The sequence below is a fragment of the Lutibacter litoralis genome, from assembly GCF_014646675.1.
Lineage (GTDB): Bacteria > Bacteroidota > Bacteroidia > Flavobacteriales > Flavobacteriaceae > Lutibacter > Lutibacter litoralis.
In genome coordinates this window covers 230,261-287,931 of sequence record NZ_BMNS01000006.1, presented here as the reverse complement: position 1 = coordinate 287,931, position 57,671 = coordinate 230,261, and the positions used below count along the sequence as shown (strand labels likewise).

The following is a 57,671-nucleotide window of genomic DNA, read 5'->3' as shown; positions in this document are numbered from 1 at the left end:
CATCGCATCCCTTTTATTGCAAAATGGCCTTCTCAAATAAAAAAAGGAATTACTTCAAACCAAACCATTTGTTTAACAGATTTAATGGCAACAACTGCAGCAATCACAAAAACTGAACTACAAGCTAATGAAGCTGAGGATAGTTACAATATTTTACCTGTTTTGTTAGATGAAAAACTAAAAAATCCAATTAGAGAAGCTACCATACATCATTCTATTGATGGTGTTTTTGCTATTCGTCAGGGAAAATGGAAGTTAATTTTCGGTGCTGGTTCTGGAGGTTGGTCGTATCCGACTAAAAAAGAAACACAAAATTTAAAATTACCTTTACTTCAATTGTATAATTTAGAAACTGATGCTTCAGAAACCACAAATATTGCAGAAAACAATCCGAAAATTGTTGAAAAACTAACTATTTTAATGAAAAAATATGTTGATAATGGCAGAAGTACACCTGGTGAACCTCAAAAAAACGATACAGAAACAATAATTTTACCTAAAAAGTAACACCATGATTTTAAATAAAAAAAACTTCATAAAATCTATTTCAATTATTTTTTGTGTACTAATTAGTTCTTCAAATTGCATTGCACAATCACAAAAGAAACCAAATGTAATTATTATTTATACAGACGATCAAGGTGCTGTAGATTTAGGAAGTTATGGTTCAAAAGACATTTATTCTCCTAATATTGATAAATTAGCCAAAAGCGGTACACGTTTTACTCAATCGTATGTAGCTGCACCAGTTTGCGCACCATCAAGAGCCGCACTTTTAACAGGTAAATATCCACAAAATGCGGGTGTTGCAGGAAATACTTCTGCTACACCAGGTTCAAAAGGCTTAGCGGCTTCCCAATATACGATGGCTGAACTATTTAAAGACAATGGTTATACAACTGGGCATATTGGAAAATGGCATTTAGGAATGGATTACGAAAGCAGTCCTAATGCCCAAGGTTTTGATTATTCTTTTGGTCATTTAAGAGGTTGTATCGACAATTATTCGCACTATTTTTATTGGGAAGGTCCAAACGTTCATGATTTGTATGAAAACGGAAAAGAAGTATTTTATGATGGTGTATATTTTCCCGATTTAGCCTCAGAAAAAGCAATCAATTTTGTTAAAAATCAGAAAGAACAACCATTTTTTATGTTCTACGCTATAAATATGCCGCATTATCCTTATCAACCTACTCAAAAATGGCGTGATTATTATAAAAACACTCCAAAACCAAGAGGTGATTATGCTGCATTTATTTCTACAATTGATGAACGTATTGGATTTTTAATCGACACGCTTGAACAATTAGGAATGCGAGAAAATACAATCATTATTTATCAATCAGACAATGGTTATTCAACAGAAACACGGGCTTTTAATGGTGGTGGCAATTCTGGTCCATATAGAGGTGCAAAAAGCAGTTTGTTTGAAGGTGGAATTCGACTCCCTACAATTATAAACTGGAAAAACAACCTCCCAGAAAATACCGTAAACAATCAATTTTTGATGAATATAGATTGGATGCCAACGTTGGCACAATTATGTAATTTAACCACTTCTATAGACTCAATTGATGGCTTAGATACTTCTGAAATGATCCAAAATTCTGCCGCTATTTCCCCAAGAACCTCAGCTTTTTGGAAATATGGAAATCAATGGGTGGTTAGAAAAGGAAATTGGAAACTTATTGGAAACCCGAAAGATACATCAAACAAAGGAAAACTTGATTTTGATAAAGATGCGTTATTTTTAAGTAATTTAAGTGTTGATGTTTCGGAAATGAAAAACCTTGCTGATACATATCCTGAAATTGTAGAAGAACTTATTGCAACATATATTTCTTGGGAACATGGAAGTAAAGACGACATTCCAAAAAAAATTCAAACAGTATCCCATATTGGAACAACAGGAGAGATTTTAGCAAAAAGTGAACTACATTCCAATTATAAAAATATTGAAGTTTTATTAGACGGAAAACTAGGCTATGCAGATTATAGTACAGGACAATGGATTGGACAAGAAGGCAAAGATTTGGAATTTATTATTGATTTAAAAACAACCAAACAACTTTCAGAAATTAGTTTGAGTTACCTGTCTTCTTTTGGTAATTGGGTTTTTCCTCCAAAAAAATTTGAAGTCAGTTTTTCTGAAAATGGAAAAGCGTTTAGCAACGCTAATATTAAAGAAATTGAACTTTCAAAAAAAGAAAATAACACAAATACTGCTTCCCTAAACCTAAATATAAAAAGTAGATACGTAAAAATATATATTAAAGGAATTGGAGCTTGTCCAGATTGGCACACAGGTGCTGGAAACCCTGCATGGTTTTTTATTGATGAAATTATAATAAAATAAATTAGAATTTAATGAAATTACCAAGAATAGCTTCAATTGATGTTTTAAGAGCAATCACAATGTTCTTAATGTTATGGGTAAACGATTTTCCTACCTTAACAAATGTTCCTAAATGGTTAAGACACGCAAATAATAATGAAGATTATTTAGGTTTTTCAGATATCATTTTTCCGCTGTTTTTATTTATTGTTGGCTTAAGTATTCCTTTAGCTATTGAATACAGAATAAAAATTGGAAAAAGTGTAATTTCAAACTTAAAACATATTACTATTAGAGCTGCATCCTTAATAATAATTGGCATTTATATGGTTAATTATGAAACAGGACATAGTAAAAGTATGTTAATTAGTATATCCTATTGGTGTATTTTAATGGCATTAGCTGTATTCTTAATTTGGATAAACTGGAGTAAAAGTCCCATTCCGTTAAAATGGCATAACTATTTAAAAGGATTTGGGTTTTTATTACTACTTTTTTTAGCAATTATTTATAAAGGCGGAACAGATGGAACCGAATGGATGACAACTCAATGGTGGGGAATTCTTGGATTGATTGGTTGGGCATATTTTATAAATGCTTTGGTGTATCTTTTTGCAAATAGAAGCTTAAAATTAATGGTTATTTTATTCATAATTTTTAGCTCACTTCAATTACTGCATGCATTTGAAATACTTCCTAAATCAAATTCAATTTTATCAATATTTAACACCATTTATGGAGGTACAATTCCTGCTTTTACAACTGCTGGTATTATTGCTACCTTACTTTATAAAAAGATTGCAAACAAAAATGAGTTTATAATTTTTGGAATCTTTTCACTAATAAGTATCTTTTTTATTACTTATGGTTTTGCAACAAGACCGTATTGGGGTATTTCTAAGTTACAGGGCACACCAGCTTGGTCGGGAATTACTATTGGTATTGGGTTCTTCTTATTTTATTTGTTCCATTATATTGTAGACGTAAAAGGCAAGGTTAATTGGGCAAAAATAATTGAACCAGCAGGAACTGCAACTCTAACTTGCTATTTAATACCTTACTTCTATTATCCAATACGAGTAATTACAGGTTTTCGATTACCCGATTTTTATAATTCAGGTAGTATGGGGTTATTTATTTCTTTAATTTATGCATTATTAGTAGTCTTATTTACTGGATTTTTAGCACGAAAAGGTTTTAAACTTAAATTATAATGAATGCACTAAAAGTTATTCCTAAAAGAATTGAAATACTGACAATCTTATTTTTATTAATAAGTTACACTTCTTATTCTCAACAAAAACCTAATATAGTTTATATAAATATTGATGATTTAGGATATACAGATTTAAGTTGTTATGGAAGTACTTTTTATGAAACTCCTAATATTGATAAATTAGCAACAAAGGGAATAAAGTTTACCAACGCTTACGCTTCTGCCTCAAATTGTGCACCGAGCAGAGCAAGTTTATTTTCAGGAATGTACAGTCCAAGACATGGTATTTATACAGTTAATAGTTCTGAAAGAGGAAAAGCCACACACCGTAAACTAATTCCTACTCCAAACAAAACAATTCTTCATGATAGTATTATTACTATTGCCGAAACACTTAAAAAAAATGGCTACACAACAGCATCAATTGGAAAATGGCATTTAGGAGAAGATCCAAAAACTCAAGGGTTTGACATTAATATTGGAGGAACGCATGCTGGGCATCCTAAAACATACTTTAGTCCTTATAAAAACCCTAACATTAAAGATGGTCCTAAAGATGAATATTTGACTGATAGGTTAACCAATGAAGCCATTTCATTTATCAATAAAAACAAAAACACTCCTTTTTTCTTGTATATGACTTACTATACAGTTCATACACCAATACAGGGTAAAAAAGAATTGATTGAAAAATACCAACATAAAAAAGTAACAGAAAACCACAACAATCCAACGTATGCCGCTATGGTTGAAGCAATGGATTTTAATGTTGGCAAAATATTAATTACCCTTGAAAAGTTAAATTTAATAGAAAATACACTTATTATTTTTACATCAGATAATGGAGGACTTTATACGGTTTCAAAACAAGCTCCTTTAAAACATGGAAAAGGATCTTATTATGAAGGTGGAACACGTATACCGTTAATTGTTAGTTGGAAAAACAAAATAAAACCAAAACTTACAACTGAAACCCCGGTAAGTAACATCGATTTTTACCCTACATTTTTAGATATCACAAATACACCTCCTCATAAAAAACAAGTATTGGATGGTATTAGCCTCGGTCCTATTTTATTTGAAACAGGAAAAATTAAAAAACGTCCTTTATTTTGGCATTTTCCTATTTATTTACAAGCCGAAAAAGGTTTTAATAAATATACCGGTAGAGATCCTTATTTTAGAACAAGACCTGGAACTACAATGCGCTTTGGTAAATGGAAATTGCATCACTATCTTGAAAATAATGAAATTGAATTGTATAATTTAGAAAAGGATATTTCAGAAGAAAACAATTTAGCAAAGAGCAAACCAACGCTAACCGCAAAGCTTCTTAAAAAAATGAATACTTGGCGAAAAAAAACCAATGCACCAGTTCCATCTCAGCTAAATCCTAGCTATAAAAAACAAGATTAATATGAACTATTCAATTAAAACAACTTTCATTAAATCATTAATATGTATTTTTTACCTACTAGCATTTTCTAGTTGTAAATTTACCGAAACTGATAAACCCCCTGAAAAACCCAATATACTTTTTATAATGTCCGACGATCATACTTCACAGGCTTGGGGAATTTATGGTGGCGTACTAAAAGACTATGTGCACACTCCAAATATTTCGAAATTAGCAGATGAAGGAATTGTTTTAAATAACGCCTTTTGTACTAATTCTATTTGCACACCAAGTAGGGCAACTATTTTAACAGGACAATACAGCCATAAAAATGGTGTTTACACATTAAACGACCCGCTAGAACCAGATAGCTTAAATATCGCTAAAGTTTTAAATAAAAATGGTTACGAAACAGCAATTATTGGGAAATGGCATTTAAAAAAAGAGCCAAGTGGATTTGATTATTACAATATTTTACACGATCAAGGTAGGTATTGGGATCCTATTTTAAGAACCGCAGAAAATTTTAATAAACCCGCTGAAGAATGGGATATACATAAAGGTTTTTCAACCGATGTAATTACAGATTTATCCATTAAATGGTTAGAAAAAAGAAATTCCAATAAACCATTTATGCTAATGACGCATTTTAAAGCTACCCACGAACCTTTTGATTTTCCTGATAGATTTAAAGATTTATACAATGAAATTGAAATTCCTGAACCTCAAAATTTATTCGATTTTTCTCCTGAAACAACAGGCAGAAGTTTTGTGGGGCAAAAATTAGAAAGTTTAGGTTCAAGATGGGAAACCGCTTCTGCTGATCCAGAAAGTTGGTGGTGTAAATATCCTGAATTACCATTTTCAACTAAAGGGTTAGATAGCATTACAGCTCGAAAAAATATATATCAAAAATTAGTAAAAGATTTTATACGTTCTGGCGCAGCAATTGACGATAATATTGGAAAACTCCTAGATTATTTAGAAAAATCGGGGCTTGCCGAAAATACTGTCGTAATTTATACTGCTGATCAAGGTTATTTTTTGGGAGAACACGGTTTTTTTGACAAAAGAATGATTTATGAAGAATCCTTAAGAATGCCGTTTGTAATTCGTTATCCAAAAGAAATTAAAGGTGGGCAAAGAATTGATGATATTATTCTAAATATAGATTTCCCTTTATTGTTGGCAGACTATGCTGGAGTGAAGCCCCCAACTTCTATGCAAGGTAAAAGCTTTAGAGAAAATTTAAAAGGAAACACCCCTAAAGACTGGAGAAAAGCAGCTTACTACAGGTATTGGCAACATTATCCAATAAGACCAGCACATTTTGGAATTAGAACTGAAAGATACAAATTGGCTTTCTTTTATGGTCTTGCACTTGACATGACTGGATCTTCAAATGAAGGTACAGAACCTAACTGGGAATTTTACGATTTAAAAAATGATCCTAAAGAAAATACAAACCAATATAATAATCCTGTTTATAGTAATATTATTAAAGATTTAAAAGAAGAGCTAAAAATACAAAGAAACCTTTTAAAAGATAGCGATGAAAAATACCCCGAAATGCAACAATTATTTATAAACAATTAAAATTCATTTAGTAATAACAAATAATATTGTCTGTTTTGCTATAATTTTAATAATAAATGTAATTATTACGCTTTTACTTTGAAATCTATTTTATAATATATAGATTTGTGTTCGAGCACATATATAAACTGAGGAAAAATAAAAGAGCATTATGAAACTTACATATGTACTACTTAAAAAAACTAAAAGTATTATAATTCTTAGTCTTTATCTAAGCACAGCGTTCATAAATGCCCAAAAAAAAATAAATACTGCTGATAGACCTAATATTATATTAATCATGGCCGACGATTTAGGTTGGGGAGATGTAGGTTTTAATGGAAATGAAATTATTAAAACTCCTAATTTAGATCAACTTGCAAATAGCGGTATTACTTTCAAAAGATTTTATGCTGCTGCACCTGTTTGCTCCCCTACAAGAGCAAGTTGCCTAACTGGAAGAAATCCATACAGACAAGGTATTTATACAGCTAATACAGGGAAATTAAAACTAGATGAAATAACACTTGCTGAAATTTTAAAAAAAGAGGGATATAATACTGGTATTTTTGGAAAATGGCATTTAGGAACCCTAACTACCAAAGAAAAGGATGCAAACAGAGGGAGACCTGAAAATTATAAACATTACACTACTCCAGATATGCACGGTTTTGATGAGTATTTTGTAACTGAATCTAAAATACCAACGTTTGATCCTTTAGTGTACCCTGAAGTTTTTGATGAAAAGAATGGAGAAAGTTGGAGGTATGGCTGGTCAGCAATAAAAAATAAAAAAACAAAAGGTTACGGAACCTCCTATTGGACTGGTAAAGAAAAAAAAGCATTAGAAATAGATATAAAAGGGGAAAACACTAAAATAATTATGGATAAAGCCATTCCATTTATGGATAAAGCCATAAAAAACAAAACTCCTTTTTTTACCATAATTTGGATCCATACCCCACATTTACCAGTGGTAACCGATAAAAAAAACAGAGATCAATATTCCAAATACACGCATCAAGAACAGTTGTATTATGGAAGTATCACCGCAATGGATACCCAAATTGGAAGATTACAAGATTTTTTAAAAAAGCAAGAAATCTCAAACAATACAATGATATGGTTTGCTTCTGATAATGGTCCTGAAGTAAATACTCCTGCAACTGCCGGAATGTATAGAGGGAAAAAAAGAGATTTATATGAAGGTGGTTTGCTAGTTCCTTCATTTTGTGTTTGGCCTCAAAAAATTTCATCAGGTAAGATAACTAATATAGCTTCGGTAACTAGTGATTATTTCCCAACAATTTTAGCAATGCTAAACATTAAAAATAAGAATACTTACCCTATTGATGGAATTGACTTAACCAATGCAATTTTAGGAAATCAAAGAGTAAGAAAAGCCGCTATTGGGTTTCAATACCCAGATAGGATGTCTTGGGTTAATGATACTTACAAACTCATAAAAAATGGAAAGGATATGGATTTTGAAATGTATCATCTTATAAAAGATCCTAAAGAAAAAAATAATATTATTAATAAGTATCCAAAAATTGCCAATCAGTTAAAAAAAGAGCTATTTGAGTGGGTCGAATCCTGCAAAAAAAGTGAAAAAGGCTTTGATTATCATAACGCAAAAATTTAAAAAACTACCTTATGAATTATAAATACTACAACCTTCTAATCTGTGTTTTCTGTATTTTTTTAATTTCTTGCTCCGAGAAAAAAAAGGAAACAATCTTAAAAGATAAATCTCCCAATATTATTTTAATAGTTGTTGATGATTTAGGGTTTGCAGATATGAGTTTTACAGGCTTAACTAATGATGTAAAAACACCTAGTATAGATGCCATTGCAACTAATGGTGTTTATTTTTCAAATGCATATGCAACTTCATCAATTTGTAGTCCATCTAGAGGTGGTTTAATTACTGGAAGTTACCAACAACGTTGGGGAACTTTCTGGTACGGCGGTAAAGGAATTCACAATCCTGAATTTAAAACCATTCCTGAATTATTAAAAGAAAAAAATTATTCAACTGGTTATGTTGGTAAGGTACATTATGGTTCGTATGAATCTGATGTTACTAACAGAAGTTTTCCATTAAATCACGGTTTTGACTATTATTACGGACATACTTCTCCAAGAAAACACTATTTAAACCATAGTGATGTTCTTGAAAATGCCTTTAATAAAGTAAAAACTACACATGAAAAAAAGGGACAAAGTTTAAGACAACAAGCTTTGTGGAACAATAAAGAAAAGGTAGATACTATTGGTTTTTCAACAGAAATATTTGGTTTAAAAGCTAGAGACTTTATTAAAAAAAATAAAAACAATCCTTTCTTTTTACAACTATCTTTTAACGCTGTTCATAATTTTACGCATCAATTACCTAAAGAATATTTAGAGAAAAATGGTTTAAAGGGCTATCACGACTGGGATCCTTCAAAAGAAGATTATTACGATTGGTATCAAAAAGGACGTTATCCAAACAACGCTGAAGGTCGCGCACATTATTTAGGTCAATTGCACTTTTTAGATAAAGAAATTGGAAAAGTAACAGATTATTTAGCTGCAAATAACTTAGACAAAAACACTGTAATTATTTTTATAAGTGACAATGGAGGCTCTACTCCTATTTACGCAAATAACAGTCCGTACAAAGGTTCGAAATACACTTTATATGAAGGTGGTATTAGAGTTCCATTTATAATTTCTTATCCTGAAAAATATGAAAAAGGCACTACTTCAAATAACCTAATTAGTGCAATGGATGTATTGCCAACGTTATGCGATTTAACAGGGATTGAAATTCCTAAAAATATTAACGGAAACAATATTACTGAAGTATTAACTGGTGCAAATAAAACTATAGAACACGATTTTTTAGTGTGGGATAACAATACACAAACTGCAGTAAGAAAAGGAAAATGGAAATACAGATCGGCAAGTGATGCAGCAAAACGCAACGCTGATTATGAAATGGTTGAACTAGAATATGGCGAATATTTATACAATCTAGAAAATGATCCCGGCGAAACCACAAACTTAAAAAATGAACATCCAGAAGTATTTAATGAGTTAAAAAATATTCATAAAAATTGGAGAACGTCTATAAATTCACAAAATAACTAAAACCCTATAAATGAAAAAATCAATCCTACTTTCAATATTGACAATGCTATTTTTAAATACTATAATAGCACAAAATACTGCAATTACAATTATACCAAAACCAAATAATATAACTGTTTTAGATGGTGAATTCACTATTGATAAGAAAACCAAAATTGTTGGTGATGCAGTTACTAAAGATGTTGTAAAACTAATTCAAGATTATTTTAAAAACACTAATAATATTAGTGTTAAAGAATCAAAAAAAGCAACAAAAAATACAATTCATTTAAAACTTGATACGCTATTAGAAAAAGAGGAGTATAAATTATCTGTTTCTAAAAAAGGTATTGAAATAATTGGTGGAACTACAACTGGTTTATTTTACGGATTTCAATCTTTAAAACAATTATTAAATAATGGAATTAAAGTTCCTTTTGTAATAATAGATGATGCTCCTCAATTTAAATGGAGAGCATATATGATAGACGATTCTCGTTATTTTCATGGCGAAACCAATGTAAAACAAATGTTAGATGAAATGGCATATGTTAAAATGAATACGCTGCACTGGCATTTAACCGATGACGCAGGTTGGAGAATTGAAATAAAAAAATATCCTTTACTTACTGAAGTTGGTTCTAAAAGAAAAGATACAGAAATCGGAACTTGGAAAAGTGGTAAAACGGCTGGTGAACCACATAGTGGATTTTACACACAAGAGCAAATAAAAGATATTGTTGCATATGCCGCAGAAAGACATATTACAGTTGTACCAGAGTTTGAAATGCCTGGCCATGCAAGTTCTGCAATTGCCGCATATACCTGGTTAGGAACGGCTGGGGAAGATATTGATGTTCCTGTAACTTTTGGTCGTCATTACGATAATTACGACGTTACAAAACCAGAAGTTATTCAGTTTTTTAAAGATGTTTTATTAGAACTTTTCGAGCTGTTTCCTTCGCAAGTAATACATATTGGTGGAGATGAAGTTGGTTATAAGGTATGGGAAGAATCTGAAAGTGTTCAAAAATATATGAAAGAAAAAGGTTTGGAAACTCCTGCTGATTTACAAATTTATTTTACCAATAATATCTCAAAATTTATTGAACAAAATGGTAGAAGAATGATGGGATGGAACGAAATTATGGGTAAAAATATTCATAAAGGTTTTGCTGAAAAAAAGAACGATAAAGAAGCTACAACCTCCCTTGCAAAAAACGTAGTTGTGCATTTTTGGAAAGGAAATTTAGATTTAGTTACTGAAGCTGCCGAAAAAGGTTACGACATAGTAAACTCCCTACATAGCAGCACTTATTTAGATTATGGCTACAAAAGTATTAGTTTAGAAAAAGCCTATAGTTTTAACCCAATTCCTGATGGTTTAGACCAAAAATACCATCAAAATATTTTCGGTTTAGGTTGTCAAATGTGGAGCGAATGGACTCCTACTAATAAAGATGTGCAATACCAAACATTTCCAAGAATTGCTGCGTATGCAGAAGTTGGTTGGACTGCGAATAAAAATAAAGATTTCAAATCTTTTGAAAATGCATTAGAGAAATTACTACAACGTTGGAATTCATTAGGTATTAATTATTCTAAAAAATACTAATTAAACATGTTTCGAACATCAATTTATGTATTTTTATGTGTTTTAATGCTGCAAAGTTGTGCAACATCAACTAAAAGTTTTGAAACTTCTGAAATAGCTCTAATTCCAAAACCAAATTCGTTTCAATTACACGAAGACGTTTTTCTATTTAATGCATATACTGCTATTTCAGTAGAAAATAAGGTTCAAGAAAAAGCTGCAAAATATTTGGTGAATTTATTTGCTCCGGCTGCTAATTTTAATATCAATAGTAATAACAACCGAGCTTCTATTTATTTTATAGAAGAAAATAGTTTAGCTCCTGAAGCATATCAATTAATTGTAACGCCTAAAAAAATAACTATAAAGGCAAGTAGTTATGCAGGTTATTTTTATGGAATTCAAACAATTAGACAATTATTACCTGTAAGTATTGAAAATAATACTATTAAAACTAATGAGTGGTTAATACCTTGTGTCACTATTAAAGATGCTCCACGTTTTATGTGGCGCGCATTTATGTTAGACGAAGCGCGCTATTTTCATGGAGAGAAATTCGTAAAACAACTATTAGATGAAATGGCCTTGCTTAAAATGAATATTTTTCATTGGCATTTAACGGATGATTCTGGCTGGAGAATTGAAATCAAAAAATACCCATTACTTACTGAGATTGGCTCAATAAGAGCAAATTCTGAAATTGAAACTTGGGGAAGCGGAAAATCTTCTGGAAAAGCACACGGCGGATTTTATACACAAGAACAAATTAAGGTTATTGTTGCTTATGCAGCTGAAAGAAATATTACTATAGTTCCAGAATTTGATGTTCCAGGTCATTCTAGTGCTGCAATTGCAGCCTATCCGTGGTTGGGAACAGTTGGTGAAAAAATTGAAGTTCCTATTATATTTGAAACTTTTGATGTGTACGATGTTACTAAACCTGAAGTAGAAAAATTTGTAAAAGATGTTTTATTAGAACTTTTCGAGCTGTTTCCTTCACCTTATATTCATATTGGTGGTGATGAAGTAAACTATAAATTTTGGAACGAATCTCCTACTGTTCAAAGTTATATGAAGCAACATAACATAAAAACACCTGCAGATTTACAAATTTCGTTCACAAATAATATTTCTAATTTTATAGAACAAAGCGGACGTAGAATGATGGGTTGGAACGAAATTATGGGTGTAAATATTCATAAAGATGTTGCTGCTAAAAAAAATGATAAAAATGCAGAAACTTCTTTAGCTAAAAATGTTGTAGTTCACTTTTGGTATGGAAGTTTAGATCTTGCTATTAGGGCTGCTAAAGAAGGTTATGGTATTGTAAATTCATTAAATAGAATTACATATTTAAATAAAGATTATGAAGCTATCACGTTAGAATCTGCTTATAATTTTGAGCCTATTCCAGATGGTTTGGAAGCTAAATATCATAAAAATATTTATGGCTCTGGCTGTCAGTTATGGAGTGAATGGACACCAACTTATAAAGAAGTTGAATATCAAGTATTCCCCAGAATTGCTGCTTTTGCAGAAGTTGGATGGACTTCAACTAATAATAAAGACTTTAAATCATTTCAAAAATCATTAAAAAAAATTCAAAAACGTTGGGCCCTTTTAGGAATAAATTATGCTCAAGTTTTGAATAACTAATTTATAATACGAAAATATTTAATTATGAAAAATATATACTATCTTTTTTTATCACTATTAACAGTTGCTTGTACAACTTCTTCCCCAACTTATAGTGAAGCCGATATTGCATTGGTTCCAAAGCCACAGGAATTTCAGTTAGATAAAGCCTCTTTTAAGTTTGATAGCACTACAACCATTTCAATTGATAATGATGAACAGCAAATGGCTGCAAATTATTTAACTGATTTATTTAAAAAAGCTGCTGGTTTTGATTTAAATATTTCAAAAGATAATGGCATTGTTAAGTTTCAAAAAATTGAAGGTTTACAGTTAGAAGCTTACCAATTAAAAGTTACGCCTACCGAAATTATTATTAAAGCAAGTGATGCTGCTGGTTATTTTTATGGTGTACAAACACTGCGTCAATTATTACCTGTTGAGATTGAGAATACAACCGTAACCTCTATAGATTGGTTTGTACCTTCTGTAACTATTAAAGATGCTCCAAGATTTGCCTGGAGAGGAATGCAAATGGATTTTAGCCGTCATTTTTTTAGTTTAGACAATGTAAAAACCTTTCTTGATTATATGGCTTTGTATAAATTAAATACCTACCATATGCACTTAACCGACGATCAAGGTTGGAGAGTTGAAATTAAAAAATATCCGCTTTTAACTGAAAAAGGCGCTTGGAGAATAGAAAGTTCGCACGATAAATATTGTAATGAAATGGCCAAAACAGACCCTTCATTTATTATTGATGAACAACATTACCATGATAGAGATGGACAAAGAATGTATGGTGGATTTTTTACGCAAGAACAAATTAAAGAGATTATAAAATATGCTGCGGCTAGAAATATTGAAGTAATTCCAGAAATTGATATGCCAGGACATTTTAAGTCTGCTATCGACAATTATCCATATTTATCGTGTACTGGTGAAGCTGGTTGGGGAGAACACTTTTCTATTCCAGCGTGTTTAGGGAAAGAAACCTCTTATGAATTTGCTAAAGATATTTTATCTGAAATAGCTGATTTATTTCCTTCGGAATATATTCATATTGGTGGTGACGAAGTAAATACTAAATCGTGGACAGCGTGTGCAAATTGTCAAAAAGCGATTAAAAAAAATAATTTAAAAAACGAACACGAATTACAATCCTTCTTTAATAAAGACATTGAAAAGTTTTTGCATACAAAAGGAAAAAGACTAATTGGTTGGGATGAAATTGTGGACGGTGGTTTATCTAACGATGCAACAGTTATGTGGTGGAGAAATTGGGCTCCAAAAGCTAGGTATATTGCAGCAGACAATGGATCGAACATGATTATTTGTCCAGATTTTGAATACTATTTCGACTTTACAAACGAGGCTACTCCACTAGATAAAGTGTATAATTATGAGCCTGTTCCTGAAGATTTTACCAAAGAACAAGAAAAACACGTACTTGGTGTACAAGCTAATTTATGGGCTGAAAGAATTCCTAATTTTAAAAGATTACAGTACCAAGCATTTCCACGTTTATTAGCGTTGTCAGAAACTGGTTGGACATCAAAAGAAGCTAGAAACTTTGATGATTTTCAAGAGCGCATGGCATTACAATACCATAGATTAGATCAATTAAATATTAAATACTACATTCCTTCTGTAAAAGGTACAACTGATAAAATCGCATTTTTAGAAACAACTACCATTACCTTAGTAAGTCCATTAGAAGATATGGAAATTTACTATACATTAGATGGTACAAAACCTTCTAAAAACTCAACTAAATACACAACTCCTTTTATAATTTCAGAGAATACAACTCTAAAAACTATTGCTTATCGTGGGGATGTTGCAAGTGAAATTAAAACTTCAAATGTTGAGAAACAATTGTTTATTGAACCTTTAAATGTGCAACCTACCAAAGGAAGTTTAAAGCAATGGTCCGCACTTAAAAAGTTTACCGTTGTTGAAAAAGTAAATTTAGACGAAAAATCAAATTTTAAACTTGTAGGAGCTATTGATTTAACTGGTTTTGAAAATATTGAACACGTTTCTTTAGTCTTTAAAGGTTATTTTATGGCAGAAGAAGACGGATTATTTGAATTTTCAACCAAATCCGACGATGGTAGTTTGTTATATATTAACAATAAATTAGTTGTAGATAATGGTGGTAATCACGCCGCGGTTTTAAGATCTGGAATGGTTGCTCTAAAAAAAGGATGGCATCCAATTACACTTACATTTCACCAAGGTGGTGGTGGAAGTGAATTAAGTGTTAAGTTTAAAAGCCCTTCAAATGAAGAAAAAGTATTGACTAATGAATTCTTAGGATACTAATATGTTTCAATCTAAAAAAAACTATTTTAAACACATACAAAGTATAGCAATTATATTTTGTATGTGTACAATTGCCTGTAAAAAAACAGACTCTAAAACAACGGATACTACAACAAAACAACCAAATATTATTTTATTTATGGTTGATGATATGGGCTGGCAAGATACATCTGTTCCTTTTTGGAAAGAAAAAACTCCTTTAAATAAAATCTATCATACACCAAATATGGAGCGATTGGCAAATGAAGGAATGAAATTTACACAAGCGTATGCTACACCCGTTTGTACTCCTACCAGAGTAAGTTTAATTTCAGGGATGAATGCTGCCAGACACAGAGTTACTAATTGGACTTTTAATCGAGATCAAGATCCTGTAGGACCCGTAGAAGGATTAAAACATCCTAAGTGGAATGTTAATGGTGCCCAGCCAACAGATTCAATTCCTTATTCTGTAGAAATTACTGCTTTACCACAAATATTAAAAGATAATGGTTACCGAACAATTCATGTAGGAAAAGCACATTTTGGAGCTATAAAAACTACTGGTGAAAACCCTTTAACTTTTGGTTTTGATATAAATATTGGAGGCTCGTCTGCAGGACAACCAGGTAGTTATTTTGGAAAGAAAGATTTTAAACAATCGCCTAACAAAAATACTAGATGGGATGTACAAAATTTAGAAGAATATCATGGTAAAGAAATATTTTTAACCGAAGCTTTAACTCAAAAATCAATAATTGCTATAGATGAAGCCATAGCACAAAATAAACCTTTTTACTTAAATATGGCGCATTATGCTGTTCATACACCAATACAAGGAGACCCTAGGTTTGAACAAAAATATTTAGACCAAGGTTTACAACCAACTGAGGCTAAATATGCTTCAATGATTGAAGGTATGGATAAAAGTTTAGGTGATTTAATAAATCATTTGGAAGAAAAAGGCATTTCAGAAAATACTATAATTCTTTTCATGTCTGACAATGGAGGCTTAAGTGCTTATGATCGTGGTGGAGAAAAACACACTCATAACAAACCCTTATCTAGCGGAAAAGGTTCCGTACACGAAGGTGGAATTAGAGAACCAATGCTTGTAAAATGGCCTAGGGTAACCAAAGCAACATCAGAAAGTGATAGTTTTGTAATTATTGAAGACTTCTTCCCTACTATATTAGAACTTGCAGGAATTTCTGAATATAAAACTGTTCAAAAAATAGATGGTAAAAGTTTTACAGATATTTTAAAAGGCACAAATAATACAACTAATAATAGAGCTTTATTTTGGCATTATCCTAATAATTGGGGTCCAACAGGCCCAGGTATTGGAGCTACAAGTACCATTAGAAAGGGTGATTTTAAATTAATTTATTATCATTTAGATAGTTCCTTTGAATTGTTCAATATTAAAGATGATATTGGGGAAACAACCAATTTAGCAATCAAAAATAAAGAAAAAACAACTCAACTTGCTAAAGAACTTGGAACCTATTTAAGAAGTGTAGATGCTCAAATGCCAACAAATACAGAAACTGGAAAATTCGTGGCTTGGCCAGATAACACTCCTATTTTAAACAAATAAACTTTTATATTATGTCTTTTATTAAAATTTATTATTACCTATTTATAATTGCACTTTTAGCAAGTTGCGTGCCTAACAAAGAAATTAATGTAAGTGCTACCTACCCAGAACCTGAAGATCCAATTGAAACCGACATTTCAGCCTGGGATTCAATTTCATCAGGATTAAATGCATCTTTTGCTTCAGTAAATACACGGTTTGTAAGAAACACCTTACCTAATGTTGTCCAAGAAAACACTTGGAATGGTGTTGCTTGGAAAGCTGAAAGAATTGCTGCACAAATAGTTTTATGGAGTAAAGATAGTAGCACAAATGTAGCTGTAGAGTTTTCAGATTTTATTTCAAAAGATGGGAATAAACTTCCTAAAACTATAGCAGAGGCACGTTTTGTTAAATATGTTATTACAGATGAATTTGCTGGTGGTTGTGGTTATAGAAAACCAGAAGATTTTGCTGCTTCATTGGCTGCTGATGCTTTAGATAACGTCAGTTCTTACGCTGTAAAAGCATATGAAACAAGACCATTATGGCTTACTATAAACATACCTGCTGATGCTAAAATTGGAAATTACACAAGTACATTAACACTAAATATAGAAGGTGAAAAATCTCAGGTCTTTACATTAAATATAGAAGTACTTCCTAAAACTTTACCTGCACCAACCGACTGGAAATTTCATTTAGACTTGTGGCAAAATCCATATGCAGTTGCACGTTTTAATAAGGTACAACCTTGGTCTAAAGAGCATTGGGATTTATTAAAACCAATTATGAAACAATTAGCCGATGCAGGACAAAAAGCAATCACCGTTTCATTAAATAAAAGACCTTGGGGAGGACAAACTTTTGATCAGTTTGAAGCAATGATTACTTGGAAAAAGAAAACTGACGGTTCTTGGGAATATGATTATACCATTTTTGATAACTGGGTGCAATTTATGATGGATTTAGGTATCAAAAATCAAATTAGCTGTTATTCTATGGTTCCGTGGGGAAATGAATTTTACTATTTTGATGAACAAACAAATGAAGAAGTAAAAATTAAGGCTGCTCCTGGTTCTAAAGAATATGATGATTTGTGGACACCTTTTTTAATACAATTCAAAAAACATTTAGAGAAAAAAGGCTGGAACAACATTACTAGAATGGCAATGGATGAACGCAGTCCAAAAGAAATGATGGCTATGTTAAGCTTATTAAACAATATTGCCCCAGAATTTGGTATTGCATTTGCCGATAATCATAAAAGCTATAAATTATATCCTAACGAATTAAAAGATTTATCCGTTGCTTTTGGTGCAACCATAGACGAAGAAGATTTAAATTTACGTAAAGAAAATGGCTATATAAGCACACATTATGTATGTTGTTCAGACGGTTTTCCTAATGTATTTACATTTTCTCCACCTGCGGAAGGTGTGTTTATTGGCTGGTACAGTATTGCAGCAAATTTCGATGGTTTTTTACGTTGGGCTTATAATAGTTGGGTAGAAAACCCATTACAAGATTCTAGATTTAGAGCTTGGCCTGCAGGTGATACGTATATTGTGTATCCAAAAAATAGAAGCTCTATCCGTTTTGAAACTTTAAGAGAAGGCATACAGGATGCTGAAAAAATTAGAATTTTAAGAGAAGATTTTACAAATAGAAAAATGACTAAAGAATTAGACCTTTTAAATAAAACTGTAGCAAAATTCAATATTACTACAAAACCTGATAATTTAGAAGTTCTTTTAAGAAATGCAAAATACACATTAAACTCCTTAGCTAAAAAATAGGCGTTTAGCTAAATTTAAATATATAGTCAATTTTAAAAAGATTACATTTTTTGTGTAATCTTTTTTTTATTTATATTTTGCATCAACTCAATTATTATTTTATGTCGATTAAAATATCACGTCTTTTTGATTTTGCTTATTGTCAATTAGAAAAAAATAGTAAACTAAATATATTTAATTCTAAAGTAGCTTCTAAATGGGTTGCTACTACTGTTAGGGAATATTTAGAGAAAGCCAATAAAATTAGTAGAGCATTAATACATTTAGGTGTAAAACCAAATGATAAAATTGCAATAGTAACCTCAAACAATAGAGTCGAATGGAGCATTCTAGACATTGCAATTTTACAAATTGGAGCGGTAAATGTGCCTTTATACCCTACTATTACATCAAAAGATTACGAATATATTATAAACCATTCCGATGCTGTTTTATGCTTTGTATCTGATAAAGTTTTGTATGATAAAGTTGCTGTTATAAAAGAAAATACCAAGCTAAAAGATATTTATACATTCGATACTATTGAATCGATATCTAGTTGGAATTCCTTACTAAATCTAGGAGAAAACACAAAAAATCAAACAGAGGTCGACTTGTTAAAATCAAAGGTAGCGCCTTCAAACCTAGCAACCATTATTTATACTTCTGGCACAACAGGTACGCCGAAAGGTGTAATGCTTTCTCATAAAAATATTGTAGAAAACACTTTAGTAAGTGCTAAAGCATTAGATTTTGAAGCACATAAACACAAAGTTTTGAGCTACTTACCGGTGTGTCACATTTTTGAACGTTTTGCTTTGTATTATTATCAAATGATGGGTTTCGAAATTTATTTTGCAGAATCTATTGATAAGTTGGGAGATAATTTAAAAGAAGTACAACCTCATTTTATCCCAGTAGTGCCAAGACTATTAGAAAAAATTTACGATAAAATTGCAGATAAAGGAAGTCAACTAAAAGGTTTAAAGCGATTGTTGTTTTATTGGTCCATAGATTTAGGAAAAAGATATGAGCCTTATCAAAAAAATGGTTGGTGGTTTCATTTTCAATTAAACATTGCCCGAAAGTTAGTATTTAGCAAATGGCGAGAAGCTTTAGGTGGAAATATTAAATTTTTAGTATCAGGAAGCGCACCATTGCAGCCTGTACTTATTAGATTATTTACAGCCGCAGGAATACCAATTTATGAAGGTTATGGAATGACCGAAACTTCCCCAGGAATATCAATTAACGATTTCAGAAATAACGGTTTTAAAATTGGAACCGTTGGAAAAGCATTAGATGGTATTCAAATTAAAATTGCCGAAGATGGTGAGATTCTAGTAAAAGGTTCGAATATTATGTTAGGCTATTACAAAAATGAAAAATTAACAAAACAAACTATACAAAATGAATATTTACATACCGGGGATATTGGTATATTAGATAAAGAAGGTTTTTTAAAAATTACCGACAGAAAAAAAGAAATGTTTAAAACATCTGGTGGTAAATATGTTGCTCCAGCAGTTTTAGAAGGTAAATTAAAAGAATCTCGTTTTATTGAACAAGCTATGGTAATTGGAGAAAACGAAAAAATGCCAGCTTCAATTATCCAACCTCATTTTGAATTTTTAACTGAATGGGCAAAATTAAAGAATATAAAGTATGATGGTACTTACAATTCCATTATTTCAAATAAAAGAGTTTTAAAACGAATTCAAAAAGAAATAAATAAAGCCAACGAAAGTTTTGGAAATTGGGAACAAATAAAAGCCTTTGAATTAACTCCAGATATTTGGACTATTGAAAATGGACTCCTTACACCAACTATGAAAATGAAACGTAAAGTTGTGAAAGAAAAATACCAGAATTTATATCAAAAAATATATCAAAAAAAATTAGAATAGTTATGTAATTTAAGTATTTGTGAATTCCTTTTTATTTTTATACTTTGGGCCTACCATAATAATTTACAACAAATGCCAAAAGAAATCAAAAGATTATTCGATTTTGCCTACTATCAACTAGAAAAATTTAATTTAGAAAAAGCATTCACTACAAAATATAATGGAGAGTGGGTATCAATTTCTTCACAAGAATTTATAAGCCAGATAAATACTGTAAGTAGAGGTTTATTAAAATTAGGTGTAAAACCTGGTGATAAAATAGCAATAATTTCATCAAGTAATAGAACCGAGTGGAATATAATGGACTTGGGTATGTCTCAAATTGGTGTTGTTAACATCCCAATTTATCCAACTATTTCTGAAAGTGATTTTGAATATATTTTTAATCATGCAGAAGTTACGCATTGTTTTTTATCCGATAAAGAGCTGTTTGATAAAGTAGATGCTGTTAAAAATAAGGTACCAACACTTAAAAATATTTATAGTTTTGATACATTTGATGGCTGCAAAAATTGGTCTGAGATTTTAGAACTTGGAAAAGATAAAAGTTTACAAAAAGAGGTTGATATCATAAAAGATACTATTAACCATTTTGATACGGCAACAATTATTTACACTTCTGGAACAACGGGAAAACCAAAAGGGGTTATGTTATCACACAACAATATAGTTACCAATGTAATAGATAGTTATCCTAGATTACCATTACCAGCCGGAGAAATAACTGCACTTAGTTTTTTACCTGTTTGCCATGTTTTCGAACGTATGCTTCATTACTTATATCTTTATTCGGGTACATCGGTCTATTTTGCTGAAAGTATAGAAAAAATTGGTGAAAATATAAAAGAAGTAAAACCACATTTTATGTCTGTGGTTCCAAGGCTACTTGAAAAAGTTTATGATGGTATTATTAAAAAAGGTTCCGAATTAACAGGAATTAAAAAAATGCTATTCTTTTGGGCTGTAGAAGTAGGACTCAAATATGAACCTTATCATAAAAATGGTTGGTTCTACGATCAAAAATTAGCCATTGCTAATAAATTAATTTTCAGTAAGTGGCGAGAAGCTTTAGGTGGTAATTTAACAACTATGGTATCTGGTAGCGCCGCATTACAACCTCGTTTAGCAAGAATTTTTACTGCTGCTCGTATGCACATTATGGAAGGTTACGGACTTACAGAAACATCACCAGTTGTGTCTGTTAATATGTACAAAGACAATTTAATGCGCATTGGTACTGTTGGAACAGCCATAAATAATGTTGAAATTAAAATAGCTGATGATGGAGAAATTTTAGTAAAAGGTCCAAATATTATGCAAGGCTATTATAAAGATCCAGAAAGAACTGCAAGTGTTATGAGCGGCGATTATTTTCATACTGGAGATAAAGGCGAATTAGATGCCGATGGATTTTTAAAAATAACAGGTAGAAAAAAAGAAATTTTTAAAACTTCTGGAGGAAAATATGTAGCTCCTGCCCTTTTAGAAAACGAAATGAAACAGTCTCGTTTTATTGAACAAATATTGGTTATTGGTGAAGGTCAGAAAATGCCTGCTGCCTTAATTCAACCAAATTTCGAATTTTTAAGAGATTGGGCTAAAATCCATCACGAACCAATACCAGGTAACAATCAGGATTTAATTGAAAACCCTCATATTATTAATAGAATTCAACTAGAGATTGATAAAGGAAACGAAAATTTCGCAAAATGGGAAACCATAAAAAGGTTTGAACTAACACCAGACGTTTGGGGAATAGATAATGGTCTATTAACTCCAACTATGAAACCAAAAAGAGAAGAAATTATAAAAAATTACTTGCATTTGTATAATAAAATATATGTTGAAAATCCGAGATAGTTTTAGGGTTTAGTTGCTGTTCAGTTTTTAGTTACTAATATTACAACAACAAACATTTAACTTTTTACTTTTCATTTTTTTGAGTATTTGGCTAAAAATATCCTTTAGTTTATATATTTTTGTAAAACAACTAAAATAAAGTAAATGGAACAATTTATAGTATCAGCTCGAAAATATAGACCTCAAACATTTGAGGATGTTATTGGGCAAAAAGCGATTACAAATACGCTAGAAAATGCTATAAAAAACAACCATTTAGCACAAGCACTTTTATTTACAGGACCACGTGGTGTAGGTAAAACAACCTGCGCTAGAATTTTAGCAAAAAGAATAAATGAAAATGCAGGAGAAACTAGTGAAGATGATTTTGCGTTTAATATTTTTGAATTAGATGCAGCATCAAATAATTCTGTTGATGATATTAGAAGTTTAACAGATCAAGTAAGAATTCCTCCGCAAACAGGAAAATTTAAAGTGTATATTATAGATGAGGTTCACATGTTATCTCAAGCTGCTTTTAACGCATTCTTAAAAACTTTAGAAGAACCACCAGCGCATGCTATTTTTATTTTAGCAACTACCGAGAAACATAAAATTATTCCAACCATTCTTTCTCGCTGTCAAATATTTGATTTTAAACGAATTGGAGTTTTAGACGCAAAGGAATATTTAGTTAAAATTGCTGCCCAAGAAAAAATTAATGCCGACGATGATGCGCTTCATATAATAGCTCAAAAAGCAGATGGAGCAATGCGAGATGCCTTATCTATTTTTGATAGAGTTGTAAGTTTTTCAGGCACCGAGTTAACAAGAAAAGCAGTTACAGAAAATTTAAATGTATTAGATTACGACGAATATTTTATTACTTCAGATCTACTGTTAGAAAACAAAATACCAGAAGTTTTAATTCATTTTAACACTATTTTATCAAAAGGATTTGAAGGACATCATTTTATAAATGGCTTGGCTTCTCATTTTAGAGATTTACTAGTTGCAAAAGACAAAATTACGTTAGATTTATTAGAAGTTGGAGACAATGCTAAAAAGAAATATTTAGAACAATCTCAAAAAAGTGATTTACGTTTTCTGCTGCAAGCTATTGAATTGGCAAATGAATGTGATTTAAAATACAAGAGCAGTAAAAATCAACGGTTATTGGTGGAACTTACCCTAATGCAATTAGCCTCTATCACTTTTGATGGAGAAAAAAAAAATAACAAACCATACATAATTGCAGCTATTCATTTTGAAAGTAAGGTAAAAAGACGCACTTTTTCTAAACAAATTCCTGCATACCAAAAACCTGAAAAAGTACTAGTTGTTTCAAAAGCAGTTGCTAAACCTGTAAAAAAAGAACCAAAACCAATCTTAGAAACATCAATTAGAAGACGTTCTTCTCTATCATTAACCAGTATCAACAGGAAAAAAGAATTAGAAAAGATTGAAGTTGAATACGATCAAGTTGAAGGATTACCAACAGACAGTTTTACTGAAAGTGAAGCAGTTTTAGCATGGAAAAAATATGCAGCATTACTTTTAGAGAAAGGTAAAAAAAGTTTAACTGCTGTTATGAATGCTAATACACCATATTTAAAAGATAAAAATCTTCATTTCGACCTTCCAAATCATTTAATGAAAGACCAATTGGAACGTGGGAAACATCCACTTTTAAAGTTTGTTAGAGAACAATTAAATAATTTTAAAGTAGATTTAATTTTACACGTAAATGAAGAGGAAACTAAAAAATATGCATATACACCTCAAGAAAAATATGAGAAATTAAAAGAAAAAAATAAGGCTATGGAGTTATTAAAAAAAACGTTTGATTTAGATTTATGAATAATAACCACATACAATAAAAACTTAATTCGCCATGATGCTTGGTTTACAATTTGAAACAGGAACTTCCTGGGCAGAGATTGCTAAAAATGACTTACAACAAATATTAACAGATCACGCGTATGCCGAACAAAAAGCTTCTTCAAACGCAACTTCTTTAATAATAAATTATTCCGAAGAAACTGAATTGGTGCAAGAAATGGCACTTATTGCTATTGAAGAATTAGAACATTTTAAAATGGTTCATGATATAATGGTGAAGCGTGGAATGACTTTAGGAAGAGCACAAAAAAACGATTATGCTATTCATGTACAAAGTTATTTTCCAAAAACAAAAGATAGATTGGAAAGCTTGATTCAACGATTACTTGTTGCTGCTCTAATTGAAGCAAGAAGTTGCGAGCGTTTTAAAGTTTTTGCTGATAATATGAAAGATGAAGAACTTTCTAAATTTTATTTAGACTTAATGACCTCAGAGGCAAATCATTATGTGACTTTTTTAAACTTTGCCAGAAAATATCAGGATAGAAAAATTGTTGATGAAAAGTGGAAAGGTTTGGTTGAATACGAAGCAGCCTTTATGAAAAAAAGAGGCGTTAAAGCAAAGATACACGGATAATGTTTAGTAAAGAAGAATCTGCACAATTAAGAAAAGAATTTTGGACTAGTTTCGGAAAATCATTTCCTAGAAAATGGGTGCTTTATAAAACTAAAATAAAAGACTTTGGCTTTAAGTTTGTAGCTGATAAAAAACAAGCGCTGGTTTGTTTAGACATTGAATCTTTCGATAGGACTAAAAACGAACTGCTATTTGACCAAGTTTTAGAATTAAAAAACATATTAACTGAAGATTATTTACCAGATGTAATATTTGATGAACTTTATGTTTTAGAATCTGGTAAAATTATTCATAGAATTTATGTAAAATATAACGGAGATTTTAATATCCACAACAAAAATACTTGGCAAAACGCGTATTATTTTTTTAATGAAGCAATGCATCAGTTTGAAGAATTTTATGAAGACTATGAAGATTTTATAAAAAGAGCTATTTATTAAATAACAACATTCAATAATTAAGGGTTTATAACAATTCTAAAATTCCTTCTTTAGTTGTTTTTTTTTATTGAATCCTATTATTTTGTTTTACTCAACTCTAACTGACTTTTTAAGATTGGTTTAGACAATGTGTCTGAAGTATTTAATCGCCAAGCGTCCAACATCCAAGATGTTTTTTCTATATCTCGTATATAACCACCAATCAAATCAGCAGTACCATCATCATTTGCATTTTCTGCGGCTCTCGCACTGTTTCTCAATTGATTTATTAATAATGTATGATCCTTTAAAAGGCATTTAACCATTTCAACATCAGTAATATCCGATTTACTTTCTTTTAAATCAGAAATTTTTAGGTACCCAGAATAATTACTTAAAGGTTGGTATCGAAGTGTTAAAATTCGTTCTGCAATTTCATCAATCTTCTTCTGCGCATCATTATACATACTTTCAAACTTTTCGTGTAGATCAAAAAAGTTTTTACCTAAAATATTCCAATGAAAGTTTCTTAATTTCTGGTAATAAATATGATAATCGGCCAAAAGTATATTTAATTCAAATACTGTTTTTGAAGTTTTTTCTTTGTCTAAATTTAAATAACTCATATTTTTTTTAATTTTTTATAGTTAAACATTCACTTACCTTAATATACATTTTTCATTTAAAAAATCAAGTTTTAAATAATTAAATCTAATTTTTTAACATTTTTTAAAGCTATATGTTAAAAAATGTTAAATAGTTACTTTTCTTTATTCTAAATAAAACTCATACTTCGACAAAACAACTATTGTTATCAAAAAATGAAATAGTATTTTTGCAAAAAACAATTTATGATTCAACAAGATACCATTATTGCTTTAGCTACACCTTCAGGAGTTGGTGCCATTGCTGTTATTCGTTTATCTGGTGAAAAATCAATTGAAATTGTAAATCAGTTTTTCAAATCTAAATCTGGAAAAAGAAAGCTTACTGAGGTTAAATCTCATACAATTCATTTAGGTAATATTATTGAAAATGATAGAATTATTGATGAAGTTTTAATATCTGTTTTTAAAAATCCAAAATCTTATACTGGTGAAAATGTTGTAGAAATAAATTGCCATGGTTCCGTTTATATTCAACAAGAAATTATACAACTTTTCTTACAAAACGGTGTAAGAAATGCTGACGCAGGTGAATTTACACTTCGTGCTTTTTTAAATGGAAAAATGGATTTAAGTCAGGCAGAAGCTGTGGCCGATTTAATTTCATCAAACTCAGCCGCTTCACATCAAGTTGCATTGCAACAAATGCGTGGAGGTTTTAGTACTGAAATTAAAAATTTACGTCAACAATTACTAAATTTTGCAAGTTTAATTGAGCTAGAGTTAGATTTTGCTGAAGAAGATGTAGAATTTGCAGACCGTTCCGAATTTAAAAATTTAATTGATAAAATTAGCGCGGTCTTAAAACGTTTAATAGATTCCTTCGCTTTAGGAAATGTGCTAAAAAACGGAATTCCAATTGCAATAGTTGGTGAGCCAAATGTTGGGAAATCCACTTTATTAAATGCACTTTTAAATGAAGAAAAAGCCATTGTTAGTCATATTGCTGGTACAACAAGAGATGCTATTGAAGATGAAATTAATATTGAAGGCGTTGCCTATCGTTTTATCGACACTGCCGGAATACGAACCACAGAAGATTTTGTTGAAAATATTGGAATTCAAAAAACATTTGAAAACATAGAAAAAGCACAATTAGTATTACAATTAATAGATGCTTCAAACATAAATATGCTTGAAAAAAACATTACTGAATTAGACGCAAAATATCCTTCAAAAGAAATTTTAACAATCGTAAATAAAGCAGATTTATTAACTGAAAAACAAATTTCAACACTTAAAAATAAGTTTGAAAATCTTATTATTTTGTCCGCAAAACATAGAACTGGTATTCAAAAACTTACTGAAACACTTACACACTTAGTAAATAAAGGAGCATTAAGTAATAACGAAACTATTGTTAGTAACTCTAGACATTTTGAAGCATTAAACAATGCATATAATTCTATTAAAGAGGTTCAAAAAGGATTAGATTTAAATATTAGCACCGATTTATTTGCTATAGATATTAGACAGGCACTTTTTCATTTAGGTGAAATTACTGGTGAAGTAACTACCGAAGATTTATTGGGTAATATTTTTGCTAATTTTTGTATCGGGAAGTAACTACACTACTCTTGCTTGTTAAGTATCTGTTGTTCTGATATTTAACTACTCTTATTTATTGGTTTTCTGCACTTATTTAGTTATATTTGTTGTATATCTGTTGCCAAAAGGTTTAATTTGTTGCCTTTTTTACAGATATAAAATAAAGGCGAAATGATGCACCATATTGCTACATAAAGCCCCACAATTACATAAACAGCACCATTATGAGCAGCAATCTACAAATTCCTAAAACTTGCGAATATTGCGGTAAAGCATTTATTGCACGTACTACAGTTACAAAATGTTGTAGTGATAATTGTTCTAAAAGAGCATACAAAGCAAGAAAGCGACAAGAAAAGATCCAATCATCAATTGAACAAAATGTAATCAAAACTAAAACAATTCAAAAAGAGAACACCCCTTCCCCTACTTCTTTAAACTCTAAAGACTTTTTAAGCATTTCAGATGCATCTCAATTAATTGGTGTTAGTAGATGGACCATTCAAAGAATGGTAAAAAGAGGTCAACTTACAGCTGTCCAATTCGGCAGAAAACATATTATTAAACGGTCACAAATTGAAAATTTATTTGTTTAACGAAAAACGATTCAAATAAAATTAATAAATTACTAACCAATTAAATTGCTATAAATGAAAGTTACATTAAGACAAAGAGTTAAAAACAACAAAGTTGTTTTATATCTGGATTACTACAACAGAGGTAAAAGAAAAATTGAATCCTTAAAACTGTTCTTACATCACAAACCAAAAACAACAGAAGAAAGAACTTTCAATAAAAAGACACTTGCATTAGCTGAATCTATTTGGGCTCAAAAACAAATCGAAATTCAAAACGGTATTTATGGCTTTCAAGATTTAGAAAAACTAAAAGGCAGTTTTTTTAAATATATATCTGACTTAATAGAAAAGAAAAATTCAAGCTCAGGTAACTTTGGTAATTGGGAAAGTATGTTTAAACATTTAAAAATCTACTCACCTAACGGTATAAATTTCCAAAACCTTGATAAAGAATATGTAGAGGGCTTCAAAAGTTATTTAGATAAAAATGCTAAAACTAAAGCACAAAAATTACTTTCTCAAAATTCAAAATACTCTTATTTTGGAAAATTTAAAGCAGCACTTAAACAAGCTGTAAAAGATGGTTTTTTAAAGACAAATCCTTCTGAAAGTATTTCGCATTTCAAACAAGGGGAACCTCAACGAGAATTTCTAACATTAGATGAATTACAATCTGTTGTAAATGTTGAATGTGAAATTCCATTATTAAAAAAAGCCTTTTTATTTTCTGCTCTTACTGGATTAAGATGGTCAGACATTGAAAAACTAGTATGGTCAGAAGTGCAACATTCTAAAGAAATGGGATATTACATCCGTTTCAGACAAAAGAAAACTAAAGGTGTTGAAACTTTACCTATTTCAGAACAAGCCTACAGTTTGTTAGGTGAACAAAACGAAAAATCTAATAAAATATTTGAAGGTTTAAATTACAGTGCTTGGTCTAATTTAAAACTACAACAATGGGTTATGAAAGCAGGTATTTCAAAAACTATTACATTCCATTGCGCCCGGCATACCTATGCAACGCTACAGCTTACAATGGGTACGGATATTTATACAGTTTCTAAACTATTAGGACATAAAGAATTAAGAACTACACAGATTTACGCAAAAGTAATTGACGATAAAAAGAAAGATGCTGCTAACCGTATTAAATTGGATTTATAATGGCAAATGACTTATTTTCTAAAATAGTTTCTATTGGTTTTGGATTGCATAAAGACAATAGAACTAGCAATCAATACCAACAAGAGTTTCAAAAATTGAATTATAAAATTAATTTTAGTAAACCTCCTGCATATAAACTTGACATAAAACAACCATTAGGAATTAAGGAAAAATACTACTTCAAATCAATTGATGTAAAATGTCAAGATATTTACAATGAACTAATTGAAGCCTTTCATCCGGATGCAATGCACCCAGAACTACACTATACATACGGTGTTTTTTTTAATCGACTAGAACAATACTTACTTGACATTAATAATTACATTACAAGTAGATCATTAAATAAAACCGAAACAACAATCATAAATTATTTAAAGGCAAATGCAATTTTATTATTTATGGAACTTCAAGAAAAATTCAATAAATATTCCTCTAAAGAAATTATTGAAATTGAAGATATTTACTATCATTATTTTAATACAACGCATCCTGAAAATGCTGAAATAATACCTTCTGAATTTACAAATGAAAAACATATAAAGGCAACTTCATTTCCTATTGATAATGATAATTTATTCAAACCAATTAAAGGAGATTTAGATTTTAGAAATACAAAAAAGAACATTTTACCTTATGATAAAATCATTGCTAAAAAAGAAAGATTTGCCCGAGCTGAAGAACTATTATTTGATGCAGGAATAATAGATAAAGATTATAATTTCATACCAAATAGAGCTAGAAAAAACAAAACCTTAATTGCTGCCTTTTACCATACAATAATTGATAAATTATATTTTAATGATAAAGTTTTTGAGCCATTTAGAGTAATTGACCATAAAGAATATGTGAGATTTTTAAACCATAGATACAATACAAATACTTCTAAAGTATTCAATACCCTTACAAACTCTCCAGACGAATTAAGTGAAATTCTTTTCGTAAACCTTTGGTTTAAAAGCATCCCAAAATAAATTCAGAAATAACTCATTTATTTCCAACAGCTAATTCCAACTTATATTTTAACACTTTAACATACAAGGTGTTAAACCAATTTCTATTTCCAGTTTTAACTACCATTCCATCTTATCCCATATTTGCCTTGTCAATGATAATCATTGATACGTTTGGCCAAGCGTTCATTTTCAATTTAATCTTTAAATAAGATGAACGATAACATTTTATCACAATTAGACCGCATCGAAAAAATGCTGCAAATACAGCAAGTGATGCAAAAGCAAGTATTAAACTTTAATGAAACTTGTAAGTATTTAGAATTATCACAATCGCACTTGTATAAATTAACAAGTACGGCAGCCATTCCACACTATAAACCGAATGGTAAAAAACTCTACTTCCAACGTGAAGAATTAGACCAATGGTTACTGCGTAACCGTATGGATTCTCAAGACGAAATAGAGCAGCAAGCTGCTAATTATTTAATGAATAGACCTAAAGTTAAATTATGATAGAGTTAGCAGACTTAATCCTGGCACTCTCTCAGGAAATTAAAGAATTAAAAGTATATGTAGAATTATTCAAACAATCGAGAGCTGAAAGATTGAAAGATGCTTGGTTAGACAATCAAGACGTAATGCAAACCTTACATATTAGTAAAAGAACATTACAGACCTTCCGTGACAATGGAACATTACCATACAGCAAAGTTGGTGGTACATTTTATTACAAAGTGTCAGATATAGAACACGTATTGCAAAGCAATTATTACAATCATAATTATAAATGCGATGCTAAATAGAGAAGCTATCCTAGACAAAACACAATGCGGTATAAAAATTTATGCCTTTGTGTTGAGACAGTTTTATCCTAACAAAACAGTTCTTACCCTTTCGGGTAAGGATTGCAGGATAACTAAAAACCCTTATAATAGTAATAAGGAAACCTTAGCTATCAGCATTGTAAATAATGTTGCTATCTACACAGATATAGAGTTAAAAAACTTTAAAGGTGATACGTTCGATTTTGCACAGTTGTATTTTAAAACAACAACAGAAAATGAGCTACTAACTAAAATTAGTGAAGCATTACATTTAAGACTAAATACCGAGAAAAAACCTGAACCAAATTGGTTAGATGAACCCGATGATACTTGGTATGCATTAAGTAGTTTTTACAAAGCTCCTATTCGCAATGTATATCCATATAAAAAGCTCAAATTACACGAAATACATTCGTTAATTACAAGTGATAAATACAAAGAAAACACGCTTAAATTAAGAGAAATTAAAGATGTAAAAGAGAAACGAAAATTCAAAGCCAACAACTTTGATTATGTAACTTTTTCGGGAGAATTTGAACGAAGAAACGATACTAATTTAATAAAGCATTCCTCTTTAATCACCATTGATTTTGACCATTTACCAAATATAAATGAAGTAAAAAAACAATTATTAGAAGATGCTTATTTTGAAACGGAGTTATTATTCACCTCACCTTCTGGTGATGGTTTAAAATGGATCATTAAAATTGACCTTTCTAAAGCTACACATCAAGAGTTTTTCAAAGCAATTGCCAATTATTTACAACACACATATAAATTAGAAGTTGACCAATCGGGTAAAGATATTTCAAGAGCTTGTTTCTTATCATACGACCCAGAGGCCTTTCTTCATAAAAAACATAGTATATAATGACAAAGAATATATTTAATCCAACAGATTGGTTAGAAACTCCTAAAATAGAAGTCCCTATAAAACCAATTCATAAAACAGCAGCTACCGTACATACGGTAGTTGCTAATGACATTGAATCGTACATAGCAGCCATTGAACAAAACGCAATAGACATCACAAGCGGTTATGCCAATTGGAGAGATTTAGGCTTTGCTTTTGCCGAAGAATATGGAGAAACTGGACGAAACTATTTTCACAGCATAAGTAAGTTTAATAGCAGTTATAATGCACAAGAATGTGACGAACAATACGATAAGTGTTTAGCTGCAAAAGGTTCAGGCATTACAATTGCAACATTTTATTATCTAGCCAAACAAGCAGGAATAACTGTTGTAAAAAATGAACCGCAAACGCAAATAGTTCCGAATGTTATAGAAGAAAAAGCAGTAAAAAAACTACCAACGTTTCCAAAGTCAATAGTTGACACATTGCCACATTTTTTACAACAAGTTGTAAAACCAACAACAAGTCCAGAAGAAAGCGACATAATGTTATTGGGAGCATTAACAACTTTAAGTGCTTGTTTTCCTAAATTATTTGGTATTTACGATGGTAAAAAAGTATTTGCTAATTTATTTTTATTTGTAACAGCTCCTGCATCTGCAGGTAAAGGGCGATTAACTCAGTGTAAAAATTTGGTCACTCCTATTCATAAAGATATGAGAGAACAAGCATCTGTATTAAAAAAACAATTCGATGCTGAAAATGCAGTGTATAATATGAATAAAGGGAAGAATGAAAATTTAGAAAAACCAAGTAAACCACCTGAAAGAATGTTATTTATACCTGCAAATAATAGTACTACAGGAGTATTTCAATTACTATCAGATAATGAAGGTAAAGGACTAATATTTGAAACTGAAGGCGATACATTGGCACAAGCATTTAAAAGCGATTATGGTAATTATAGCGATGGTTTCAGAAAAGCATTCCACCACGAAACTATAAGTTATTACCGTAGAACAGATCGCGAATATGTAGATATTGAAAACCCTTGTTTATCAACTGTATTATCTGGAACACCAAAGCAAGTTTCATCATTAATTCCAAATGCAGAAAACGGCTTATTCAGTCGTTTCATATTTTACTATATGAACATCACTCCTATTTGGAAAAATGTTTTTGAAATTCAAACAGAAAACGGATTAGATGAATATTACAATGCATTAGGCACAACTTTTTTAGGATTCTATAAAACCTTAAAAAACAATCCTCCTATTCAAGTAACATTTTCATTACAACAACAAATTAAGTTCAACCAGTATTTTTCTAAAATTCAAACCAAATACCTTAACATTCAAACCGAAGATTATATTGCAACCATTAGAAGAATGGGAATAATTGCCTACCGTATTGCAATGCTGTTTACCGCTTTAAGAATTATGGAAGATGGCGATGTAAATACAAAAAGAGAATGCGAAGAAGTAGATTTTAACAATGCAATGGCAATTATTGCAATATTAATTCAACACAGCAGCCAAGTATTTAACGCATTACCAGCAGACACCAAGCTACCAACACGTAGCAATAGAAAAGAACGTTTTTTAGAAAATTTACCAAGCCAATTTTCAAGGCAAGATTATTTAGATACTGCAACAGCCCTTAGTATTCCTCATAAAACAGCAGAAGGTTACATCACCAAATTTGTAAAAGCAGGTTTAATCCATAGAGATACGCAAGGTAAATACTTAAATAACACCAATCAGGAAACTAAGGAAGTTGAGGAACTCAAGAAAAACGCATAACTGTCATCCTCGCTTAGGCGGGGATCTCATCAATGAAAACTCAAATCCATCGTCCCCCTGAACTCGGTCATTGAGCATAGTCGAAATGTGTTTCAGGGTCTCATCATATAAAGCGTAATTGTTGTAATCATTATAAACTACGACATTGTGAATACAGTGAAGCAATCTGCTTATTAGGATACGTCATCCCGCACTTGATGCGGGATCTTTTCATTTGAAAATAAATCATAGTTGCAACCCCAAAACCCCTCACTTCCTCAACTTCCTCAAAACCCTTAACAAGCTATAAATTAAGGAAAACCATAATCCTTTACTAACTATAAACCAACAACAAAAAACCAACAACCATTTTACACTTCTTTTCTTTAATACTTCCTTACTTTTTATTACATTAGTTGCTTCATTTAGTGTAATATCAATTGCTATGGAGTTACAACGCAATCAAAACATATTTTATAAAATTCGAGGGAATCGAGTAATGCTCTTTTGCGACCATTTAATACAACAAAACCAAAGGCAAGAATAAAAGATTTATATTTTAAATATTTCAAAAAAATAGCTATTTATGGCATCAATCAATACAGTAATTAATAACATTTCTAATCAAAATATAAGTTTATTTTTCGAGAACATTATCACATCTTTTAAACCAGAAAGGGAAGTTTTTGTAAATACCGTAAATGAGGAAGCCCCTTATTCAGACCCTATAAAAATTGGTCACGCAGAACTTAAAAATCACGAAGAACTATTAGTTTTTACCTGCGAGTATAACAAAGAGTTAACCGTTAGAAGTGCTAAAAAGCAACAATTCGAAATCGCTAAAAAAATACTAAAAGAAGATTTTAAAGATGGTGCTATTTTTATTTTTTACGATGCACAAGGTAATTTTAGGTTTAGTTTTATTCGCAGAAACTACGGCGATAAATCCTCTAAATATTCTACTTGGAAACGATATACCTATTATGTAAATCCTTCTGAAACCAATAAGACATTTAAAAATAGAATTGATAGCTGTTCATTTAAAGATTTAGACAGCATTCAAGAAGCCTTTTCAGTAGAAAAATTAACAAAAGACTTTTATAATGAACTTTTTGCTTGGTATAAATGGACCTTATCTGATGAAATTGGGGTAACTTTTCCTAACAATACAGAAACTTCTGAAGACGACCGAGTAAAATTAGAAGAGCAAATTATTAGGTTAATTACCAGACTTCTTTTTGTTTGGTTCGTTAAACAAAAAAAATTAGTGCCAAATACATTATTTGATACTGATGAACTATCAAAAATTTTAATAGACTTTGAGCCTAATGATAAAAATGATGGTAACTATTACAACGCCATACTTCAAAATCTTTTTTTTGCTACCCTAAACAAGGAAATCACAGAAAGAACATTTGCTAAAAAAGTAGATGATAGAGATATTAAAACAAACTACCGCTATGCAGAAATGTTTAACCTCTCTGAACAGGAAATTATGGACTTGTTTAAACCCATCCCTTTCTTAAATGGTGGGTTGTTTGAGTGTTTAGATAAAACAATGAAAATGGATGGTGTGCAATACGCATTAGATGGTTTTAGCCGTAATGCCACTAAAGCTGCTAATGGCAATTTTAAGCATCGGGCTTTAATACCCAATTGTGTGTTTTTTGATGAAGAAAAGGGCATTATCCCATTGTTAAAACGGTACAATTTTACTGTGGAGGAAAACGCACCTAACGAAATTCAAGTGGCTTTAGACCCAGAATTATTAGGTAAAGTATTTGAAAACTTATTAGGCGCTTTTAATCCCGAAACTAAAGAAACAGCTCGTAAACAGTCAGGTTCTTTTTACACCCCACGTGAAATTGTGGATTATATGGTTAATGAAAGCCTGTCGTCTTATCTGCATACGCATTTCCCAAAGTTACCAGAAACGCTTATCCAAAGCCTCTTCCAGGAAGAAAACTTGCCTACAGAATTAAAAAACAACCATCCACTTTGTGAACAAATTTCCAACACACTGCGACACATAAAAATATTAGATCCTGCCTGTGGCTCTGGGGCATTCCCAATGGGGATTCTTAATAAAATGGTAGCCATTTTAGAAAAACTGGATTGTAAAAATGAACAAACAGTACACGACTTAAAACTACATCTTATTGAAGAGTGTATTTATGGTATAGATATACAATCTATTGCAGTTCAAATTAGTAAGTTACGCTTCTTTATTGCTTTGGTTGTAGAACAAGAAGAAATGGATGTCTCCAAACCAGAAGATAACTACAACGTACTTACCTTACCAAACCTAGAAACCAAATTTGTAGCAGCAAATACTTTAATAGGCATAAAACGAAAACCTATACAAGGTAACCTGTTTGAAGACCCACTCATTGAAACCACTAAACAACAACTGCTAGCTATACGGAAAGAACATTTTTATGCAAAAACGGTGGGCGCTAAAAAACGCTTGCGAGAACAGGATGCTGTATTACGTGATACATTAAATAAATTATTAGATACCAATAAATCTGTCGCAACAGAAGATGCCATACAATTCTCGCAATGGAATCCTTATGACCAAAATACCAGCTCGCCGTTTTTTGATACCGAATGGATGTTTGGTTTAGAAGATGGGTTTGATGTGGTGATTGGGAATCCGCCTTATATTAAAGAATATACTAATAGAGAAGCATTCAATGGTTTTAGAAACACTAAATACTATCAAGGCAAAATGGACTTATGGTATGGTTTTGCTTGTGTTGGTATAGATTTATTAAAAGATAACGGTACAGAATGTTTCATTGCTCAAAATAATTGGGTAACAAGTTCTGGTGCTTCTATTTTTAGAAATAAGGTTTTGCGAGAAACAAAAATAAAACTCTTTACAAATTTTTGGAATTATAAAGTATTTAAATCGGCTGGAATACAAACAATGATTTATTTGTTAAAAAAGGAAGTTCCAAAAAAATCGTATCCATTAAAATATTCATTACTTAAAGATGATTTAATCGAAGAGAATGAATTGGTTAACTTTTTAAATTTCAATTATAATACTGAAATTGATGAAAAACATATATTAAACTTTAATGGAATTTCATTTTTAAATTCAATTATAACATTTAATAACCCAGAAATTGATAATGTTCTTAATTCAATTCTTGATAATGAAATTGTCTATTTAAATAACGACGATATTGCCCAAGGTATTGTTTATCCACAAGATAAGTTAAACAGAAAAAATGCTAAAGTATTAGGGGGAAATTTTAGAATAAATGATGGTATTTTTCAGCTTAATCAAGAAGAGTTAGACAATCTAAACTTAAACAATAATGAATATAGTATTATAAAACCCTTTTATTCAACTTCTGAACTACACAAATATTATGGAGATAAAGTTAATAAGGAATGGATTATATACGCATCAACAGATGTTAAGAATAATATAGATTCATATCCAAAAATCAAAGACCATTTAAATAGATTTTCTGAAATAATCACTTCTGACAACAAGCCTTACGGTTTACATAGAGCAAGAAATGAAGCTTTTTTTATTGGAGAAAAAATAATTTCTTTAAGAAAAAACCATCAACCCTCATTCACTTATACAGATTTTGATTGTTATGTTACACAAACTTTCTTTTCTATAAAAACTAAAAGATTTGATTTAAAATATCTAACGGCACTTTTAAATTCCAAATTAATTGCTTTTTGGTTACGCTTTAAGGGTAAAATGCAAGGAAATAATTATCAAATAGATAAAGAGCCTTTAGTAAATATTCCAATAATAAAAGCAAATTCTGATATTGAAAATTTAATAATTAGTAAAGTCAATCAAATCCTCGAAGGCAAAAAAGTAGGAGAAGACACTTCAACATTAGAGCATCAAATAGACGTAATGGTGTATCATTTATATGTGTTAAACTATGAAGATGCACTTGTAATAGATGAACATTTGAGTAAAGAAGATTTTGAGAGGTATAGAATATAAATTACCAATCGTGCTATAAAAAGACCCAATTTTTAAGTCTTAACGTAACGAAAAAGGTAAAAAAATGTCATTAAAAAACGGAGTAATGTCTAAAAATAGTATCTTTACCATTCGTGTAACAATAGACCCCAATTTTTAGGGTTTATCGCAACATAAAAGGCTATGGCAAAAAGCACTTACATATCAGAAAGTTTAAACGAAGACCAAATAGAACTTCTAAAATACTTAGAAGACTACGAAATCTTGTATTTTAAGTTAAAAAACTTGGGGTTACAAGTACCCACAAAACTAACCAATAACCTAAATGAGTTGGTAGAAAACCTATACCAAAAAGGCTTATTAAACCGTATAGAACGTGGGGTTTATGCAAAAACAAACTATACCAATGTAAATGTGTTGGCAACGTATATAAGTAAAAACAGTGCCATAGCGTATTGGTCGGCATTACATTATCACGGTCTTACAGAGCGGTTTCCAAACACCCTATTTATAAAAACCACCCAACGAAAAAGAGGTACAGAAATTTTAGGTACAAACATAAAATTTGTAACCGTAAAAACAACTAAAAATATAGGCACTATACAAGAAGGCTATGGCGATAATAGTTTTAACATAACCGATATAGAAATGACCTTGGTAGACTGCTTCGACCAAACACGGTATGCAGGCGATTTTGCAGACCTTATAAAAGCATTTGCAACAGCAAACTTAACCAACAATAAGCTTATAGCATATACCAAAGCGTATAACAACATTGCCGTTACTAAACGTTTAGGATTCTTGGCAGAAATATTTCATAGCAACAAACTAACTAGCTTTATCAATTACGCCAAATCAAAAGTAAATAAAAAATACAGCTTAATAGATGCGGGTGGTTTACAACAAGGCGAGTTTGTTAGTGATTGGAAATTACGTTTAAACATTAGCTATCAAAACTTATTACAAATAGCACAAAACGAATATTAGTTGAAATTATATGATACTGCAAAAAGAAATTACAGATAAAGCCCAAGAATGGAAAGTACCACCAACCACGGTAGATAAAGATTATGTATTAGGGCATTTTCTCTCAGTCTTTGTAGCGCATTATAAAAACGATTTAGTATTTAAAGGTGGTACCTGCTTACGTAAATGTTATATCGAAAACTATCGATTTTCAGAAGATTTAGACTTTACATCTTTAAATAAGACGTTTGTATTAGAACAAAAAACACTCGATGCAGTTGCCAAAGAAGTAACAAAATTTACGGGTATTCAATGCTATACGGAGCCTGTAAAACCTATTCTTTTTAACAATCAATTGAAAGGCTTTCAAGTAAAAATAAAATATTGGGGAGCCAACCACTCTAAAAACCAACCACCACCACCACACAATCGTTGGAATACCAAAATAAAATTAGAAGTTAGTACAGATGAGTTAATGCTGTTAGATACTAATTTACAAAATATTATGCACCCCTATTCCGATGCATTAACTGGCGAAGAACAAAGTAATTGTTATAGTATTACAGAAGTGGTAGCAGAAAAATTAAGAGCCTTAAAACAACGTTCATATACTGCACCAAGAGATTTTTATGACCTTTACCATTTAACACAAGAATTTACCAATGAAGATTGGCAAAATATAAAGCCAATATTTCTCAAAAAAATGAAGCATAAAAACTTGGAGTATCAATCACCCAATGATTTAATAGACGATTCAAAATTAATCAATGCAGAACGGGCTTGGAAAACCAGTGTAGAACATCAAATTAAACTAGGTCATCAACCAGAAGCAGTAGAAATTATTAAAACTGTAGAAGAACGCATTAAAACTTATTTATAAATATGGCAAATAATTTTATAGCAAATAAAAGTCCACAAAAAACATTAAGTGGTCGATTAAACAACATTATAAAATTCAGTACAGAGTTAAGATGGCTGGTAGGTTTCTTTTATTTCTCAGGTTGGAAAGAGGTGTGCCAAAACCTTAAAAATAATCCAGAGATAAAAATAAAGCTATTAGTGGGCTTACAAGTGGGTAACCATTTACAAAACATTTTTGAGCACGATGTTCAGGAACTAGATTTAAGTAGCGACGAATATTTTAATGATTTTATGTCCTCAATGGGTTTTGCAGTCAATAACGAGCAGCAAGACACCAAAGAATTTTATGAGCAAGTACATTTTTTCTTGGATATGATTCGTCAAGAACGTTTAATCATTAAAAAAACAAGAGAACCCAACCACGCCAAATTGTATTTGTTCGAGATGAACGAAGAAGAACGTTCTAAACACAATTTTGATGGGTATTTAATTACAGGTAGCAGTAACTTAACACGCAACGGTTTACAAGGTCAACAAGAGTTTAATGTTGAGATTAAAGATTATGGGTACGAAGAAGCTGTAGCTTATTTTGAAGAACTATGGGAATTGGCAATCCCTATTACCGATATAGACCAACGCAAACAACATTTAATAGATTTTATCATACACCGCTCTCAAGCAGCATTAGTCCAACCTTTTGATGCCTATGCATTAGTATTAAAAACGTATTTAGACCTTCAAAAACAGAAAAAGTTAAAACCACAAGTAGAACGTTTGCTAGAAGATAGTGGCTTTAATAAATTCTCTTACCAAATAGATGCCGTAAACCAAGCATTAGGTATTATTGAGGAGAACAACGGTGTAGTTATTGCAGATGTGGTAGGGCTTGGTAAATCAGTAATCGCCTCTTTAATTGCGCGTAATCTAGATACAAAAGGTATTATTTTATGTCCACCAGGTTTAATTGGTGATTATAGCGATAAAACAGGTTGGTGGGGTTATGTTAGAAATTTCAACTTAAACGGATGGCACGTGTACAGTCGTGGTCAAGTAGAAAATCTAGCAGAAGATTTAGACGATTCTGATATTGATACAGTTATTATTGATGAAGCACATAATTTTAGAAATCAAGATACCGCTGCATACGAAGCACTCGCTCAAATTTGTAGAGGGAAACAAGTTATTCTATTAACTGCAACACCATTTAACAACTCCCCAGCTGATATTTTTGCATTACTAAAACTCTTTATTGTACCAGGGTTATCAACAATTACATTGGAGAATAATTTAGAGGGTTTATTTAGAAGTTATAGTTATAGATTTAGCAAATTATCTGATATTTTAAAAAATTACAATGCTAACAATCCAGATAAACGTGATAAAGCAGAAAAATTATATGTTAAGCTATTAGATGAAGAATTACCTGTAAACCCTCAAATTGTACGTCAAGCATCAGCTAAATTGGCAAATACTATTAAAGAGGTAATTTCACCAGTAGTCATTAGAAGAAATCGTTTAGATTTAGAAAATGATCATCAATATAGTGCTGAAATTGGAGAGCTACCTAAGGTAGCACCACCAGTAGAACTGTTTTATTATTTAACGCAATCACAATCCGAATTTTATGACCGTATTGTTAGAGATTACTTTGCCGAAGATGGGTTGTTTACAGGAGCAATATACCAACCTTCAAGCTACGAAACCATTGCAGATGAAAGCGGTTTAGATATGGAAGGCAATAGAACCTTTCAACAACAACGTAACTTATTCGATTTTATGCGTAGGTTATTGGTAAAACGTTTTGAAAGTTCGTTTGGTGCGTTTCAAAAAACCATAGAACGCTTTATTCAAGTTCACGAAGTAGTGTTGCAATTTATTGAAAACACAGGTGGTAAATATATTTTAGATAGAAATCTAATAGAAAAAATCTATGAATATGATGAAGATGAAATTTTAGATATACTCTATAAATTTGAAAATGATTTACTGAAGAAAAAAACACCAAAAAATACCACCGTTTATAAAATTAAAGACTTCCAAAAAGCCGATGAATTTTTAGAAGATATTAATAAAGATTTAGACCTTTTCAAAAAAATAAGGAGAGAAGTCGAAGAAGAAAAATTGGTGGCTAACGACCCTAAAAGAGAAACCATTTATCAAAAAGTTTCAGAGATTTTAGAAAATGAGCCTAATCGAAAAGTAATATTATTTACTGAGTATGTAGATACGGTATTGCACCTTGAACCTTATTTTAGAGAAAAGTTTGGCAATAAGTTAATTATCTGTGATGGTAAAGTTTCAAAAGCTTTAGCGAAAGATTTAGAGCGAAACTTTAACGCGCAATACGAAGGTACAAAATACGATAATTTTCAAGTATTAATTACTAGTGATAAATTATCAGAAGGGTTTAACTTAAATAGAGCTGGAGTCATAATTAATTATGATATTCCTTGGAATCCAACACGTGTTATTCAGCGTGTAGGTCGTATTAACCGTATTGGTAAAAAAGTATTTGATAAACTGTATATTTTTAACTTTTTTCCATCAGAAACAGGGGCTGATTTTGTTAAGTCTAGAGAGATTGCACAACAAAAAATGTTTATGATTCATAATGCATTGGGTGAAGATTCTCGTATTTTCCATCCAGATGAAGAACCTACAGCAAGTGGTTTATATAAAAAAATGAATGATAACCCTGAAGATGATGAAGAGTTAAACATTATTACGCATATCAGAAATAAATACAATCAAATAGAAGAAGAGCATCCAGATGTTATTGAACGTATATTAAAATTACCAAATCGGGTTAAAACGGCTAAAAAGTTCAAAGATGCCAATGTAAATGTACTACGTAAAAAAGGATTAAGTTTATTTGCTCAACAAGCTGAAATAGAAGAAAATCCAAAGGTAGAAAGTTTAACTTTTGAAAATTTTTTACAATTTATAGAATGTGCACACCGTACAAAACGAGTACCTATGTCAGAAGATTTTTGGCCTATTTACGAAAAAATAAAAGACCATAAAGAAAGAGTACGTTCTAATACTTCAGATTTATCAATTGAAAAGAAAGCACACGACAATTTAAAAGTAGCTTTAAAAATAATTGATGCTTCAGAAGAAGAAAATATAAACTTTATTAAAACCATAATAAAGGATATTAAGCATTATTATACAATGCCTAAATACACCCTAAGACGTTTAGCACTTGATGTATTATCAGCAAGTTCAGCAAAAGCAAAATGGAAACAATTCTTTGAAGAGTTAGACTACATCAAAGATCGTTATGGTTTAGATTACCTAGATAAGGTATTAGAAAAAGTAAAAGACAAAAAAGATGAGGTAATTATTGCTATTGAAAATAGAAGCTAAATGTAAATAATAAATTAACAAAAATTACTATGACAAAACTTGAACAACTTTACAATTCTATCGAAAACCTAAAAGAATTAGGTGTACAACTACCCGATAAACTGATTGAAGAAACAAATCGTGTAGAAGAAGAAATTATTCAAAAAGAAGTAATTCCTGCACTTTCAAAAGCCATAGACCCAATTATTTCTCAAATACAAAGAGAGTTAGTATTGGTTATAGATTATATTCCAAATGAGCCATTACAAGTTAAAATGACTCGTAAACGTAGTTTTAAAATAACACCTGAAGAGGAAGATAAAGTCCTAGCAAAAAGAGAATCGTTTAAAAAAGAAACTGGCTATACTGTAAGTCCTCATACAAAATCTAAAAAGACAAACTTGACAGTTCAATTTCCAAATGGTAAAATTATAAGCAATCGTTTCGCTTATCAAACATTGTGTGATGTAATTGAAATAGCAGGTGCTCAAAATGTAGAAAAATTAGGAATAATTCAAAGTGGTGCTCCGTTGGTTTCAAAACAGGAAGACGATTTTTATCAGCAACACACTATAAAAGGCGGTTATTTAGTAATCACACACTCATCTACACTGGCAAAAAAACAGCACATAGAAGATATTTCTAAACGTTTAAATTTAAACCTAAAAGTAAAGATTGAAAAATAGTTGCTATGCAAAATAAATTTACAAATTGGATAAAATGGGAAGATAGAAACAACCTTAATGGTATTAATTATCCTGGTATTTATTGTATTGCTGTTTCAGATAAATTACTTACAGAATTTAACTTTATCCCAGAATTAGAATATGTTGGTATGACCAATTCTAAAGGTGGTTTAAAAAGTCGTTTAAATCAATTTGATACAACAATTAAAAAGAAGAGAACCAATCACGGTGGTGCAGATAGATTTTTATACAAGTATCAAAACTATGATGCAATAAAAGACAGTATCTATGTTGCAATACAGTCTTTTAAATGTAATACTAAAAACCCTTTACCCCAAGATTTAAGAATTATGGGTGAAATAACAAAATGCGAATACGATTGTTGGGCAATGTATATTGAAAATAACGGTAGATTCCCAAAATTCAACGATAAAAATAACGCTCTAAAATTTAGTAAAATTAGAACATAAAATAAGACATTAACTTTAACAAAAATCCATTTCACCGCTATGAACCAAGATTTATATTTTAACGTACTTAACTTTAACTACCCTAAACAAGCTATAACTTTATACATTGCTTTAGAAGAAATTGGAGAGTGTTTCTCTATTTACAAAACAAAATTTCCAGAAGATATTGGAAAGTCTTTTCCAAACACAGATTTCAATAAATTAGATGAAATTTATACAACATTTGATGTTCCAGCCGAAGGTTATAAACCACATCAAGTTATTTTTGACAAATTCAATAATCGTTTATACAAACAATATCTTAAATTCAAATTAAAAAAACACTTTTTGGCAAAAGGTTTTATCTGCAAGAGAAATTTTGTTAAAGATACGCAAGTATGGTTACCTGCAATTAATACAGATAAAATCCCTTACAATCTCAATTATAAATTCTCATTAAAAATTCAATTTAATAAAGTTAGTCATTATCCAGAATTAGTAATTAGTTACGATGGAAGTACTAAAATTCTAAAAAAATCAATAGAAGAAATTACAAGAACTGACTTAATAAAAACAGCCATTCACCAACAAACTGTATTTAATTACAATATGTCTACTGAAAAAGATTGGGAAAAAGAACTTTGGAATAAATTAGAATGGGAAAACTCCTACCCTATCCTAAACAGAGAATTAGCCAATGAATATCAAATTGAAATACCATTAGACAAACCAGATAATAAATACAAAACGTATATGAAATTGGTAAACGGTTTCACTAAAAATGAAATATTCAACGATGATTTTAGAAGTATAATTGACATTCGCTCTAAAAATTGGGTAAAAGTACCTGAATACCGTTTAGACAATGTAAATCCTGAAATAAATCTATTACAATACCGCAATGGTACAGGCAGAATGCCTCAAATTGAAATGGTTCGTAATAAATGTTTTGAACGCCCTAAAAAATACCAAGTATTTTATATTTTTCAAGAAGATCATAAAGATTTTGTTGGAGAATTACACACCCAATTTCAAAAGGGCACAGGTAAATTCTATCCTGGTATGGGTAAGTTTTTAGATACACCTTTTCATTCAGAAAGTAAAAATGCCATTATATTTAAAAATCCCAATGAAATATTAACAACACTAAAGCAACGTTTAGAAGAAATTGTTTTCGATGAAAAAATAACGTACGCTGCAATTTATATCAGTCCATTTTCAAAGAATGATAAAGATATAAACAACCGTAAAATCTATTACAAAGCAAAGGAGTTATTACTAAAAAACAATATAGTTTCTCAAGTAATTGATTACGAAAAAATGGTAGGTAATTTTGAAGATTACACCCAACAATTTACATTAAGTAATATTTCATTAGCCTTATTAGCAAAGCTACAAGGCATACCTTGGAAACTAAAAACACCTGATAAAAAAGAATTAATAATTGGTATAGGTGCTTTTAAAAATACAGATGAAGACATTAATTATGTTGGTAGTGCTTTTAGCTTTCAAAATAATGGAACATTCAACAGTTTTGAATATTTCAAAGATTATGAAACAATAGATTTAGCAGGTAGTATAACCAAAGCAATAAGAACATTTTATGCAATATCTCATTCAGATAAAGTGGTGATACATTTTTATAAAACAATGGGTTATGAAGATTTACAACCCATTTTAGCAGCAATGAAAAGTTTAAATTTAGAAGTACCATTATATATTTTAAACATTAACAAAACAGATTCAGAAGATTTAATTGCACTTGATAATAATTGGTATAATAAATTAATGCCAAAATCAGGAACATTTATTAGAGTTGGATACAACCAATATTTACTATTCAATAACAGTCGTCATACCAATATGCAAAAATATAATGATAGAGACGGGTATCCATTTCCAATTAAAATAGAAATTTCAAGTCCAACAGAAGGAGCTTTAGATGATAATACCATAATAAAAGGATTAATTGAACAAGTATATCAATTCAGTCGTTTATATTGGAAATCTTTAAAACAACAAAACGTACCTATAACTATAAAATATCCTGAAATGGTTGCACAAATAGCACCAAATTTTGATGGGAATATCCCCGAAGATGCTAAGGATAAATTATGGTTTTTATAAAAGAATGTATAAATTAGTATAATTACACATTAAAAAAAGAGTATTTTTATTTTAGAAATCAATTATTCTGTTTAATACATTAAAAATAAAAATGTCTAACATTTTCAAAGAACAAATAAAAATTATAACTGAAAAAAACCTAAAACAAGAAATTGGTTTTAGTAAAACATACCTTTCTTCTAAAACAGCTATATTTATTGTAAAAAAAGGATACTTTTCGTTTATAAATTCATTTAAAAAAATCACATTAATAGAGAACAATATTTATTTATCTTTTCCTCGTAACGTTTTTCAACTTATTAATGTAAGTCCTGATCTTGAAATTAATATTGTTGCGTTAGATGTAGATTTAGTTGATAATTTTTCACTAGATTTTAATAGATTAGATGCGTATCAATTTTTTATTTCTAATTATTTAAATCACTTTAATATATCAAAACCATCACTAATCGAGTTGGATGGATTAGTAAATTTACTTCAATTAAATGTATACAAAAAAAGCAATAGTACTTTTAAAAAAGCCATTGTTTTAAACCTTATTTCCGTTTTAATTTACACAGTACTTGATGCTATAAATGCTCAAATTAATATTGACAATAGAAGTAAAACAAATAGAAAACAAGAATTAGTTTTAGAGTTTTTAAAATTACTCTCTATTCATTTTAAAAATGAACGTAACCTCTCATTTTATGCAAAAAATCTTAAAGTTACAATACGCCATTTATCTGCAACTATAAAAAATGTAACAAAAAAAACAGCAAATCAAGTTATACATCAACAAATAATCTCCGAATCAAAGTTTTTATTAGCTTCTACAAATAAAAAAATTACTGAAATAACAGCAGAACTTAATTTTAATGACCAATATTATTTTAGTAATTTCTTTAAAAAAAACACCGGGTTAAGTCCTTCCCAATTTAGAACTCAAAATAAAAAAGAATACATTTACACATCTATTTAGTAATATTTGCTATTTTTTAGTACTCCTAATAGCTGTAATTTTGCACATTCTTATAAATACGTAATAATGTATAAAATAAAATATTTTCTTGGCTTACTATTTATTCTTATTTATAGTATAGGATTTTCTCAAGAAATCTACTCACAAAAGTTTAGTATAGACGAGATTGTTAAATTGGCTATAGAAAACAATCAAAAACTAAAAGTCTCTAAAAAATCTGTTGATATCGCTCAGCAACAAACTGAAATTTATAAACAAAATCAATTACCCAATGTGTCATTTAATGCTACAGCAATGTATCTTGGTGATGTGGAGATTTTAGATAAAGATTTTTCAAAACAAACTACGGTAGATATGCCTCACTTTGGCAATACCTTTTCTTTACAAGCTCAACAGTTAATCTATAAAGGCAACGCCATAAACAACAGTATAAAAGTTGGATCTTTACAAGAACAATTAGCAAATTTGAATGTTGATAATGATGCCATTGTTATTAAATTTTTAGTAATTTCAAACTACTTGGATTTGTACAAGTTATATAACCAAAAACAAGTTTTTTTAGAAAACATAAAATTAGCACAAAAACGAATTGAAAATGTTAATAGTTTTTACAAGCAAGGAATGGTAACTCGTAATGAGGTTGTTCGTGGAGATTTACTTTTAGCCTCACTAAATCAGGCAGTTGTAACTATAAATAATAACATTACTATTTTAAATTACCAATTAACAACAGCATTAGGATTACCTAACAATATAGAAATTATTCCTGAAGATGAAACGCTAAAGTTAGATACTTCTTTACAAGACTTTAATACTTATCAAGACCTCCTTTTAAACAAGCATCCATTAATAAAATCAGTTCAGTTGCAAGAGAAACTAGCAGAAACAGGTTTAATCATTACAAAATCAGAAAAATTACCTGTTGTAGCAGGTTTTGCAGGTTATAACATGCAACGCCCATTAACCAATTCTATACCTATAATAGATATGTATAGCAACAGTTGGCAAGTTGGAGTATCATTAAACTACAATATAGAATCGCTGTACAAAACATCTAAAAAAGAGGCTTTAGATAAACTTAAAATAGAACAAGTACAAGAACTAAAAACATTAACAGAACAAAATTTACAGATAGCTATTAAAGCAGCATATTTAAAATACAATGAAGCAATTTCGCAAAAGGTTACTTATTTTGAAAGCAAACGATTAGCAAATGAAAACTATAAAATTATTGAAAATAAGTACTTAAATCAGTTAGCTTTAATAACCGATATGTTAGATGCCAGCAATGCTAAATTAGAAGCTGAACTTCAATATGTTAATTCAGAAATTAATAGTATCTACGCTTACTATAATTTATTAAAAACAACTGGAGAACTATAAACCTTATAAAAGAAATATAAATGTCAAATAATAAAACTCAAACAGAAAAAAAATCAACCAAAAATAAGAGATTTGTTTTTTATACAAATCTATTGGTTTTTATAGTTGCAATTACAGCGCTGATGCTTGTTGTAAAGTACTATTTTCATATAGGGGATAAAAATTTTACGAATGATGCCCAAGTAGAAGCCTATATAAACCCAATTAATACAAGAGTATCAGCTTATATTAAAGAAATAAAATTTGAAGAAAATCAAAAAGTGAAAAAAGGCGATACGCTTGTTATTTTAGACGATAGTGAGATAAAGGCTAAAGTTACACAAGCAGAAGCAGCCTATTTAAATGCATTAGCTGGAGAACAAACAACACTATCTTCTGTAAATACCATTTCAAATAATACACATATAATTGAAGCAAATATAGCAGGAGCAGAATCTAACTTATGGAATGCCGAGCAAAACCTAAAACGTTTTGAAAATTTATTGAAAGAGGAGGCAGTAACCCAACAACAATACGATGGTGTTAAAACACAATATGATGCTGCAAATGCACAGTACAAATCCTTATTGGGGCAACGAAAATCTGTTGATTATTCACTTAAAGAAATGGCTGGTAGAATTGAAATGAGTAAAGCAGGTATAAAACAAGCCCAAGCAGCTTTAGAATTAGCAAAATTAAATTTATCATATACTATAATTACTGCACCTTATGATGGATTTATGGGTAGAAGAATTGTAAACGAAGGACAGCTGTTAAATCCTAGCCAACAAGTAGCAAGTATTATAACGAGTGATAAAAAATGGGTTATAGCAAATTTTAGAGAAACTCAAATGGAAAGCATAAATATTGGTACTGCTATAAATGTTAAAGTAGATGCTTTAGGCGGAAAAAAGTACATGGGAAAAGTTACTTCAATTTCTGCGGCAACTGGTTCTAGACTTTCTTCTATTCCTGTTGACAATTCTACAGGTAATTTTGTAAAAGTACAGCAACGCATTCCTGTTCGAATTGATTTTACAGAAGAAAACGCTATAGAAGATTTAAAACTACTTAGAGTAGGAATGAATGTTGATATTACTTTAAAATAACAATGTATAACAAAGGACTTTTTAAAGATTGGGTTCCTAAACCTGTAATGTTATTGCTTATTATTTTGTATCTATTTCCTATTTTGGTAGTTAGTGGTATTTATACAGCAAATTTTAGTGAAATGATGAGTGATTTAGGAATATATTCTGAATATTTATCATGGGCAAACTATGCTTCATTTATTGGTATGGGAGCGGCACTACCCCTTTTATTACGCTTTAAAATGCGCTTTAGAAGTAAAGAATTAATGATTACTAGTTTGTTGTTAATTGCCTTATTTTCTATGGTTATTGCTACAACTGTAAATCCTTATGTTATTATATTTTCAAATTTTGTAATTGGATATTTTAAAATTATAGCACTTATAGAACTTATTCTTCCTATTATGTTTATTATAAGTCCAGATGGGGATAGAACAAAATTTTATGCTGTATTTTACCCTTTAAGTATTTCAATAGCTCAATTAAGTTCTTACTTGTTTGCAAAAATTGCGTACAATTTAGAGTGGCAATCAGTGTATGTAATAATGGTAATTATACTACTAATATTAGTGTTAATATCAGTTATCTTTATGCACAACTTAAGGTTTTCTAGAAAACTACCTTTATATCATATAGATTGGCTCAGTATTTTACTTTATATAATTTCTTTTTTATTACTTAGTTATGTATTAGTATTTGCAAAACAACAAGGTTGGTACACTTCACCTAATATACAATGGTCTTCAGTTGGATTTATAATATTTTTCACATTATTTTTAATCAGACAAAATGGTTTAAAAAGACCTTTTGTTCCCTTAAGTGTTTTTAAAAGCAAAAACTTTATTCAAGGACTGACGTTATTAATGGGCTTAGGTATGTTTTTAGCATCTGCAGCTGTTCAAAACACATTTACAGTTGGTATTTTAGGCTATAACTCAATTACAAATAACTTGTTAAATTATACGATGATTCCAGGTATTATTTTAGGAGGGTTCTATGCTTTTTATTGGTACAAAAAAAATTATCCTACAAAATTTTTAATTATTTCAGGTATTCTGTTTTATACATTGCATTTTGTTAGTATGTATTTTTTAATAAGTCCACAAATTGAAATCTCAGATTTAATATTCCCTCAAATATTGCGCGGATTAGGTATGACTATTTTATTTATTAGTATATGGTACTATGCCTTGGATGGTTTTGATATGAATGAAACTTTGGCTGCAGTAGCATTAACAATTGTTGTACGCTCAGTAGTAAGCGTTGCTTTTGCTGGCGCAATATATTCTTGGATATATTACAAATTACAATTACAAGGCTTTGAAAATATTGCACATCATTTAGATGCTATAACCTTATCTCCAAAAGGTGGTGGTCTTGCCGTTTATGGTAGAGCAAAATTACAAGCTATTTTAACTGCTACAAAAGTCTTATATGGTTATTCTATTATAGCTGGAGTAATTTTTATGATTTACGCTTTAGCTTTACGTTTTGAAAAAACCCATTATCGAAGATTAATTTTAATTCGTAAACTATTAAAAGGAGAATCTGTAAAAGGATATAACTTAAGAAGAAGAAAAAATACAGTTGAATCAATTGCTGCAGGTGTTGGTGCAGTTTAATTCCACTCGTTGATCACTAAATATAATATGGTGAAGAATTAGAAAACTATAGTAATGAATAATAAATGAAATTTTATGAACTCTATTAGCAATATTATAGAATATACAATAGGTTTATTAAATGATACTTCTAAAACTAATGTTTATACCAACATCAATCGTTTTTATAGAATAGATAAGAATGTCATAAATCATAAAAAACAACAACCTTATAATTATTGATATTAACTTATTAATGCTTGCTAATTGTGCTTTTTCATTAGAACATGCTAATAGTGAAGCAAAAACATTAGATTTTAGTCATAATGAAAAGGTGCTAAACAAAATAATAGTACTTTTTCAACAAAAAGGATTAGAACCTCAAACAGCCTCTAAAGTAAAAGAAATTGTTATTCAGGCATATCCTTATCAGAAATATCTTCATTTAGAATCAAAAATATTAGCCGATGCAAATATTATGGATTTTGCTGGGAGTCAAGGTAGAGGTCGATTAAAAATTCTGTATGAACAAATGCTTTTAAAAGGTTTCGAACTATCAAAAACTAATTGGTTCGATACGCTAATACTAATTATAGAAAGTTATAAAATATCTTCAGAATATGTCATAAACATAGTTTAGCACAAAAAAGAAAAACTTAAAAAAGAAAGAAAAGAAATTGAGAATAAAAAAAATCTGATCCTACAAAAAGAACTTAAAATAAGTGATGTCGAAATCAAAAATTTAAAAAAGAAATTAATTAAAACAAAAGATAGAGACGATAGAGGAATACAAACACTCTTTAGAAATACTTCACGTAATCATTATACATTAAATAGAATAGTTGATGGTAAAGCACAAATAATGATTACAGTAAACTCTATTATTCTATCTTTAATTATTGGAAGTGTAATAGGTAAAGATTTTTCCCATTTTGAAAATTATATTTCAGCTCTATTATTTGCAATTGCTAATTTAATATCCATAACATTTGCTATTATAGCAATTACTCCAAATAGAACTCAAGGAAATTTTACTGAAGAAGAAATAAGAAGTAAAAATGGAAACTTACTGTTCTTTGGAAATTTTCGCAATATGCACTACAGTGATTTTGAGTGGGCTTTTTTGTAAATGCTTAATGATAAAAACTATTTATTTACATTTATGATTAGAGATTTCTATTACCAAGCTCTAACGTTACATAAAAAATACATTTATATTAGAATTTCTTTATATGTTTTTTTAATAGAGTTATACTTAATCAATTTTTAGCTATATTTGAAAACAGGATTAAACTTTAAATAATTTAACCCTGAAATTTTGAACTTACACAGATTTTAGGATAGTGTCATTTTAATAGGCTATTGCAATATCAATTTATATAATCAAGCTAGTTTTAGTTATTGATTATAAAGTAATTATATATAAAATATTCAAATAAAATAATTTAAGTGTCTTGTTACTATTTTATTATGCGTTTTTAGCCAGAAAACACACACTGTCCTATTAAAGAATGGTAGAATTAATATATTTTGCAGTATATTGTAAAGTGATAATACGTCCAAATTAAATTTAAAAGTATGATTAAAGATTTTCATAGAGAAATTACACCTCTTGCTCCTGAAGATAGTTTTCAAGTTTTTGACCGTATTAAGGATGATTTTGATTTCCCTATTCATTTTCACCCAGAATATGAATTAAATTTTATTGCCAATGGTCAAGGTGTGCGTCGCATAATAGGTGATAGTATAGAAGAAATATCAGAATTAGAACTTGTGTTGGTGGGTCCAAATATAGAACACTGTTGGGAATTACATAACTGTAAAAATAAAAAGATTCATGAAATTACTATTCAATTTCATAATGATTTATTTGATAGTAAAATGCTTTCTCGAAGGATATTTAAACCTATAAAAGACATGTTCGATAGATCAAATTATGGAATTGTTTTTTCTAAGAAAATAACTCTTGAAATGAAGGATAGAATTAAGGCACTTTCAAAAATTGATAGCATTGATTATTTAATGGAACTTATTTCAATTTTACAAGATTTGGCAAATTCTAGAAATCAAAGAATGCTTTCCACCTACTCTTCACAAAACAAAAATTTTGAAAACAGTGATAAAATTAAAATAGTATATGATTTTATTCAAGAGAATTTTCATCGTAAAATTTTACTTTCTGAAGTGTCAGAAATTGTAAATATGAGTAGTGTTTCATTTAATAGGTTTATAAAAAAACGTACTGGAAAAACTTTTGTAGATTACATAAATGGAACTAGAATAAGCTATGCAACAAGATGGTTAATTGAAACAGATTTAAGTATAAGTGAAATTTGTTTTAAATGTGGTTTTAACAATATAGCTAATTTTAATCGTGTTTTTAAAAAATCCAAAAATTCAACTCCAAGTGAATACCGTGAAAAATTTGAAGGAATAAAACGAGTTCTATAAATTTAGATCAGTAGCGGATTATTTTTTTATTTTATTAGAAATAGTATCATTTTTTGATGAATTTGATGAAGTATATTAATATGGTATTTTTTAATTTTAAATATTTAATATTTAATATTTATTATATATGAAGTTCCCTAAAATTTTTGCAACTATAATAATAGTTTTCGTTTTTTTTATTGGATGTAATAAGAATAAAAACAGCAGCTTAAATTTTTATTCCCCTGAAAACAAATTATTTACATATTACGGAAGGTTTGAAATATTACAAGATAATTCTGTCGCTCTAATCAGTTCAGCATCTTTAGTTGAATTTATTGTTGAAGGAAATTCATTAAATATAAAACTTAAATCTGCTAATAATACACATAATTATATTGCTATTTCAATTAATGAACAGTATCAAAAAAGATATAAAATTAATTCAGATTCTATTACAAACATCTCAATATATTTATCTAAAAACCAACAAAATAAAATTCAAATTTTTAAAGCTACTGAAGCAGCTAGTGGAGCTGTAATTTTTCATGGTGTTGAGGCCCAAAAAGTGATTTCAGTTCCCAAAAAAAAGAAACGTACAATCGAATTTATAGGTGATTCGGTTACTTGTGGTGCTGCAGCCGATCCAAGCTATGTGCCTTGCGGCGAGGGAGAATATTTAGATCAGCATAATGCCTATTTAGCGTATGGTCCAAGAATTGCTAAAGCGCTAAATGTTAATTTTATGTTGAGTTCGGTTTCAGGAATTGGAATATATAGAAATTGGAATGATGAAAACATTGAAGAACCTATAATGCCAGAAGTCTATGAAAATTTATATTTAAATAAAGATAATTCTAAAAAATATGATTTTTTAATAAAACCAGAAATTGTAAGTATTTGTTTAGGAACAAATGATTTATCAAATGGTGATGGAATTAAACCTCGCTTACCTTTCAACAAAGAAAAGTTCGTCGCTAACTACATAGATTTTGTAAAAACAATTTTTAAACGTTATCCAAATACTAAAATTGTTTTACTTAATAGTCCGATGATTACTGGTGAAATAAATGATTTATTGATTTCTTGTTTAGAAAAAGTTCAAAATTATTTTGCCAAAGACAATAGATCAATATTAATATTTGAATTAGAAAAGGCATATAATAATGGTTGTACAACACATCCAAATATTGACGATCACAAAGATATCGCGGATACATTAACTCCTTTTTACAAAAATATTCTTAAATAATATATTGAAATGTTAAATAGATTTATATACGTATTATTGCTGTCGGTAAATATTTCATTTGCAAATGTAATTATTCCTGCACAATTTTCAGACCATATGGTTTTACAACAAAATGATGATGTAAAATTTTGGGGATGGGCAAATCCAAACGAAGAAGTTTTTATACAGCCATCTTGGACTTCTGAAATATATAAAACAAAAGCAAACAATCAAGCTTTATGGGAGTTAAAAATAAAAACACCAGATGCTGGTGGACCGTATATCATTAAAATTAATGGATATAATGAGATAATTTTAAAAGATGTTTTAATTGGTGAAGTTTGGTTGTGTTCTGGGCAATCTAATATGGAAATGTCTGCCGCTTGGGGTATAAAAAATGGAGATGAAGCAATTAAAAATGCAAGTCACCCAACTATTCGCTTTTTCACAGTTCCAAAAACTTCAGCAATCTCACCTCAAAATAATTTACATGGAAATTGGGACGTTTGCTCCCCTGAAACAATGAAAAATTCAAGTGCTATTGCTTATTATTTTGCACAAAGATTACAAGAGGATTTAAAAGATGTCCCTATAGGTTTAATGGTTTCAGCTTGGGGAGGAACCCCAGCAGAAATTTGGATGCCAGAAGAGGTAATTGAAGAAAATAAAATTTTGAAGGAAGCTGCAAATAATTTAAAACCAACAGAATGGGGGCCAACTAAACCTGCGCGAGCATATAACGCAATGATTCACCCGTTAGTTGGTTATGAAATAGCTGGTGTGCTTTGGTATCAAGGCGAATCAAATGTTGGAGCCTCTAATTATGATAAAACTCTTGAAGCATTAATAAAATCTTGGAGAGCTAAATGGGAAAATGATTTCCCGTTTTATTATGTTCAAATTGCACCGTATGATTATGGAAAAGATCATTTCGGCGGTGTAGAAATTCGAGATGCTCAACGTAAAGTTTTAGACAAGGTTTCTAAATCTGGAATGGTGGTTATTTGTGATGTTTCACCAACAAATGATATTCATCCAAAAGATAAAAAACCAGTAGGAGTTCGATTGGCAAATTTAGCTTTAGCAGATTATTATAAAACCTATTTTAAAGAAGTAAATGGACCTTTATTTAAAGGAGTTTCTATTAAAAAGAAAAATGTTGTTGTTCACTTTGACAATGCTGAAGGACTGTATCTTACAAATAAAAACACATCATTATTTGAAATTGCGGGTGAAGATAAAATATTTTATACGGCAAAAGTAAAATTAAAGAAGAATGAAATAACCATTTCTTCAAAAAGGGTTAAAGCACCAAAATTTGTCCGATATGCTTGGGGAAATACAAGTGTTTCAAACTTATTTAATAAAGTAAATTTGCCAGCATCAAGTTTTACAACAGAATATTAAACAAAACTTATTAAATAATTAAGAGTATGATTAAATTTCCAAATGATTTTATTTGGGGTACTGCAACTTCTGCTTACCAAATTGAAGGGGCTCATAATACTCATGGTAAAGGACCATCTATTTGGGACTCTTTCTGCACTATTCCAAACAGAATAACAAATAATGAAAATGGAAATATTGCCATAGATCATTATCATCATTATAAAAAAGATGTTACATTATTAAAATCACAAGGATTTAAAGCCTATCGTTTTTCAATTTCTTGGTCTAGAATAATGCCAGAGGGTAAAGGTGAAATAAATGAAGAAGGAATTCAATTTTATTCAAATTTAATAGATGAATTGCTAGCAAATGATATTGTTCCTTGGGTAACATTATACCATTGGGATTTGCCATTAGCACTACAAATGGAAAATGATGGCTGGTTAAACCCTAATATTATCAATTATTTTGAAAACTTTGCAAAAGTTTGTTTTGAAAGGTTTGGAGATCGTGTTAAAAATTGGATTACTTTAAATGAACCTTGGGTTATAGCAATTTTAGGCTACGGACAAGGTGTTTTTGCACCAGGTAGAATTTCAAATTCTGAGCCTTATTTAGCAGGGCACCATTTAATATTAGCACATGCGCAAGCAGTAAATTTGTATAAAACAAAATTTAAATATCAAAAAGGTTCTATTGGAATAACAAATAATGGTGATTGGAGAGAGCCTCTTACTAAAAATCATTCTGACATTGATGCAGCAGAACGTGCTCTGCTATTCTTTTTAGGATGGTTTGCAGATCCAATTTATTTAGGAGATTATCCTCAAGTAATGAAAAATAGACTTGGTGATAGATTACCAAATTTTACTGAAAATCAAAAGAAATTAATTAAAAATTCTTCAGATTTTTTTGGACTCAATCATTATACAACAATGTATGTTGCTAATGACGATCATACTGGGGAAGTAAGTAATGTTTATGGTAATGGCGGAATTTCTGAAGATCAAGATGTATTATTATCACAAGATAAAGAGTGGACTTTAACTGCATTTAATTGGGCAGTTGTTCCTTGGGGTTGTTACAAGTTATTGGAATGGATTAGTAACAGATATAATCATCCCAATATTATTATAACGGAAAATGGCTTTGCTTGTAATGATACATTAAAAGAAGAGGGAGTTGTAAATGACCTTGACAGGTTAGATTATTTTAAACAATATTTAGAGGCTTGCAATAAAGCAATTGCCAATGGAGTAAAATTAAAAGGCTATTTTGCCTGGAGTCTCTTTGATAATTTCGAATGGGCTTCTGGTTATTCAGTTAGATTTGGAATAAACTATATAGACTATAAAACACTTAAAAGAATTCCGAAAGCTTCAGCAATGTGGTTTAAAAAAATCATTAAAAATAATGGCTGGTGATATTTTAAACCCAGTTTAAAAATACTTTTAACAAATGAAAAGAATACTATTATTAACTGCTATCAGTTTATTTTTTACAAGGTGTGAGTACGCAAAAAATCAAACATCGAACAATACTAAAAAAAGTATTGAGTATAAGATTGATTCTCTTTTAAAAATAATGACTATTGAAGAAAAAGTCGGTCAAATGAATCAATACAATGGTTTTTGGGATGTTACTG

The 57,671-nt window shown here is 30.1% G+C and carries 45 protein-coding genes (2 of these 45 running past the window's edge); 44 read left to right on the top strand and 1 reads right to left on the bottom strand.

The window, feature by feature from the left end:
- From IEW75_RS11405 to IEW75_RS11325, 17 genes are all read left to right on the top strand, one after another.
- Window positions 1-507: the 3' end of a sulfatase family protein gene (locus tag IEW75_RS11405; RefSeq protein ID WP_134246557.1), read on the top strand. It extends 1,014 nt beyond the left edge of the window; the window shows 507 of its 1,521 coding nt (coding positions 1,015-1,521); the start codon falls outside the window, past its left edge; its stop codon occupies window positions 505-507.
- Between the two features lie 4 nt (window positions 508-511).
- Window positions 512-2,359: a sulfatase-like hydrolase/transferase gene (locus IEW75_RS11400; RefSeq protein ID WP_134246556.1), complete on the top strand. Its 1,848-nt coding sequence runs from the start codon at window positions 512-514 to the stop codon at window positions 2,357-2,359.
- 11 nt (window positions 2,360-2,370) lie between these two features.
- On the top strand, window positions 2,371-3,552 hold the full coding sequence (locus tag IEW75_RS11395) for a heparan-alpha-glucosaminide N-acetyltransferase domain-containing protein (protein WP_134246555.1): 1,182 nt from the start codon (window positions 2,371-2,373) through the stop codon (window positions 3,550-3,552).
- The gene (locus IEW75_RS11390; protein ID WP_134246554.1) at window positions 3,552-4,970 is read left to right on the top strand and encodes a sulfatase; all 1,419 of its coding nucleotides are present in this window, start codon (window positions 3,552-3,554) and stop codon (window positions 4,968-4,970) included. Before IEW75_RS11395 ends, IEW75_RS11390 begins: the two co-directional genes overlap by 1 nt.
- Before the next feature lies 1 nt (window position 4,971).
- Entirely contained in the window at window positions 4,972-6,546 is a 1,575-nt protein-coding gene (locus tag IEW75_RS11385; RefSeq protein ID WP_134246553.1) for a sulfatase family protein, read from the top strand.
- A 151-nt stretch (window positions 6,547-6,697) separates the two neighbouring features.
- Window positions 6,698-8,170: a sulfatase-like hydrolase/transferase gene (locus tag IEW75_RS11380; protein WP_134246552.1), complete on the top strand. Its 1,473-nt coding sequence runs from the start codon at window positions 6,698-6,700 to the stop codon at window positions 8,168-8,170.
- 11 nt (window positions 8,171-8,181) lie between these two features.
- The gene (locus IEW75_RS11375; protein WP_134246551.1) at window positions 8,182-9,663 is read left to right on the top strand and encodes a sulfatase family protein; all 1,482 of its coding nucleotides are present in this window, start codon (window positions 8,182-8,184) and stop codon (window positions 9,661-9,663) included.
- 10 nt (window positions 9,664-9,673) lie between these two features.
- Window positions 9,674-11,257 carry a beta-N-acetylhexosaminidase gene (locus IEW75_RS11370; protein WP_134246550.1) on the top strand — a complete coding sequence of 528 codons (1,584 nt, stop codon included), beginning with the start codon at window positions 9,674-9,676 and terminating at the stop codon, window positions 11,255-11,257.
- A 6-nt stretch (window positions 11,258-11,263) separates the two neighbouring features.
- Window positions 11,264-12,892 carry a beta-N-acetylhexosaminidase gene (locus tag IEW75_RS11365; RefSeq protein ID WP_134246549.1) on the top strand — a complete coding sequence of 543 codons (1,629 nt, stop codon included), beginning with the start codon at window positions 11,264-11,266 and terminating at the stop codon, window positions 12,890-12,892.
- A gap of 24 nt (window positions 12,893-12,916) precedes the next feature.
- Complete coding sequence (locus tag IEW75_RS11360; protein ID WP_134246548.1) at window positions 12,917-15,202, top strand: family 20 glycosylhydrolase; 2,286 nt, start codon at window positions 12,917-12,919, stop codon at window positions 15,200-15,202.
- Between the two features lies 1 nt (window position 15,203).
- A complete protein-coding gene (locus IEW75_RS11355; RefSeq protein WP_229714444.1) occupies window positions 15,204-16,781 on the top strand; it encodes a sulfatase in 1,578 nt (525 codons plus the stop codon).
- Window positions 16,782-16,792: 11 nt separating this feature from the next.
- On the top strand, window positions 16,793-18,559 hold the full coding sequence (locus tag IEW75_RS11350; protein ID WP_134246547.1) for a DUF4091 domain-containing protein: 1,767 nt from the start codon (window positions 16,793-16,795) through the stop codon (window positions 18,557-18,559).
- Window positions 18,560-18,660: 101 nt separating this feature from the next.
- Window positions 18,661-20,445, top strand: coding sequence for an AMP-dependent synthetase/ligase (locus IEW75_RS11345; RefSeq protein WP_134246546.1), 1,785 nt, complete (start codon window positions 18,661-18,663; stop codon window positions 20,443-20,445).
- A 72-nt stretch (window positions 20,446-20,517) separates the two neighbouring features.
- Window positions 20,518-22,305 carry an AMP-dependent synthetase/ligase gene (locus IEW75_RS11340; protein WP_134246545.1) on the top strand — a complete coding sequence of 596 codons (1,788 nt, stop codon included), beginning with the start codon at window positions 20,518-20,520 and terminating at the stop codon, window positions 22,303-22,305.
- A 144-nt stretch (window positions 22,306-22,449) separates the two neighbouring features.
- Window positions 22,450-24,144 (top strand): DNA polymerase III subunit gamma/tau, encoded by a 1,695-nt coding sequence (gene dnaX, locus IEW75_RS11335; protein ID WP_134246544.1) that lies wholly within the window; start codon window positions 22,450-22,452, stop codon window positions 24,142-24,144.
- A 37-nt stretch (window positions 24,145-24,181) separates the two neighbouring features.
- Window positions 24,182-24,763 (top strand): MiaE family protein, encoded by a 582-nt coding sequence (locus IEW75_RS11330; protein ID WP_134247181.1) that lies wholly within the window; start codon window positions 24,182-24,184, stop codon window positions 24,761-24,763.
- Complete coding sequence (locus IEW75_RS11325; protein ID WP_134246543.1) at window positions 24,763-25,203, top strand: DUF4268 domain-containing protein; 441 nt, start codon at window positions 24,763-24,765, stop codon at window positions 25,201-25,203. The genes IEW75_RS11330 and IEW75_RS11325 overlap by 1 nt, the downstream gene beginning before the upstream one ends.
- Window positions 25,204-25,280: 77 nt before the next feature.
- Here IEW75_RS11325 and IEW75_RS11320 read toward each other — a convergent pair whose 3' ends face one another.
- Window positions 25,281-25,808: a Dps family protein gene (locus IEW75_RS11320; protein ID WP_134246542.1), complete on the bottom strand. Its 528-nt coding sequence runs from the start codon at window positions 25,806-25,808 to the stop codon at window positions 25,281-25,283.
- A 225-nt stretch (window positions 25,809-26,033) separates the two neighbouring features.
- Between IEW75_RS11320 and mnmE the strand changes: the two genes are divergently transcribed.
- The 27 genes from mnmE to bglX all read left to right on the top strand — a co-directional run.
- Complete coding sequence (gene mnmE / locus IEW75_RS11315) at window positions 26,034-27,413, top strand: tRNA uridine-5-carboxymethylaminomethyl(34) synthesis GTPase MnmE (RefSeq protein ID WP_134246541.1); 1,380 nt, start codon at window positions 26,034-26,036, stop codon at window positions 27,411-27,413.
- 206 nt (window positions 27,414-27,619) lie between these two features.
- Window positions 27,620-27,991 (top strand): helix-turn-helix domain-containing protein, encoded by a 372-nt coding sequence (locus IEW75_RS11310; protein WP_134246540.1) that lies wholly within the window; start codon window positions 27,620-27,622, stop codon window positions 27,989-27,991.
- Window positions 27,992-28,045: 54 nt separating this feature from the next.
- Window positions 28,046-29,140 carry a site-specific integrase gene (locus tag IEW75_RS11305; RefSeq protein ID WP_134246539.1) on the top strand — a complete coding sequence of 365 codons (1,095 nt, stop codon included), beginning with the start codon at window positions 28,046-28,048 and terminating at the stop codon, window positions 29,138-29,140.
- Complete coding sequence (locus IEW75_RS11300; protein ID WP_134246538.1) at window positions 29,140-30,114, top strand: DUF6617 family protein; 975 nt, start codon at window positions 29,140-29,142, stop codon at window positions 30,112-30,114. Before IEW75_RS11305 ends, IEW75_RS11300 begins: the two co-directional genes overlap by 1 nt.
- Before the next feature lie 234 nt (window positions 30,115-30,348).
- Window positions 30,349-30,609, top strand: coding sequence for a helix-turn-helix domain-containing protein (locus tag IEW75_RS11295; protein ID WP_229714443.1), 261 nt, complete (start codon window positions 30,349-30,351; stop codon window positions 30,607-30,609).
- Entirely contained in the window at window positions 30,606-30,899 is a 294-nt protein-coding gene (locus tag IEW75_RS11290) for a helix-turn-helix domain-containing protein (protein WP_134246536.1), read from the top strand. Before IEW75_RS11295 ends, IEW75_RS11290 begins: the two co-directional genes overlap by 4 nt.
- Window positions 30,889-31,791, top strand: a complete 903-nt coding sequence (locus IEW75_RS11285; RefSeq protein WP_134246535.1) for a BT4734/BF3469 family protein — start codon at window positions 30,889-30,891, stop codon at window positions 31,789-31,791. The genes IEW75_RS11290 and IEW75_RS11285 overlap by 11 nt, the downstream gene beginning before the upstream one ends.
- Window positions 31,791-33,578: a DUF3987 domain-containing protein gene (locus IEW75_RS11280; protein ID WP_134246534.1), complete on the top strand. Its 1,788-nt coding sequence runs from the start codon at window positions 31,791-31,793 to the stop codon at window positions 33,576-33,578. Before IEW75_RS11285 ends, IEW75_RS11280 begins: the two co-directional genes overlap by 1 nt.
- 565 nt (window positions 33,579-34,143) lie before the next feature.
- Window positions 34,144-37,545: an Eco57I restriction-modification methylase domain-containing protein gene (locus IEW75_RS11275; RefSeq protein ID WP_134246533.1), complete on the top strand. Its 3,402-nt coding sequence runs from the start codon at window positions 34,144-34,146 to the stop codon at window positions 37,543-37,545.
- A 162-nt stretch (window positions 37,546-37,707) separates the two neighbouring features.
- Complete coding sequence (locus IEW75_RS11270; RefSeq protein WP_134246532.1) at window positions 37,708-38,511, top strand: type IV toxin-antitoxin system AbiEi family antitoxin domain-containing protein; 804 nt, start codon at window positions 37,708-37,710, stop codon at window positions 38,509-38,511.
- 10 nt (window positions 38,512-38,521) lie between these two features.
- Complete coding sequence (locus tag IEW75_RS11265; RefSeq protein ID WP_134246531.1) at window positions 38,522-39,370, top strand: nucleotidyl transferase AbiEii/AbiGii toxin family protein; 849 nt, start codon at window positions 38,522-38,524, stop codon at window positions 39,368-39,370.
- Between the two features lie 2 nt (window positions 39,371-39,372).
- Complete coding sequence (locus IEW75_RS11260; RefSeq protein WP_134246530.1) at window positions 39,373-42,720, top strand: helicase-related protein; 3,348 nt, start codon at window positions 39,373-39,375, stop codon at window positions 42,718-42,720.
- Between the two features lie 29 nt (window positions 42,721-42,749).
- Window positions 42,750-43,385: a hypothetical protein gene (locus IEW75_RS11255; protein ID WP_134246529.1), complete on the top strand. Its 636-nt coding sequence runs from the start codon at window positions 42,750-42,752 to the stop codon at window positions 43,383-43,385.
- Window positions 43,386-43,390: 5 nt separating this feature from the next.
- The gene (locus tag IEW75_RS11250) at window positions 43,391-43,855 is read left to right on the top strand and encodes a hypothetical protein (protein WP_134246528.1); all 465 of its coding nucleotides are present in this window, start codon (window positions 43,391-43,393) and stop codon (window positions 43,853-43,855) included.
- 39 nt (window positions 43,856-43,894) lie between these two features.
- Window positions 43,895-45,961, top strand: coding sequence for a Piwi domain-containing protein (locus IEW75_RS11245; protein ID WP_134246527.1), 2,067 nt, complete (start codon window positions 43,895-43,897; stop codon window positions 45,959-45,961).
- 91 nt (window positions 45,962-46,052) lie between these two features.
- Entirely contained in the window at window positions 46,053-46,922 is an 870-nt protein-coding gene (locus IEW75_RS11240) for a helix-turn-helix domain-containing protein (protein ID WP_134246526.1), read from the top strand.
- Between the two features lie 66 nt (window positions 46,923-46,988).
- Window positions 46,989-48,305, top strand: coding sequence for a TolC family protein (locus tag IEW75_RS11235; protein ID WP_134246525.1), 1,317 nt, complete (start codon window positions 46,989-46,991; stop codon window positions 48,303-48,305).
- Window positions 48,306-48,325: 20 nt separating this feature from the next.
- On the top strand, window positions 48,326-49,393 hold the full coding sequence (locus IEW75_RS11230; protein ID WP_134246524.1) for an HlyD family secretion protein: 1,068 nt from the start codon (window positions 48,326-48,328) through the stop codon (window positions 49,391-49,393).
- A 2-nt stretch (window positions 49,394-49,395) separates the two neighbouring features.
- Entirely contained in the window at window positions 49,396-50,997 is a 1,602-nt protein-coding gene (locus IEW75_RS11225) for an MFS transporter (protein WP_134246523.1), read from the top strand.
- A gap of 75 nt (window positions 50,998-51,072) precedes the next feature.
- Complete coding sequence (locus IEW75_RS11220; protein ID WP_158283748.1) at window positions 51,073-51,219, top strand: hypothetical protein; 147 nt, start codon at window positions 51,073-51,075, stop codon at window positions 51,217-51,219.
- Between the two features lie 13 nt (window positions 51,220-51,232).
- A complete protein-coding gene (locus IEW75_RS11215; protein WP_134246522.1) occupies window positions 51,233-51,616 on the top strand; it encodes a hypothetical protein in 384 nt (127 codons plus the stop codon).
- Window positions 51,617-51,652: 36 nt separating this feature from the next.
- Window positions 51,653-52,105, top strand: coding sequence for a Pycsar system effector family protein (locus IEW75_RS16065; RefSeq protein ID WP_505744135.1), 453 nt, complete (start codon window positions 51,653-51,655; stop codon window positions 52,103-52,105).
- Window positions 52,106-52,554: 449 nt separating this feature from the next.
- Window positions 52,555-53,427: an AraC family transcriptional regulator gene (locus tag IEW75_RS11205; RefSeq protein ID WP_134246520.1), complete on the top strand. Its 873-nt coding sequence runs from the start codon at window positions 52,555-52,557 to the stop codon at window positions 53,425-53,427.
- Between the two features lie 127 nt (window positions 53,428-53,554).
- Window positions 53,555-54,658 carry an SGNH/GDSL hydrolase family protein gene (locus IEW75_RS11200; protein WP_134246519.1) on the top strand — a complete coding sequence of 368 codons (1,104 nt, stop codon included), beginning with the start codon at window positions 53,555-53,557 and terminating at the stop codon, window positions 54,656-54,658.
- Window positions 54,659-54,667: 9 nt separating this feature from the next.
- On the top strand, window positions 54,668-56,044 hold the full coding sequence (locus IEW75_RS11195; RefSeq protein ID WP_134246518.1) for a sialate O-acetylesterase: 1,377 nt from the start codon (window positions 54,668-54,670) through the stop codon (window positions 56,042-56,044).
- Window positions 56,045-56,070: 26 nt separating this feature from the next.
- The gene (locus IEW75_RS11190) at window positions 56,071-57,450 is read left to right on the top strand and encodes a GH1 family beta-glucosidase (protein WP_134246517.1); all 1,380 of its coding nucleotides are present in this window, start codon (window positions 56,071-56,073) and stop codon (window positions 57,448-57,450) included.
- Window positions 57,451-57,484: 34 nt separating this feature from the next.
- Window positions 57,485-57,671, top strand: partial view of a beta-glucosidase BglX gene (gene bglX / locus IEW75_RS11185; protein ID WP_134246516.1) — the 5' portion only. Its footprint extends 2,093 nt past the window's final position; 187 of the gene's 2,280 nt are visible here — the first part of the coding sequence; the start codon lies at window positions 57,485-57,487; its stop codon lies beyond the right edge, outside the window.

What these genes read in the sequence shown, in the direction of transcription:
- IEW75_RS11340 (WP_134246545.1), top strand. Translation starts at nt 20,518, where the DNA reads ATGCCAAAAGAAATCAAAAGATTATTCGATTTTGCCTACTATCAACTA.
- dnaX (WP_134246544.1), top strand. Translation starts at nt 22,450, where the DNA reads ATGGAACAATTTATAGTATCAGCTCGAAAATATAGACCTCAAACATTT.
- IEW75_RS11245 (WP_134246527.1), top strand. Translation starts at nt 43,895, where the DNA reads ATGAACCAAGATTTATATTTTAACGTACTTAACTTTAACTACCCTAAA.
- IEW75_RS11190 (WP_134246517.1), top strand. Translation starts at nt 56,071, where the DNA reads ATGATTAAATTTCCAAATGATTTTATTTGGGGTACTGCAACTTCTGCT.
- IEW75_RS11295 (WP_229714443.1), top strand. Translation starts at nt 30,349, where the DNA reads ATGCTGCAAATACAGCAAGTGATGCAAAAGCAAGTATTAAACTTTAAT.
- IEW75_RS11365 (WP_134246549.1), top strand. Translation starts at nt 11,264, where the DNA reads ATGTTTCGAACATCAATTTATGTATTTTTATGTGTTTTAATGCTGCAA.
- IEW75_RS11370 (WP_134246550.1), top strand. Translation starts at nt 9,674, where the DNA reads ATGAAAAAATCAATCCTACTTTCAATATTGACAATGCTATTTTTAAAT.
- IEW75_RS11385 (WP_134246553.1), top strand. Translation starts at nt 4,972, where the DNA reads ATGAACTATTCAATTAAAACAACTTTCATTAAATCATTAATATGTATT.
- IEW75_RS11260 (WP_134246530.1), top strand. Translation starts at nt 39,373, where the DNA reads ATGGCAAATAATTTTATAGCAAATAAAAGTCCACAAAAAACATTAAGT.
- IEW75_RS11300 (WP_134246538.1), top strand. Translation starts at nt 29,140, where the DNA reads ATGGCAAATGACTTATTTTCTAAAATAGTTTCTATTGGTTTTGGATTG.
- IEW75_RS11230 (WP_134246524.1), top strand. Translation starts at nt 48,326, where the DNA reads ATGTCAAATAATAAAACTCAAACAGAAAAAAAATCAACCAAAAATAAG.
- IEW75_RS11255 (WP_134246529.1), top strand. Translation starts at nt 42,750, where the DNA reads ATGACAAAACTTGAACAACTTTACAATTCTATCGAAAACCTAAAAGAA.
- IEW75_RS11215 (WP_134246522.1), top strand. Translation starts at nt 51,233, where the DNA reads ATGCTTGCTAATTGTGCTTTTTCATTAGAACATGCTAATAGTGAAGCA.
- IEW75_RS11240 (WP_134246526.1), top strand. Translation starts at nt 46,053, where the DNA reads ATGTCTAACATTTTCAAAGAACAAATAAAAATTATAACTGAAAAAAAC.
- IEW75_RS11200 (WP_134246519.1), top strand. Translation starts at nt 53,555, where the DNA reads ATGAAGTTCCCTAAAATTTTTGCAACTATAATAATAGTTTTCGTTTTT.
- IEW75_RS11380 (WP_134246552.1), top strand. Translation starts at nt 6,698, where the DNA reads ATGAAACTTACATATGTACTACTTAAAAAAACTAAAAGTATTATAATT.
- IEW75_RS11330 (WP_134247181.1), top strand. Translation starts at nt 24,182, where the DNA reads ATGCTTGGTTTACAATTTGAAACAGGAACTTCCTGGGCAGAGATTGCT.
- IEW75_RS11270 (WP_134246532.1), top strand. Translation starts at nt 37,708, where the DNA reads ATGGCAAAAAGCACTTACATATCAGAAAGTTTAAACGAAGACCAAATA.
- IEW75_RS11360 (WP_134246548.1), top strand. Translation starts at nt 12,917, where the DNA reads ATGAAAAATATATACTATCTTTTTTTATCACTATTAACAGTTGCTTGT.
- IEW75_RS11320 (WP_134246542.1), bottom strand. Translation starts at nt 25,808, where the DNA reads ATGAGTTATTTAAATTTAGACAAAGAAAAAACTTCAAAAACAGTATTT.
- IEW75_RS11285 (WP_134246535.1), top strand. Translation starts at nt 30,889, where the DNA reads ATGCTAAATAGAGAAGCTATCCTAGACAAAACACAATGCGGTATAAAA.
- IEW75_RS11305 (WP_134246539.1), top strand. Translation starts at nt 28,046, where the DNA reads ATGAAAGTTACATTAAGACAAAGAGTTAAAAACAACAAAGTTGTTTTA.
- IEW75_RS11225 (WP_134246523.1), top strand. Translation starts at nt 49,396, where the DNA reads ATGTATAACAAAGGACTTTTTAAAGATTGGGTTCCTAAACCTGTAATG.
- IEW75_RS11395 (WP_134246555.1), top strand. Translation starts at nt 2,371, where the DNA reads ATGAAATTACCAAGAATAGCTTCAATTGATGTTTTAAGAGCAATCACA.
- IEW75_RS11275 (WP_134246533.1), top strand. Translation starts at nt 34,144, where the DNA reads ATGGCATCAATCAATACAGTAATTAATAACATTTCTAATCAAAATATA.
- IEW75_RS11250 (WP_134246528.1), top strand. Translation starts at nt 43,391, where the DNA reads ATGCAAAATAAATTTACAAATTGGATAAAATGGGAAGATAGAAACAAC.
- IEW75_RS11325 (WP_134246543.1), top strand. Translation starts at nt 24,763, where the DNA reads ATGTTTAGTAAAGAAGAATCTGCACAATTAAGAAAAGAATTTTGGACT.
- IEW75_RS11235 (WP_134246525.1), top strand. Translation starts at nt 46,989, where the DNA reads ATGTATAAAATAAAATATTTTCTTGGCTTACTATTTATTCTTATTTAT.
- IEW75_RS11310 (WP_134246540.1), top strand. Translation starts at nt 27,620, where the DNA reads ATGAGCAGCAATCTACAAATTCCTAAAACTTGCGAATATTGCGGTAAA.
- IEW75_RS11400 (WP_134246556.1), top strand. Translation starts at nt 512, where the DNA reads ATGATTTTAAATAAAAAAAACTTCATAAAATCTATTTCAATTATTTTT.
- IEW75_RS11220 (WP_158283748.1), top strand. Translation starts at nt 51,073, where the DNA reads ATGAACTCTATTAGCAATATTATAGAATATACAATAGGTTTATTAAAT.
- IEW75_RS11355 (WP_229714444.1), top strand. Translation starts at nt 15,204, where the DNA reads ATGTTTCAATCTAAAAAAAACTATTTTAAACACATACAAAGTATAGCA.
- IEW75_RS11375 (WP_134246551.1), top strand. Translation starts at nt 8,182, where the DNA reads ATGAATTATAAATACTACAACCTTCTAATCTGTGTTTTCTGTATTTTT.
- IEW75_RS11350 (WP_134246547.1), top strand. Translation starts at nt 16,793, where the DNA reads ATGTCTTTTATTAAAATTTATTATTACCTATTTATAATTGCACTTTTA.
- IEW75_RS11390 (WP_134246554.1), top strand. Translation starts at nt 3,552, where the DNA reads ATGAATGCACTAAAAGTTATTCCTAAAAGAATTGAAATACTGACAATC.
- IEW75_RS11195 (WP_134246518.1), top strand. Translation starts at nt 54,668, where the DNA reads ATGTTAAATAGATTTATATACGTATTATTGCTGTCGGTAAATATTTCA.
- IEW75_RS11265 (WP_134246531.1), top strand. Translation starts at nt 38,522, where the DNA reads ATGATACTGCAAAAAGAAATTACAGATAAAGCCCAAGAATGGAAAGTA.
- IEW75_RS11280 (WP_134246534.1), top strand. Translation starts at nt 31,791, where the DNA reads ATGACAAAGAATATATTTAATCCAACAGATTGGTTAGAAACTCCTAAA.
- IEW75_RS11205 (WP_134246520.1), top strand. Translation starts at nt 52,555, where the DNA reads ATGATTAAAGATTTTCATAGAGAAATTACACCTCTTGCTCCTGAAGAT.
- IEW75_RS11290 (WP_134246536.1), top strand. Translation starts at nt 30,606, where the DNA reads ATGATAGAGTTAGCAGACTTAATCCTGGCACTCTCTCAGGAAATTAAA.
- IEW75_RS11345 (WP_134246546.1), top strand. Translation starts at nt 18,661, where the DNA reads ATGTCGATTAAAATATCACGTCTTTTTGATTTTGCTTATTGTCAATTA.
- mnmE (WP_134246541.1), top strand. Translation starts at nt 26,034, where the DNA reads ATGATTCAACAAGATACCATTATTGCTTTAGCTACACCTTCAGGAGTT.